47 protein-coding genes and 1 riboswitch (2 of these 48 cut by a window edge) are annotated in these 57,671 nt (G+C 48.2%); of the genes, 27 read left to right on the top strand and 20 right to left on the bottom strand.

Annotated features, from left to right (window positions below; genetic code table 11):
* Positions 1–411, top strand: the 3' portion of a protein-coding gene (locus tag CBP12_RS01640; RefSeq protein WP_086962339.1) for an OsmC family protein. It extends 15 nt beyond the left edge of the window; the window shows 411 of its 426 coding nt (coding positions 16–426); its start codon lies off the left edge, out of view; the stop codon is at positions 409–411.
* Positions 412–504: 93 nt separating this feature from the next.
* Here the strand turns inward: CBP12_RS01640 and CBP12_RS01645 are convergent, their stop codons facing one another.
* The 3 genes from CBP12_RS01645 to CBP12_RS01655 all read right to left on the bottom strand — a co-directional run bounded on the left by CBP12_RS01645 (position 505) and on the right by CBP12_RS01655 (position 3,639).
* Entirely contained in the window at positions 505–1,185 is a 681-nt protein-coding gene (locus CBP12_RS01645) for an SDR family oxidoreductase (protein WP_086962342.1), read from the bottom strand.
* A 41-nt stretch (positions 1,186–1,226) separates the two neighbouring features.
* Positions 1,227–2,090, bottom strand: coding sequence for a YihY/virulence factor BrkB family protein (locus CBP12_RS01650; protein ID WP_086962344.1), 864 nt, complete (start codon positions 2,088–2,090; stop codon positions 1,227–1,229).
* A 235-nt stretch (positions 2,091–2,325) separates the two neighbouring features.
* Positions 2,326–3,639: a methyl-accepting chemotaxis protein gene (locus CBP12_RS01655; RefSeq protein ID WP_086962346.1), complete on the bottom strand. Its 1,314-nt coding sequence runs from the start codon at positions 3,637–3,639 to the stop codon at positions 2,326–2,328.
* Positions 3,640–3,962: 323 nt separating this feature from the next.
* Between CBP12_RS01655 and yegD the strand changes: the two genes are divergently transcribed.
* A complete protein-coding gene (gene yegD, locus CBP12_RS01660; protein ID WP_086962348.1) occupies positions 3,963–5,321 on the top strand; it encodes a molecular chaperone in 1,359 nt (452 codons plus the stop codon).
* A gap of 118 nt (positions 5,322–5,439) precedes the next feature.
* Here yegD and CBP12_RS01665 read toward each other — a convergent pair whose 3' ends face one another.
* The 5 genes from CBP12_RS01665 to CBP12_RS01685 form a co-directional block, all read right to left on the bottom strand.
* The gene (locus CBP12_RS01665; protein ID WP_086962350.1) at positions 5,440–6,015 is read right to left on the bottom strand and encodes a YdhK family protein; all 576 of its coding nucleotides are present in this window, start codon (positions 6,013–6,015) and stop codon (positions 5,440–5,442) included.
* 88 nt (positions 6,016–6,103) lie between these two features.
* Positions 6,104–6,652: a YdhK family protein gene (locus CBP12_RS01670; RefSeq protein ID WP_086962352.1), complete on the bottom strand. Its 549-nt coding sequence runs from the start codon at positions 6,650–6,652 to the stop codon at positions 6,104–6,106.
* 145 nt (positions 6,653–6,797) lie between these two features.
* Entirely contained in the window at positions 6,798–8,273 is a 1,476-nt protein-coding gene (locus tag CBP12_RS01675; protein ID WP_086962354.1) for an FAD-dependent oxidoreductase, read from the bottom strand.
* Between the two features lie 198 nt (positions 8,274–8,471).
* On the bottom strand, positions 8,472–11,942 hold the full coding sequence (gene mfd, locus CBP12_RS01680; protein ID WP_086962358.1) for a transcription-repair coupling factor: 3,471 nt from the start codon (positions 11,940–11,942) through the stop codon (positions 8,472–8,474).
* Positions 11,939–12,511: a PilZ domain-containing protein gene (locus CBP12_RS01685; RefSeq protein ID WP_086965279.1), complete on the bottom strand. Its 573-nt coding sequence runs from the start codon at positions 12,509–12,511 to the stop codon at positions 11,939–11,941. Before CBP12_RS01685 ends, mfd begins: the two co-directional genes overlap by 4 nt.
* A 93-nt stretch (positions 12,512–12,604) precedes the next feature.
* Between CBP12_RS01685 and CBP12_RS01690 the strand changes: the two genes are divergently transcribed.
* The 3 genes from CBP12_RS01690 to lolE are packed head-to-tail and all read left to right on the top strand — an operon-like array spanning position 12,605 to position 15,823.
* The gene (locus CBP12_RS01690) at positions 12,605–13,816 is read left to right on the top strand and encodes a lipoprotein-releasing ABC transporter permease subunit (RefSeq protein WP_086962360.1); all 1,212 of its coding nucleotides are present in this window, start codon (positions 12,605–12,607) and stop codon (positions 13,814–13,816) included.
* Complete coding sequence (gene lolD / locus CBP12_RS01695; RefSeq protein ID WP_086962362.1) at positions 13,809–14,582, top strand: lipoprotein-releasing ABC transporter ATP-binding protein LolD; 774 nt, start codon at positions 13,809–13,811, stop codon at positions 14,580–14,582. Before CBP12_RS01690 ends, lolD begins: the two co-directional genes overlap by 8 nt.
* Positions 14,582–15,823, top strand: coding sequence for a lipoprotein-releasing ABC transporter permease subunit LolE (gene lolE, locus CBP12_RS01700; RefSeq protein WP_086962365.1), 1,242 nt, complete (start codon positions 14,582–14,584; stop codon positions 15,821–15,823). The genes lolD and lolE overlap by 1 nt, the downstream gene beginning before the upstream one ends.
* Positions 15,824–15,906: 83 nt before the next feature.
* Here lolE and CBP12_RS01705 read toward each other — a convergent pair whose 3' ends face one another.
* Positions 15,907–16,410 carry a DUF2062 domain-containing protein gene (locus CBP12_RS01705; RefSeq protein WP_232455107.1) on the bottom strand — a complete coding sequence of 168 codons (504 nt, stop codon included), beginning with the start codon at positions 16,408–16,410 and terminating at the stop codon, positions 15,907–15,909.
* Positions 16,407–16,922 carry a DUF2062 domain-containing protein gene (locus CBP12_RS01710; RefSeq protein ID WP_086962367.1) on the bottom strand — a complete coding sequence of 172 codons (516 nt, stop codon included), beginning with the start codon at positions 16,920–16,922 and terminating at the stop codon, positions 16,407–16,409. Before CBP12_RS01710 ends, CBP12_RS01705 begins: the two co-directional genes overlap by 4 nt.
* A 72-nt stretch (positions 16,923–16,994) precedes the next feature.
* Here CBP12_RS01710 and CBP12_RS01715 point away from each other — a divergent pair, with 72 nt between their 5' ends.
* The 6 genes from CBP12_RS01715 (at position 16,995) to fbp (ending at position 23,961) form a co-directional block, all read left to right on the top strand.
* Positions 16,995–19,142 carry a DNA internalization-related competence protein ComEC/Rec2 gene (locus CBP12_RS01715; RefSeq protein ID WP_232455108.1) on the top strand — a complete coding sequence of 716 codons (2,148 nt, stop codon included), beginning with the start codon at positions 16,995–16,997 and terminating at the stop codon, positions 19,140–19,142.
* A gap of 27 nt (positions 19,143–19,169) precedes the next feature.
* Positions 19,170–20,921, top strand: coding sequence for a lipid A ABC transporter ATP-binding protein/permease MsbA (gene msbA / locus CBP12_RS01720; RefSeq protein WP_086962372.1), 1,752 nt, complete (start codon positions 19,170–19,172; stop codon positions 20,919–20,921).
* Entirely contained in the window at positions 20,921–21,886 is a 966-nt protein-coding gene (lpxK, locus tag CBP12_RS01725) for a tetraacyldisaccharide 4'-kinase (RefSeq protein ID WP_086962374.1), read from the top strand. Before msbA ends, lpxK begins: the two co-directional genes overlap by 1 nt.
* Positions 21,876–22,064 carry a Trm112 family protein gene (locus CBP12_RS01730; protein ID WP_086962376.1) on the top strand — a complete coding sequence of 63 codons (189 nt, stop codon included), beginning with the start codon at positions 21,876–21,878 and terminating at the stop codon, positions 22,062–22,064. The genes lpxK and CBP12_RS01730 overlap by 11 nt, the downstream gene beginning before the upstream one ends.
* Entirely contained in the window at positions 22,061–22,810 is a 750-nt protein-coding gene (gene kdsB / locus CBP12_RS01735) for a 3-deoxy-manno-octulosonate cytidylyltransferase (RefSeq protein ID WP_086962378.1), read from the top strand. The genes CBP12_RS01730 and kdsB overlap by 4 nt, the downstream gene beginning before the upstream one ends.
* 119 nt (positions 22,811–22,929) lie before the next feature.
* Positions 22,930–23,961 (top strand): class 1 fructose-bisphosphatase, encoded by a 1,032-nt coding sequence (gene fbp, locus CBP12_RS01740; RefSeq protein ID WP_086962379.1) that lies wholly within the window; start codon positions 22,930–22,932, stop codon positions 23,959–23,961.
* Positions 23,962–24,175: 214 nt separating this feature from the next.
* Here fbp and CBP12_RS01745 read toward each other — a convergent pair whose 3' ends face one another.
* Positions 24,176–25,462, bottom strand: a complete 1,287-nt coding sequence (locus CBP12_RS01745) for a citrate synthase (protein WP_086962381.1) — start codon at positions 25,460–25,462, stop codon at positions 24,176–24,178.
* A 420-nt stretch (positions 25,463–25,882) separates the two neighbouring features.
* Here CBP12_RS01745 and sdhC point away from each other — a divergent pair, with 420 nt between their 5' ends.
* The 9 genes from sdhC (at position 25,883) to CBP12_RS01790 (ending at position 37,241) form a co-directional block, all read left to right on the top strand.
* Positions 25,883–26,260: a succinate dehydrogenase cytochrome b556 subunit gene (gene sdhC, locus CBP12_RS01750; RefSeq protein WP_408634963.1), complete on the top strand. Its 378-nt coding sequence runs from the start codon at positions 25,883–25,885 to the stop codon at positions 26,258–26,260.
* Positions 26,254–26,598: a succinate dehydrogenase, hydrophobic membrane anchor protein gene (gene sdhD, locus CBP12_RS01755; protein ID WP_086962385.1), complete on the top strand. Its 345-nt coding sequence runs from the start codon at positions 26,254–26,256 to the stop codon at positions 26,596–26,598. The genes sdhC and sdhD overlap by 7 nt, the downstream gene beginning before the upstream one ends.
* A gap of 1 nt (position 26,599) precedes the next feature.
* Positions 26,600–28,366, top strand: coding sequence for a succinate dehydrogenase flavoprotein subunit (gene sdhA / locus CBP12_RS01760; RefSeq protein ID WP_086962388.1), 1,767 nt, complete (start codon positions 26,600–26,602; stop codon positions 28,364–28,366).
* A gap of 13 nt (positions 28,367–28,379) precedes the next feature.
* Positions 28,380–29,096: a succinate dehydrogenase iron-sulfur subunit gene (locus CBP12_RS01765; RefSeq protein WP_086962390.1), complete on the top strand. Its 717-nt coding sequence runs from the start codon at positions 28,380–28,382 to the stop codon at positions 29,094–29,096.
* Positions 29,097–29,212: 116 nt separating this feature from the next.
* Positions 29,213–32,023, top strand: coding sequence for a 2-oxoglutarate dehydrogenase E1 component (gene sucA, locus CBP12_RS01770; RefSeq protein ID WP_086962392.1), 2,811 nt, complete (start codon positions 29,213–29,215; stop codon positions 32,021–32,023).
* An 18-nt stretch (positions 32,024–32,041) separates the two neighbouring features.
* Positions 32,042–33,253 (top strand): 2-oxoglutarate dehydrogenase complex dihydrolipoyllysine-residue succinyltransferase, encoded by a 1,212-nt coding sequence (gene odhB, locus CBP12_RS01775; RefSeq protein ID WP_086962394.1) that lies wholly within the window; start codon positions 32,042–32,044, stop codon positions 33,251–33,253.
* Between the two features lie 76 nt (positions 33,254–33,329).
* Positions 33,330–34,502 carry an ADP-forming succinate--CoA ligase subunit beta gene (gene sucC / locus CBP12_RS01780; RefSeq protein ID WP_086962396.1) on the top strand — a complete coding sequence of 391 codons (1,173 nt, stop codon included), beginning with the start codon at positions 33,330–33,332 and terminating at the stop codon, positions 34,500–34,502.
* A complete protein-coding gene (gene sucD / locus CBP12_RS01785; RefSeq protein ID WP_086962398.1) occupies positions 34,499–35,371 on the top strand; it encodes a succinate--CoA ligase subunit alpha in 873 nt (290 codons plus the stop codon). Before sucC ends, sucD begins: the two co-directional genes overlap by 4 nt.
* Positions 35,372–35,624: 253 nt before the next feature.
* Positions 35,625–37,241, top strand: a complete 1,617-nt coding sequence (locus CBP12_RS01790; RefSeq protein WP_086962400.1) for a methyl-accepting chemotaxis protein — start codon at positions 35,625–35,627, stop codon at positions 37,239–37,241.
* 99 nt (positions 37,242–37,340) lie between these two features.
* Here the strand turns inward: CBP12_RS01790 and CBP12_RS01795 are convergent, their stop codons facing one another.
* Complete coding sequence (locus CBP12_RS01795; RefSeq protein ID WP_086962402.1) at positions 37,341–38,447, bottom strand: transporter substrate-binding domain-containing protein; 1,107 nt, start codon at positions 38,445–38,447, stop codon at positions 37,341–37,343.
* 422 nt (positions 38,448–38,869) lie between these two features.
* Positions 38,870–40,270 carry an exodeoxyribonuclease VII large subunit gene (gene xseA / locus CBP12_RS01800; RefSeq protein WP_086962404.1) on the bottom strand — a complete coding sequence of 467 codons (1,401 nt, stop codon included), beginning with the start codon at positions 40,268–40,270 and terminating at the stop codon, positions 38,870–38,872.
* A gap of 158 nt (positions 40,271–40,428) precedes the next feature.
* On the opposite strand from xseA, the gene guaB reads away from it, so the two are divergent.
* The 3 genes from guaB (at position 40,429) to CBP12_RS01815 (ending at position 45,470) form a co-directional block, all read left to right on the top strand.
* On the top strand, positions 40,429–41,892 hold the full coding sequence (guaB, locus tag CBP12_RS01805) for an IMP dehydrogenase (protein ID WP_086965283.1): 1,464 nt from the start codon (positions 40,429–40,431) through the stop codon (positions 41,890–41,892).
* A gap of 103 nt (positions 41,893–41,995) precedes the next feature.
* A complete protein-coding gene (guaA, locus tag CBP12_RS01810) occupies positions 41,996–43,573 on the top strand; it encodes a glutamine-hydrolyzing GMP synthase (RefSeq protein ID WP_086962406.1) in 1,578 nt (525 codons plus the stop codon).
* A gap of 379 nt (positions 43,574–43,952) precedes the next feature.
* Positions 43,953–44,053: riboswitch (glycine riboswitch) on the top strand.
* 163 nt (positions 44,054–44,216) lie between these two features.
* Positions 44,217–45,470: a D-amino acid dehydrogenase gene (locus CBP12_RS01815; protein ID WP_232455109.1), complete on the top strand. Its 1,254-nt coding sequence runs from the start codon at positions 44,217–44,219 to the stop codon at positions 45,468–45,470.
* A gap of 61 nt (positions 45,471–45,531) precedes the next feature.
* Here CBP12_RS01815 and CBP12_RS01820 read toward each other — a convergent pair whose 3' ends face one another.
* Both CBP12_RS01820 and CBP12_RS01825 read right to left on the bottom strand, forming a co-directional pair.
* A complete protein-coding gene (locus CBP12_RS01820) occupies positions 45,532–45,780 on the bottom strand; it encodes a DUF3297 family protein (protein ID WP_086962408.1) in 249 nt (82 codons plus the stop codon).
* Between the two features lie 126 nt (positions 45,781–45,906).
* On the bottom strand, positions 45,907–48,276 hold the full coding sequence (locus CBP12_RS01825) for a fatty acid cis/trans isomerase (protein ID WP_086962410.1): 2,370 nt from the start codon (positions 48,274–48,276) through the stop codon (positions 45,907–45,909).
* Positions 48,277–48,347: 71 nt separating this feature from the next.
* On the opposite strand from CBP12_RS01825, the gene CBP12_RS01830 reads away from it, so the two are divergent.
* The 3 genes from CBP12_RS01830 (at position 48,348) to CBP12_RS01840 (ending at position 49,247) form a co-directional block, all read left to right on the top strand.
* Complete coding sequence (locus CBP12_RS01830) at positions 48,348–48,629, top strand: DUF1496 domain-containing protein (protein ID WP_232455110.1); 282 nt, start codon at positions 48,348–48,350, stop codon at positions 48,627–48,629.
* A gap of 97 nt (positions 48,630–48,726) precedes the next feature.
* Positions 48,727–48,885: a YqaE/Pmp3 family membrane protein gene (locus CBP12_RS01835; RefSeq protein ID WP_086962412.1), complete on the top strand. Its 159-nt coding sequence runs from the start codon at positions 48,727–48,729 to the stop codon at positions 48,883–48,885.
* Positions 48,882–49,247 carry a DUF4112 domain-containing protein gene (locus CBP12_RS01840; RefSeq protein WP_086962414.1) on the top strand — a complete coding sequence of 122 codons (366 nt, stop codon included), beginning with the start codon at positions 48,882–48,884 and terminating at the stop codon, positions 49,245–49,247. The genes CBP12_RS01835 and CBP12_RS01840 overlap by 4 nt, the downstream gene beginning before the upstream one ends.
* A 10-nt stretch (positions 49,248–49,257) precedes the next feature.
* On the opposite strand, the gene yfaE is transcribed toward CBP12_RS01840, so the two are convergent.
* The 5 genes from yfaE to ubiG all read right to left on the bottom strand — a co-directional run bounded on the left by yfaE (position 49,258) and on the right by ubiG (position 54,778).
* On the bottom strand, positions 49,258–49,530 hold the full coding sequence (yfaE, locus tag CBP12_RS01845; RefSeq protein ID WP_086962416.1) for a class I ribonucleotide reductase maintenance protein YfaE: 273 nt from the start codon (positions 49,528–49,530) through the stop codon (positions 49,258–49,260).
* Positions 49,527–50,660 (bottom strand): class Ia ribonucleoside-diphosphate reductase subunit beta, encoded by a 1,134-nt coding sequence (gene nrdB, locus CBP12_RS01850; protein ID WP_086962418.1) that lies wholly within the window; start codon positions 50,658–50,660, stop codon positions 49,527–49,529. Before nrdB ends, yfaE begins: the two co-directional genes overlap by 4 nt.
* 47 nt (positions 50,661–50,707) lie before the next feature.
* Entirely contained in the window at positions 50,708–52,981 is a 2,274-nt protein-coding gene (gene nrdA / locus CBP12_RS01855; RefSeq protein ID WP_086962420.1) for a class 1a ribonucleoside-diphosphate reductase subunit alpha, read from the bottom strand.
* A 359-nt stretch (positions 52,982–53,340) separates the two neighbouring features.
* A complete protein-coding gene (locus tag CBP12_RS01860; protein ID WP_086962422.1) occupies positions 53,341–54,018 on the bottom strand; it encodes an HAD family hydrolase in 678 nt (225 codons plus the stop codon).
* A 1-nt stretch (position 54,019) separates the two neighbouring features.
* Entirely contained in the window at positions 54,020–54,778 is a 759-nt protein-coding gene (gene ubiG, locus CBP12_RS01865; RefSeq protein ID WP_086962424.1) for a bifunctional 2-polyprenyl-6-hydroxyphenol methylase/3-demethylubiquinol 3-O-methyltransferase UbiG, read from the bottom strand.
* Positions 54,779–54,959: 181 nt separating this feature from the next.
* Here ubiG and gyrA point away from each other — a divergent pair, with 181 nt between their 5' ends.
* A protein-coding gene (gene gyrA / locus CBP12_RS01870) for a DNA topoisomerase (ATP-hydrolyzing) subunit A (RefSeq protein WP_086962426.1) crosses the window boundary here: on the top strand, positions 54,960–57,671 show its 5' portion. It continues 51 nt past the right edge of the window; the window shows 2,712 of its 2,763 coding nt (coding positions 1–2,712); it begins with the start codon at positions 54,960–54,962; its stop codon lies beyond the right edge, outside the window.

A 57,671-nucleotide genomic window follows, 5' to 3' on the forward strand; every position in this document is an offset into this window, starting at 1 on the left:
TCGGCCCACTGGCAGGGCGATCTAAAAACAGGTAAAGGCACTATCTCAACCGAAAGCGGAGCGCTTAAAGAGAATCCATATGGTTTTAATACCCGCTTTGGCGATACCCCAGGCACTAACCCTGAAGAGCTGGTGGGCGCAGCCCATGCAGGTTGTTTCTCTATGGCTTTTTCGCTGTTACTGGGCGAAGAAAACTTTACACCTGACAGCATAGACACCAAAGCCACGGTCACCATAGAAGAGCAAAACGGCAGCTTTACCGTAACTGCTGTACGCCTGGTGATGACGGCAAGCATCCCTGGTATCAGTCAAGAAAAATTTGCAGAGATAGCGGATAAAGCCAAAGTGGGTTGTCCTATTTCTAAGCTGCTAAATACCGACATTACCTTAGACGCAACCTTGCAAAACTAATAACATGTGAGCGCTTTACTATGGGTGCTCTTTAGCACCAGCACCCATAGTGTGGTTAATGACGGTATTAATTGCCCTCGCTATGTTGGTTATTTAGCGCGTAGGCAGCACCGTTATCTCTCGTATATCGCTGCGTACATCCGCATTAATGGCAAAAACGACCGCGTTAGCCACATCTTCTGGTGCTAACTTATCGGGTTTAGCTTCATCAAAAAAGGGTGTATTCACCATGCCTGGGCAAATAATAGTACAGCGGCCTTGCCACTCGGCCATTTCCGCTGCTAAGTTTTGACCAAAGCCATAGGCAAACCATTTAGAGGCGCCATAAACCGAGCCGCTTAATGTTATTTTTCCGGCTACGGAGCTGCTAATAATAAACTGTCCTTGGCTTTCTTTTAATGCGCCTAAACTGGCTTTAGCAGTATAGAGCAAGCCATTAATATTAGCATCTAGCATGGTTTGCCACTCATCAATCCTCCCTTGTTCGATACCGGGTGTATTAACGCCAGTGCCTGCATTAGCAAATACCACATCTAAACGACCAAATTTTTCTTTCGCCTTGGCGACCACCTGTTTCATGTCCTCGAATTTGGCGACGTCTGCTGTTACTGCTAAAACGTTCTCTTGGCCATAACGCGCCACCATTTTTTCCAGTTTATCGGTGCTTCTCGCCGTAATAACGACTTTATGACCAGCCGTTATTAATTGAACAGCGGTGGCAGCACCAATACCACTTGAAGCGCCGGTAATAAGAATAACTTTTTCAGCACTCATGTTTATTTCCTTCTTGAAGATGAGATAAATAAGTCTGGTATTTATTCTTTAAGGGGAGGAGCCATATACCAAGGTAAACCATGGCGCTCACTGCGCTCAAGCTCGGCTATGACTTGGGCACCTAATAGCAAAATGATCGAAGATACCTCTAAGCTAATTAAGATCACAATAATCGTTGCTAAAGAGCCATAAATAACGTTAACAAACGAGATATTAATAAAGTAATACATTAATAACAGCCGTGTGGCTTCCCATAAAATAGCGGCTACTAGCCCGCCTACTAACGCACGCTTTGAGGAAATATGTACAATAGGCAGCACCTTATAAATAGCGCTAAATAACATAAAGACGCCCATAAAACTAATAACATATAATAATAAACTGGGCGCCTCATAGAGCGCATTAATTACACTAAAGACTAAAGTTAGCCCTAATAAGCCGGCGCCTAAAATTAAAATAAAAGCATAGGGCAAAATAGCGGAGATCCAAAAACGGCGCCGTGGTGTTTTAACTCGATGAAAAATAATAGCTAACGACTCTTCAAGCATACGAAAGGCAAAAGAGCTGAAAAATAACATAATGGGGACGCCCACAATGCCAATGATGTCTCGGGAGTTTAAAAAAGCCTGTACCGCATCCAGTAATAAGCTGGCATGTGCGGGCGCAAAGTGCTGGGTTTGTATAGCCATGACTTCAAGTAATTGGCTTTCGTCTACCACTTTAGTGAGTAACACGGTCAGTAACGCCAACATAGGCACGGCGGAGAGTAAAACGTTATAACCTACACCTCCGGCCAATAACACACCATGATTACTAAGAAAGTGGCGTATTACTCGCCACATAAAACTGGCTAGCTGGCGTAATAAATGAACGGGACGAGCAGGGTATTGAGTAAGACGGGCCATGGTTACTCGCCTGGTTAAATAAGTGAGATACCTTAAGCCTGCCACAAATTAGAAATTATTCCTGTCTTACGCGCTAAAACTCCAAGCTAGGCCTTATTTCGTGAATAAGTTGAGTCGCTGCGACAATTTATGGGCAAACTTGCCCATAAATTAGCTAACTAACCCATTAACAGAGTCATCACTGTTATCACCTATGCTAAGTGATCACATTATTTTGAGCCTGTTCGCGAGCACCCTAGTGCAGCTCATTAGCAAAGCGACCTACTGCGTCTACTACTTGTTTCGCTCCCTCTTGTATTTCTACAATCACGCTGCCCGACTGATTTGCTAGCTCTAGGCCTTGTTCGGCTTTTTCTCGAGAGCTGTGCATGTGACGCATAACCTCATCTGATAGCGCCTGATTTTTTTCAACAACGCTGACAATCTCTGCCGTGGCAGCACTAGTATGAGCGGCAAGCTTTCGCACCTCGTCAGCCACGACCGCAAATCCACGACCTTGCTCCCCCGCTCTGGCAGCCTCAATCGCGGCGTTTAACGCCAACAAGTTAGTTTGCTCTGCAATGCCACCAATGGTTTGCACTATGGTATTGATCTGCAGAGACTGTTGGCCTAGCGCCTCAATACTTTCGGTAGCTGCCTGCATTTGTGCAGCAATTTGGTGCATAGTCTCGGCCGTTTGTTGCACGACCACAGCTCCTTTTTTGGCGCTGACATCGGTTTGTTGTGAAACATCAAAGGCCACGCCTGCCCCCTCGCGGACTTGGGTTTCTCGTGCCACTTGCTCGGTAACAAGGTTAGCGAACTTGACGACTCTATGAAGGTTGTTCTCGGCGTCATAAACCGGATTATAAGTGGCTTCCAGCCAAACGTCAGAGCCGCTACTGTCAATCCGTTTAAAACGATCCGCCACGTACTCACCACTATTTAGCTTTTTCCAAAAAGCCGTATATTCAGGCGAAGCGGCTTCTTCTAAGGAGCAAAAGATACGGTGATTCTTACCAATGAGTTGTTCTAAGCGATAGCCCATGGCCTGCAAAAATTGCTCGTTAGCAGTAATGATAGTGCCATCTAAATTGAACTGTATAACAGCGGTGGAGCGGATCAGTGCATTAATGAAAGACTCACTTTCTTTAGCACTTTCTATTTTTTGACTTACTTCTTTGCCATAACCTTGCACGCAAATAAGTTTGCCGTCTGTGCCGCGTATCGGCAGCCATTCAATATTTAACCACGCCAGAGAGCCATCGCCGCGCAAGTAGCGATAGTCGTCGCTAACCGGTGTGAACTCGACCATGGCTTTATTAAAGTTACGAAAGCAGGGAAGTTTCGTCACATATGAGGGCACTATCTCCGACAAAGGCCGTCCTAGCAGCTGCTCTCGTTGCAAACCGAGCGTATCGGCAAAGGCTTGATTAACATCAGTGATAGCGAATTGGCTATTTAACTTGATCGACAACATGCCCCGATCCAATTGGGCGGCGAGCTGGCGGAGAATGGCTAATTCTTCACGCTGGTCTTGGTGTTCTTTTTTAAGGCGGCGGTTAAACATCAGGGCATTCCAATCAAGGAGAATAGGGAGTTATCGGCAGACTAGTCTGGCTCTTGAGTCCGATTGATAGCGTCTGCTCACACTTTTCGCCTGCAGACTTTATACCCAACTTATGTTGAGCTGTGAGTAGCGACTAAATAGTGCGTGTTATTTTTTACGAGAGTAAGCCATTTTTTAAACCACACAAAAGCTGCTTTCCTTCATTAATACGCTCTCTTTTCGCTATAGTAGCGCTGCATTAGTAGTGTCTTCGCTCGTGGTTAAACGACTTAATAGCGATATAAGCTCACGAATTTCTTTAGTTTTCAAAATGGTGTTTCAACATGATCGGATTTGACTACGGGACTTCAAACTGCGCGGTGGGCGTGATGCATAACTGCGCGCCTAAGTTATTGAGCTTAGGCGAGCATGGCCGTTACATCGCATCTACTTTGTATGCACCGAGTCGAGATATGATTGTGAACTGGCTGCATAAACAGCTGACTCCTACCGCACAACAGCACTTTCAGCAGCAACGGGCTCGCCAATTACAAAAAGGGCAGGGTGCCTTGCGCGAATTAGTGCTCGATGGCATGCCTACGGAACTGTCTTTTGGCCAACAAGCGCTAAATGATTATCTGCAAGAGCCGGACGAAGGCTATTACATTAAATCTCCTAAATCTTTCTTAGGTGCCACCGGTTTGCTGCCACAACAAGCTGAGCTATTTGAAGACATAGTGGCGGCCATGATGAGCAACATTAAAACCCTTACCGAAGCCCGCTTAGGCCGTAGTGTCAGCCAAACTGTCATAGGTCGGCCGATCAACTTTCAAGGTTTACGCGGTGCAGAAAGTAATCGCCAAGCCATTGATATTTTAACCAAGGCCGCCAAACGGGTGGGCTTTAAAGACGTGGAGTTTCAATTTGAGCCAGTGGCCGCTGGTTTTGAATATGAAGCGGGTTTAAGCCAAGAGACGCGGGTATTAGTGGTCGATATTGGCGGCGGTACTAGCGACTGCTCTATGCTGTTGATGGGGCCACAGCAAGCGGCAAGCCCAGATAGAAGTGCCCACTTATTAAGCCATAGCGGTGAGCGGGTGGGCGGTAATGATTTTGATATCGCCTTGGCCCTCAAAGGCATCATGCCAAGCTTTGGTTTAGACAGCGTATTAAAAAGCGCTAAGCCCGTCCCTGCCAATAGCTTTTGGCAAGCGGTGTCGATTAACAATATTCATAACCAAACCCAATTTTACAGTGCTGCTAACGCGCGCTTCTTAGAGCAACTGCTCCGCGATGCCGAACAGCCTGAGTTGCTTAGTCGTTTATTAAAGGTGCAAAAGAACAAACTTAGCTATCGAGTGGTGAACGCCGCCGAGCAAAGCAAAATCGGCTTAACGGATAGCCTAGAGCAGCGGGTGGACTTATCGGATATCGATGCGGACTTAAGCGTAACTGTAGATAGAGAGGGCTTTGCTAAAGCCTGTAACCGCGAACTCAACGCCATTAGCGCACTGATGACGGAGGCTATTGCTCAAGCAGGCTGTGAGCCCGATGTGGTGTTTGTGACCGGCGGTACTGCAAAATCGCCGGTCTTAAATGCGTTTTTACAACAACAGTTTCCCAATAGGCCCCTCGTTATTGGCGATCATTTTGGCAGTGTCACCGCAGGGTTAACCCGCTGGGCAAATAAAATATTTGCTTAAGCTATTCAGCTGCCTGCGCTGACTAAAAGCCAAGCAAAGGAAAAGGCATGAACACGGCTCATACCTTTTTAAATAGCCATACCTTTTAAATGCTCATAGTCACTGGGTACTTAATGGCTTATTTTTCTAACTCATCTTCGGTCACCCATTTATGGTTTTTAACCTGTTCGCCATTTTGGGTGTCTTGGTAATCCACCATATAGACAGTGGTTTTTTCGGCTGAGTCGATAGTGACTTCGGCGTTTTCCATGCCGTTCATATGATCGGCAGAAGTCATTACTTTGTCGCCTTTTTTATAAGCTGGATCTTTGGCATCCACTATTTCTTCGTGAATGATCCACTTATGATCTTTGACCTTATCGCCGTCGGTGGTGGGGGTGTAACTAATCGAATAAGCCACGGTATCGAAGGCGCCGACTATGGTGGCTTTAGCGCCTTCCATGCCGGCCATATGGTCAGTAGTGATGGTGGCGGTACTGCCTATTGGATATTTAGGATTGTCGGCCTTTTTAAGAGGATTGGGTAAGTCACCGTTACTTGCAGTATGTAGGTGAGTAACATCACTTGCGGGTGGGTTAGTCGATGCGGGTTGTGACTTAGTGATGGGGGCCGGATCGGGTGGAGAGGAGTTATTATCACAACCGGCTAATAAAAGTGCCGTACTGATGCTAAAAGTAAGCAATAATTTTTTCATTGTTACCTCGTGCTGGCGAAGGTTAAATGATATTTAGTGAGTAAGCATTAAAAAAGCACGACCTTGCGTGCTTTTTAGATAGCTATACTTATTTTTCTTTAATTAATTCATCTTCAATTAGCCATTTATAGTTACTGACTTTTTTATCGTTCGTGCTATCTACATAATCAACCATATATACGGTAGTGGGCCTCACCGTTTCTATCGTTACTTCAGTGCCTTGCATCCCAGGTTGACGATTAGCTGTGGTGGTGACTTTATCGCCCACTTCAAAGGCAACATCGTTTTCATCCACAATTTCCTCATCGACAATCCATTTGCTGTCACTGATTTCTGGCTCGCCATTGCTGGGCTTATAAGTAACAGAATAGGCGACCGTTTCATAAGCACCCACTATAGTCGCCTTGGCATCTTTCATGCCCTTATTGTGTTCACTTTTAATAATAACGGTGGTGCCAATAGGAAAAGTGGGATTTTCGGCAACCGTATAATCGCCCATTTCGTCTTGGTTAGTGGGGGACTTCATTTCGGTATTATATTCAGTGTCTAATTCTGGCTCATAAGGCTTTTTACTTTCATCACAGCCGGCCAGTATTAATGCTGAGGCTGCACCCAGTATTAACAAGGTCTTCTTCATGGCACTCTCCTTTTTAAGTGGCGCACAGGTGGCTTACTGATTAATTGAGTCCTCGCCCGACTCAAACTACTTCAGTATAGATGCCACTGACGTGGCCTGCTAAAAGTCGCTTATTTACTCAGGCAGAAGTTGGCGCACCTAAGCGCTATTTAGCCAAAGTGTCTCTAATTAATGCCAAAGCGCTCGGATAACCGCGCGTGCTGGCCAAGCTAAGTGCCAATGCTTCTACCTCAGAGGCGCTATAGCGCTGCGTGATTGCCAAGGTAGCTGGTAGAGAGCCATTCGTGTTATCAAGCTGGGGCAGTATTATCCCACTTTGCTCAATTAATTGAGTGACGATGCGATCGGCGGCGGTGAGTGCAGAAGACGCTTTGACAATTTCCACTCGGGCATAATGTGCTCCTTCAAAAGACACATCCGCCGCGCGCAACGAAGGATCTGTGCCGGGAATTTGCTGTGCGCCAAATAAAGGCTTACCCGCCACTTTAGCACTGGCAAAACGTGGAATTAAACGCGCTATATGCTCAATAGCGCCTTGAGTGCGCGCTTCAATATCGACCTGTTGCCAGCCATGATCAATTTGTTCTTGGTACACGCGGGGAAGCTGGGGCTGGGCACTGCTGGCATCACTTTTAACAAGCCCGTCTTTAAATAAGGTGATGTGCTCAGTCATGCCGTGTAATTGAAATACGTCATTGGGGTAGGGCGTTAATTGGGCCATGCCTTTTGGTGTACCTCTGGGCCCGTGAAAAATCACTTCCGGCCAGTCGCCGGCACTGGGCCAATGAGTCACATACGCGGCTTTATATTCTACTAAGCGCTGGCGGGTAAATCCGGCCATATCATCCACTAGACCGGTGCGAAAACCACAGGCATTAACTAAAAAATCCACCTGATGAGTCTGGCTGCCAGTTGGGCTGTGGCTAGTAATCTGCCAGCCCTCGTTTAATGGGGTGACGTGTGTGGCGCGGGTATTGAGTAATAACTGGCAATGGGGACTGTTTTGTAAGGCAAGCGTGGCGGTAGCAGCCATGCGAAATAAGCTCCAGCCGTATTCTTGTACCAAGATCAGCGGGAACTTTAAGCTATTAACATCAATGTGATGCGCCAAGGGGATCAGCCAATCTTCATGGCTGTGTGCCACCTTTGGCAGCGGGCGCTGAGCAAGGGCCATAAATTGTTCACGACTAAACAGGCGATAGTAATCCTCTGGCTCGCCCAGCACTTTATTGGCGGGATCTTGGGCTACTAAACGGGCATATTCTTGAGACACTTGCTTAAGGCGCGCCAAGAGCGTGTTGACATCCCCTTGGTCAGCGACTGGAGTGGCAATGACGGTGGGCCTGTGATTAATGCTATGAGGATAGGCGCGCACAGAAGCAATGGATTGGCGCAACAGCGTTAAACATTGCTGGTCACTAATTTCTCGGTATAAATTGCCGCCAGCATGTAAATGGCATACAGGGGGACCATTGAGCAAGCCGTTACTTGCTTCAATTAGCAGGGTGTTGATCCTTAAGTCGGCTAAGCGCAGTGCCACTGTGGCCCCCGCAACGCCGCCTCCTAAAATACCGACAGTAAGCGGGCGTTGCATGACGGCATAACAAGGGTGTGTGTTCATTGACTCTCTAGAAAATGATCAAAGTAAAACGCTGCCGCCCCACAATGGCGGGCGGCGGGCGATAAATTTATTCCGTCTTTGGGAGCTAAAACACGGCGGTACGCGTTACGCCGTAAGCTATCCGTGCAAGGTAAAAGCCAAAATATAAACAGACGGCGTTTAGGTTTTTCGTACGGCGTCGAGCGTACAGCGCATTTTTTACGCGGTTTGATGCTTACTTAGCTCGGTTAATAAGTCATTAATTAGTGCTAAGCGCGTCGGCGCATCATGACTTGGGATCGCAAAGCTAAGCTTGGTAGGCCCGTCCATTTTGTAGACTCGCGGTTGGCTTTGCAAGAGCCCCACTAAGAACATAGGGTCGATAGGCGCATCTTGGCTAAAGGTGATATTGCCGCCCTTAGCACTGGCATCAATTTTCTCAATACCTAGCGGATTGGCTCTTAATTTAAGGCTGGCTAGCGCCATTAAGTTTTTACTGGGCTCAGGTAATAAGCCAAAACGGTCAATAAGCTCGACTTGTAACTCGCGAAGTTGAGCGTCGTCTTCGGCGGTAGCAATACGCTTATACATAGATAAACGCATATTCACATCAGGAATATAATCCTCAGGTAATAGCGCCGCAATTCGCAGCTCAACGTCAGTTTGGCTGCGCAATAACTGATCAAGATTGGGCTCTTTGCCAGATTGCAGCGCTTTTACCGCCTGCTCGAGCATTTCCATATATAAACTAAAGCCAATAGTTGTGATCTGGCCACTTTGCTCGGCCCCGAGTAACTCGCCGGCGCCTCGAATTTCTAAGTCATGGGTTGCCAGTGCAAAGCCTGCGCCTAAATCTTCTAATGCAGAGATGGCTTCCAGACGTTTTTTAGCATCGCTAGTCATGCGCTTAGGATGAGGCGTGAGCAAATAAGCATAGGCCTGATGGTGAGAGCGCCCCACACGGCCACGTAACTGATGTAATTGTGCTAAACCGAGTTTATCGGCTCTGTCCATAATGATGGTGTTAGCCGTGGGTACATCAATACCGGTTTCAATAATAGTGGAGCAGAGTAAGACGTTATAACGCTGATGATAAAAATCGGTCATTACGCGCTCTAATTCGCGCTCACGCATTTGCCCGTGTGCCACGGCTATGCGCGCTTCGGGCACTAAGGTGGCTAAGTGCTCTGCAGTATGCTCTATGGTTTGTACATCGTTATGTAAGTAATACACTTGGCCGCCACGCTTTAGCTCGCGTAAAATTGCTTCACGAATGGTGGCGGGATCTGATTCTTTAACAAAGGTTTTTACGGCCAAGCGCTTAGCGGGGGGCGTCGCAATAATGGATAAGTCGCGCATGCCGCCCATGGCCATATTAAGGGTGCGTGGGATTGGCGTGGCGGTGAGAGTTAAAATATCCACATCGGCGCGCAGCGCTTTAATTTGATCTTTTTGACGCACGCCAAAGCGATGCTCTTCATCAACAATTAACAAGCCTAAGTCTTTAAAGCGAATATTTTTGCTTAATAGCTTATGGGTGCCAATCACTATATCTAGGCTGCCATCTTCCATCGCTGCCAACACTTTATCTTGCTCTTTACCGGTTTTAAAGCGACTGATCATCTCAATGCGCACCGGCCAGTTAGCAAATCGGTCTCTAAAGTTATCAAAGTGTTGCTGTGCTAATAAAGTGGTGGGGACTAATACCGCCACTTGTTTACCATGGTGTACGGCCACGAAAGCGGCGCGCATCGCCACTTCAGTTTTACCAAAGCCGACATCGCCACAGACTAAGCGATCCATGGCTTTAGGCTGCGTCATGTCGGTGAGTACGGCGTTAATCGCCCTCAGTTGATCGTCAGTTTCTTCAAAAGGGAAAGAGTCGGCAAACTGGCGATACGCAGCTTTATCATGAGCCATGGCTTGGCCCGGCTGAGCGGCACGTCTGGCATAAACATCTAATAGCTCAACCGCTACATCGCGGACTTTTTCTGCCGCTTTGGCTTTGGCTTTTGCCCAAGTCTCGTTACCTAATTTATTTAAGCTAGGATCGTCGGCGCCACTGTAGCGCCCCACCAAATGCAGTGCGGTAACCGGCACATACAGTTTATCGCCCGCCGCATATTCCAGCGTTAAGTATTCTGAGGTGAGACCGCCGGCTTCTAAGGTTTGTAAACCGGTATAGCGGCCCACGCCATGGTCTAGGTGCACTACCGGCTGGCCAATCGAGAGTTCGGCTAAATTACGAATTAAGGTGTCGGGGTTAATGCTTTTAGACTTTTCACGGCGCCGACGAGAAATAACCCGCCCGCCGAGTAAGTCGCCTTCACAAATCAGCGCCACGCTATTTTTAGCGGCCTTGGCCTGTAAAATAAAGCCTTGAGACAGCGGGCCTACTAATAAACCAAAGGGGTCTTTGCCAGCACTAAACTCATCCAGACTGTTATAAGGCCAAGGCTTAATGGCGGAGCCAGCGAACAACTCAATTAAGGCTTCGCGACGACCGGCTGTTTCAACTGAAAATAGCACTCGGCCTGTAAATTCTTGGCAAAAAGCCAGTAAGCGACTTAGAGGCTGAGTTTTTTGGTGTTCAATCTCTAGCTCTGGCAGCGGGCTGATAGGCGCATTAAGGCGATCGCCTTTTTCAAGTACCGGAGTGTGACTTAGTTGCAGTTGCGGATAGTGATTTAATTGCGCTAATACTTCGTTGGGGCTCAGATAAAGCTCTGCAGGCGGCAAGATAGGACGCATAGTGTCGTAGCGTCTGTCTTCATAACGCGCTTGTACGTCTTGCCAAAAAGTTTCAGCGGGGGCACTTAAGTCATCGACCGTAAGCACTAAGAGCGACTCGGGCAGCGAATTAAACAGCGTTTCGGTATGTTCAAAAAATAGCGGAAAATAGTGCTCTATGCCCGCCGGAAATTGGCTTTGGCTAACTCTGTGATACAAAGACTCAGGTTCATTACGCAGCGTAAACCGCTCACGGTACTGGCCTCTAAAGCGCTCGATGGCGTTGGCATCGGTTGGAAACTCTCGGGCGGGCAAGAGACGCACTGCCTCCACCGTTTCTCGTGAGCGTTGGCTGTCGGGATCAAACGGGCGCAGGGTATCAATTTCATCATCAAAAAAATCAATACGAAATGGCTGTGCCGAGCCCATGGGATATAAGTCGAGTAGGGCTCCGCGCGCTGCATATTCGCCGTGAGTTAACACTTGCTCTACGGCGCGATAGCCTGCGCGCTCTAGGCGGGAGCGCAAACTGTGCATATCGAGTTTATCGCCAGTTTTTAATAGTAAGCTATTTTGCTCTAGCCAGGCTCTTGGGGGAGTGCGCAGCATTAAAGTAGTTATGGGCACAATTAATACGCCGCGCTTTAGGGCGGGTATGCCATAGAGTGTTTCTAAGCGCTGAGAAATAATATCTTGGTGCGGTGAAAACTGATCATAGGGCAGCGTTTCCCAATCCGGAAATAACTGCACCGGCAAGGGATCACTAGCACTGCTGTGTGTCTTGAGTAGATGGCGTACTTCTAGTTCTAAGCGCAGTGCTGTAGGCGTATCCGGCACCACCAACAGCACCCATTGCTGCTCGCGGATCACCTGTTGCGCGATGGCGAGACTTAAGCTGCTGCCAAGCAGTTGGCCAAGGCTGGCTTTGGGTCTGGGGGTAGGGCTGGCTATCTGGATCATGAGGAAATAGAGTCGTCTCGTTGGGCGCGGCGTTCGGCGCGGGCTTTTAATTGTTTAGCTTGCAGTTGCAAACTGGCGCGAATTAAAGCGTCGCGGTCTTGTTCGCGCAACGCACTAAAATCACAGCGATAATGATAAGGCTCGCTTTGAGCTGCTATTTGGCCATAGCCATATATTGCTACCGATAACTCGGGTAAAAATAGCTTAAAGCGTAATAATGCTCCGTCAACCCAAGGCGTAGGCGACATAAAAGTAAAACCGCCTCCACCCAGCGTTAAGGTATGATGACGCTCGTGAGCTTCATCTTCATGAGCTAAAACATAACTCAGTACTAAATCAATCTTACGTGATTGTAAATTAATGATCTCTACTAAGTCGCTGGCATGCTCATCGAGGTTACGCAACAAGCGCGCGTTATGGGTATCGATGCGAGTGACTTCACTGATAAGCTTAAAGGGAGCGGGAATTTCGTTTTCTAAGCGCTCGGCGTCGGGCACAGATTCCCCTTCAGCCAAGGGACATAAATTAACTTGTGCACGATACTCAATGCTGAAATAAGGTTCTGCCATTGTTCGCTGCTCTTGTTGCGCCATTCACATACCTTTATTATTCCGCAACTTGCGGGCTTAAGTAAAACTCTTTACCAAACGGATGAGTAGACCATGTTTCAACCCCTGACGTTAATGTTAGGCTTACGCTATGCAGGTGCTCGGGGCCAGCGCAGCTTTGCCTCTTTTGTATCTGGCTTTTCAACTATCGGTATTCTATTAGGTGTGGCGGCACTGATAGTGGTGTCTTCAGTCATGAACGGTTTTGAGCAACAGCTTAAAGACCGCTTATTAAGTGTTATTCCTCACGCCATCGTTACGCAGGCTAATGGAAAGCTGGCTGAGCCTGAACAATATCAGAGCTTATTTGCTGATCATAAAATGGTGGTAGCCAATGCCCCCTTTATTCGCGCCGAGGCCATGGTGCAAGGTCCGCGTCATTTAACGGGCGTGGAGTTATATGGCATAGACCCCTCTAATCAGCAAGACCGTATTTTACAACGGCTTGACTCCCGCACTCGGGAATATTTTGAGTATTTACCTTATGGCCTAGTAATGGGGGCCGCTGTTGCGCAAAACTTAGGGCTTGAAGTAGGTGACCAAGTGCGAGTTACCGTGACCGAGGGCAGTCGCTTTACGCCCCTTGGTCGCGTGCCCAGCCAGCGCTTATTTACTGTAGTAGGCACCTTTAGTACCGGTACCGATATCGACAACCAACTTATTATTAGTCGTTTAGAAGATGCTAAGCGCTTATTACGCTATGCGCCTAATCAGGCAACGGGGCTTCGCTTGTGGTTAGATGACCCTTTTGCTATCTCGGCGCTGCCCGCTTTGCCCGAGGACTTAATCTATGAGACCTGGCAGCATAGCCGAGGTGAGTTGTTTCAAGCCGTGGCCATGGAAAAACGGCTAATGAGTTTAATGCTAGCACTCATTGTGTTGGTGGCCGCCTTTAATATTTTATCAGCCATGGTGATGGTGGTGACGGATAAAGAAGCTGAAATTGCCATGTTACAAACTCTTGGCTTGAGCCGGGTGCGTATTATGGCGGTGTTTATGATCCAAGGCGGCTTTAGTGGCGTGCTAGGCAGCATCTTAGGGTTTGCTTTGGGTTTAGTGACGTGCCTAAATTTAGACGCCATCCTTAATGTGCTGGGTCTTAACTTCTATGGTGCCGCTGGCGGGAGCAGCTTACCGGTGCTGTTATTGCCTCTCCAGTTAACTTTGGTATTGATTGCTACTTTACTTCTTTGCGTGCTGGCCAGCCTATATCCGGCGTGGCGGGCATCGCGCGTTCATCCTGCCGAGGCATTGCGTTATGAATAACCCTCTTTTGGTCGTTGAAAAGCTAACTAAAACTCACTTAGATGGGGCCGAGCCCATTACTATTTTAGATGGCGTGAGTTTGCAATTAGCACAAGGCGAAAGTTTAGCCGTGGTAGGCAGCTCAGGCTCAGGTAAAAGCACCTTGCTGCATTTATTAGGTAGCTTAGATGCGCCTACTAGTGGGCGGGTGCTAATTGAAAATCAAGACTTGCATCAAATGCGCGCACGCGCCCAAGCAAAGTTTCGTAATCAACATTTAGGCTTTATTTATCAGTTCCATCACTTACTCGGTGAATTTAGTGCCTTGGAAAATGCGGCTATGCCTTTATTAATTGCTGGGCGCTCAGTAGAAGAGGCCCAGCACGAAGCCCAAGTCTTGTTGAAACGGGTGGGCTTAGGTCATCGGTTAAGTCATAGACCCGCTGCCCTTTCCGGCGGGGAGCGCCAACGGGTTGCTATCGCGCGAGCCTTAGTAAATAAACCGCGCTTAGTTTTAGCCGATGAGCCCACCGGCAACTTAGATGCACACAGTGCCGCGCAAGTGTTTACTTTATTAGCCGAGCTACAAAGTGAACTAGGCACAGGTTTAGTGGTGGTTACTCATGATTTAAATTTGGCGGCACGCCTTGATCGACAATGTCAGTTAGTTGATGGCCGCTTAGTACCTGGCCAGCTTTTTGAAGGACGCTGGTTAGAAGAGGGCGAAATAAAGCCAAAAGATCAATTCGTAGTAGCCAAACTGATTTCAACTAAGGAGCAAGCGTAATGTTTCGTCCCTTAAGTGTATTTTGGGGATGGCGCTTTAGCCGCGCTAAACGGCGCAATCGTTTTATCTCCTTTATTTCGGTGGCCTCTATTTTAGGCATTGCCATTGGCGTGAGTGCTTTAATTTTAGGCTTATCGGCAATGAATGGCTTTGAACGAGAGTTAGACAATCGTATTTTATCTGTGATCCCTCATGGCCAATTAACAGCGGCTAAGCAGCCTGTCAGTGACTGGGCAAGTATTGTAAGCAAATTAGAAGCAGAGCCTGGCGTGGTGGCCGTGGCGCCCTTTGTGTCCTTAGAGGGCTTATTAAGTCGCGGTGCTAATTTAAAGGCGGTGCGCATTCAGGGCGTAGATCCTAATTTAGAAGCAAAAGTATCTCACTTAGCACCCTATTTAGGGGGCGCAAGCTTAAAGGTGCTCACCCCCGGCGCGCGCGACTTAATATTAGGTAAAACCATTGCCGAGAAACTGGGCTTAAAAGTCGGTGATAAGGTGTCGTTATTATTGCCCGCAGTAGGGGGTGATGGTTTTGCGTCCCCTAAGCGCTACACCTTTACGCTACAGGCCATCTTAAATCTAGGGGGCCAGCTAGATAGCGTACTGGGCTATACCCACTTAGCAGATGCCCAGCAGTTATTAGGATTAGCAGACACCGTCAGTGGCTTTCATGTGCGCGTTGATGACGTGCTTGCTGCCGATAAAATTACTATGTATGCCGCGATGGGCTTACCCGTTGGTTTTTATGTGAGCAGCTGGATGGAAAGCCAAGGCAATGTGTATCACGATATTCAGCTGGTGCGCACCTTAATGATAGTGGTGCTGTTATTAGTGATGGCCGTGGCTAGCTTTAATATTGTGTCCACCTTAGTGATGGCGGTCAATGAGAAAAAAGGTGACATTGCTATTTTAAAAACCATGGGTGCTGGCCCGTGGCAGATCCGCGGAGCTTTTATTGTGCAAGGCTTACTTAATGGCGTGACAGGGGTGCTTTTAGGCGCTTTACTTGGCGTATTGCTGGCCACTCGATTATCAGAAATAGTAGGCGCCATTGAGCGCTTGACGGGCCATCGCTTTTTAAATCCAGATATTTATTTTATCGACTTTATTCCGACTGAGTTTCATTGGGCCGATTTATGGCTAGTGACTGGCTCAGCACTGGCGCTTATTTTTATTGCTACTCTCTATCCTGCTTGGCGTGCTGGAAAGCTACTCCCTAGGCAATTGCTAGGCGAGGCTTAACTGCTCAGCGTTAGCTCATGATACCCAAAGCCCGCTTAGTTAGTCGGGCTTTTTTTATGGCGTTGTGTTCGCCTTTGCTTCGCCTAGCGCTGTTTTCTGGCTTGCCAAGCGCGGCTAATTTTACAGCGCCAATAAAGGTGAGTCAGTAGCCAACCTAATAATGCAGACAGTAAGGCGAGGGTGAAAGCCCCGACCAGCAAAGGTGAGGCGAGGCTATAAAAGTCATGATCGAATAAGTGCTTAAGCTCTTGAGTGGGCAAGTTAAGCAAGCGAGCACCCACATGGTAGGCGCCGTACATCATAGGCGCTAGGGTCAGTGGATTACTCACCCACACCATGGTGATAGCTAAGGGCAAGTAGCCGCGTAAGAGTAAGGCAATCCCAATGGCGATAAAAGAATGCATAGGCAAGGGAAACCAAGCCGCAAACAAGCCGGCGGCTATCGCAACAGCACAAGAGTGGCGGTTAGAATGCCAATAATCAGCATTAAGTAAGCGCGTACCAAAAATTTTTAAGAATTTATGCCGTTGCAGGGCAGCTTGGCTGGGCATTTTTTGGCGCAGCCAGTTGCGCCAGTTCGACTTCACAGACGGTTTTGCCTTCTTTGTTTCCAGCGTTTAGCCACAGTCCAGCGCCATAAACCATGGATCACCATATAGCCAGTGGCAGCACTGACAGTGGCCATTACAATACAGCCTAATAAAAACGGCGGTGCAGCTGAGCTCATGGCGCTACTCAGCCAAGATAGGCTTAATTCAAAGTGTTTGTAGTGATGAGGACGATTAAGCAAGAAAGAGCCTAAGCGATAAGCAAAATAAAATAGCGGTCCCATAGTCAGCGGGTTAGTCAGCCACACTAGGGCGGCAGACAGCGGCAAGTTAACGCGAAAAAACATCGCAAATAGCGCAGCGACTAACATTTGAAACGGAATTGGCAGCCAAGCACAGAATAAACCCACCGCAAATGCCCCGGCGGCAGACTGGCGATTTAAATTCCATAGGTTATTGTCGTGTAAACGACTCCCTAATAACTTTAAATACTTATTATTTTTAAGGGTGCCTGGATCGGGCATCAGGCGTTTTAGAAACTTTTTTGGCATTTTAATTAAGTCCGCAATACTTATCGGATGGATAAGCGACTTTTTGCATTTTGCTTAGGCATATCAAGTCTGATGGTATGGCCTTGGCTGCCAAGCCCAGACACTTGGCTATGGCTCGCTTGCTTAATTGTAGTGAGTGGGCGGCGCAGGGCGCTAGCCTGTTTTTTATTAGGGCTAATGTGGGCAATCTGCTTTAGCCATTGGCAACTCTCTTGGCTGCAATATCCCACTTTATTTACTCGTAGCCAAATTATTGTCGCACAAGTCGATGCGCTGCATTCGACTCGCCCTCATCATAGTCAGCTAATTGTCAGGCTCAGCCACCTGAATGGTCAAGCTCTTTCCCCTAAACCCAAAGTGTTACTTAACTGGCAAAGTCAGCAACCCTCGCCCAAAAATGGCCAAGTTATCCAAAGTGTGGCGCGTTTACGCCTGCCTCATGGTCTTCATAATCCTGGCACCTTCGCTTCGAGTCGCTGGCTATTGGGCCAAGGGGTAACTGCCCAAGCGAGCATTAGCGGGGTATTAAGTGCTTCTGCGCCTGCCCCCAATGAAGGCGTGCGGGCGAGGGCCGTAAAGGCATTACGAGAGCATACGCAACATTTAGCCGCCCAGCCTTGGATTTTGGCACTAACAGTAGGAGATAGAAGTGGGCTAACGAGGGGTGATTGGGAGCTGTTACGGGGCTTAGGGATTAGTCATTTATTTGCTATTTCTGGCTTACATATTGGCTTGGTCGCGGCACTGGGCTTATTAGTCGGGCGCTTAACAGGGCGGCGTTGGTTAGCCGGCTTACTCGCAGTGGCATTGGCGCTTATTTATGCTTGGCTGGCCGGTTTTTCTGTGCCTACACAGCGGGCATTATTAATGTTGGTACTATGGCTAGGTATTTGGCTATGGGGGCGATTTTGGAGTGGGTGGCGCATTTTATTAGCCACTTGCACGCTGTTGTTAAGTGTTCAACCTTGGTTAGTACTTAATCAAGGCTTTTGGTTATCGGTGGTAGCGGTGTCGGCCATATTAGCCTTAGCCGCATGGCAAAAAACACGCAGTTTATGGCGTTTACAACTGGGGCTGAGCTTATTATTGCTGCCTTTAGTGATGTTAATATTTGGCGGATTAAGCTGGTTATCTTTACCCGTAAATTGGTTATTAATTCCTCTTTTTAGTGTGCTATTAATGCCTTTATTGCTAATGGCGGCGCTTTTATTAGCGCCTGCCCCCTTATTAAGTCATGCTTTGTTTTGGCTAGTAGATTTTTTACTTCACCACCTAATGAGCTTACTGCAGGCGCTTCATACTTTAGCATCGCCGTGGTTATGGCTAACCGAGGCGCAACTAGGGCTGATACTCGCGCTCTTATTATTGCCATTTTTGCTGCTGCCACGAGCGCGCAGTATCAGTATCTTAGGGATAACGGTGGCTTTATTAGCGCAATGGCCAGCGCCTCATTGGCAAGTGCGAGTGCTGGATGTGGGGCAAGGGTTATCGGTGCTAGTCACCCAAGGTAAGCAAGCGCTGCTATATGATACAGGTAATCGATTTAGCTCAGGTTTTAATATGGCTGATGCTGTTATTTTGCCGCTACTGCGCCGCCTTGGCGTGAGTGAGCTGGAATATATGGTGATCAGTCATAATGACCAAGACCATAGTGGTAATCGCGATTACTTAGCAAAAGTCTTGCCTATTAAGCATCGTTTGGGCGAGTGGCACTTGGGACAAAAGTGCCGAGCCGGGCAACACATGCAATGGGGTAGGTTGTCATTAACGATACTGTGGCCAGTGCAATTGACGGGACACAGTAATAATGACTCTTGTGTGATGCGTATTAGTGATGGCCAATTATCGGTGTTGCTCACCGGCGATATTGAAGCTCGGGCCGAATACGCGCTATTAGCAACCCAACCCTTGCTTTCATCTCAACTGTTAATCAGCCCCCATCATGGCAGTAATAGCTCCTCAACTTCAGCGTTTATTCAAGCGGTGTCGCCAAGATGGGGCGTCCATACCGCAGGTTTTAATAATCGCTGGGGCTTTCCTGGCGCTGCAGTGAAAGAGCGTTATGCTCAGCAAAATATTGAGCAATTAGTAACCGGTGAGCTAGGCATGGTGCACTTCATTAGCCAAGATGAGCAGTGGCATTTAATGACGCATCGCCGCTCGGCAGTTTGGTATCATCAGCTCAATGCTTGGTTGCAGCACACTAAACCGTTAGAATAGCGCCTTGTTTTTCAAGGTAGAGACGTTATGACCCAAGGTGCACACACTTCTTCCTGGCCGGTCCTTAAGCGATTATTGGGCTATGTGAAGGAGCGCAAGCTAGGTTTGCTGATGGCCGTGATCGGCATGGTGGGCTATGCGGCGGTGAATACCGGCTTTATTTCTGCGGTAAAACCGCTGATAGATGATGGCTTAACCGGCCAAGACCCCGCTTTTTTAAAGATGATGCCCTTTTTTATTCTAGGCATGTTTTTCCTGCAAGGTGTGTTTTCTTTTATGTCTAGCTTTTGCATGGCATGGGTAGGTAACCATGTGGTGCTGTCTTTACAAAAGCAGGTGTTTAGTAAGTTAATGACGATGCCAGTGGCGTTTTTTGATCGCCACAACAGTGGCAATTTATTATCAAAAGTCACCTACGATGCCTCGCAAGTCTCTGCTGCAGCCAGCTCAACGTTAGTGACTATTGTACGCGAAGGGGCGACCGTTATCGGTTTGCTGGCCATGATGTTTTATTATTCTTGGCAGCTATCCTTGGTATTTTTTATTGTAGGGCCCATTGTGGGAGTGATGATCGCTGTGATCAGTCGCCGCTTTCGCCGCTTAAGTCGTGGCATGCAAGATGCCATGGGTAATATCACCAGCAATACCGAACAAATGCTAAAAGGCCATAAAGAAGTATTAATGTTTAATGGCCAAAAAGTTGAAGCAGACCGCTTTCATGGGGTGAGTAATGCGGTGCGCCAGCAAAATATGAAAATGGTGGCCACCGATGCCACAGGAACGTCACTGGTACAGCTCATTGCATCTACGGCGTTAGCGGCGTTGATTTTTATGGCCAACGTCGATGGCATGCAAGACAAAATCACACCCGGCACTTTTATTGCGGTATTGGGTGCGATGTTAATGCTAATGCGCCCTTTAAAAAGTCTTACCCAAGTGAACTCGGCGTATCAGCGCGGTATTGCCGCCAGCCAAAGTTTATTTGGCTTGTTAGACTCTGAGGGAGAAGTAGACACGGGTACGCGCAGCCTAACTCGTGCAAGCGGTAATTTGGAGTTTGATAACGTCAGCTTTGGCTATCCTAACAAAGAAACGCAGGCGCTAAAAAATGTTAGTTTTACGCTCACCCCGGGTAAAACCATTGCCTTAGTGGGGCGCTCTGGTTCAGGGAAAAGTACCATCGCCAGTTTATTAACGCGTTTTTATGATATAGACCAAGGTGAAATTCGCCTTGATGGCGTAGATATACGTGACTATAAACTCAGTGATTTACGCCGCCAATTTGCTTTGGTTTCTCAGCAAGTGCACCTGTTTAACGACACTATCGCCAATAATATCGCCTATGCTGCGCAAGGCGAATACAGTCGCGAGCAAGTTATAGCAGCGGCAAAGGTGGCCTATGCTGATGAGTTTATTACTAAGCTCCCTCAAGGATATGACACTATTATTGGTGAAAATGGCGCCAGCTTATCCGGTGGTCAGCGCCAACGGATTGCCATTGCCCGTGCGCTACTGCGCAACTCTCCGTTATTAATTCTAGATGAAGCCACTTCGGCGCTCGATACCGAGTCAGAGCGCCATATTCAAGGCGCGCTAGAGGCCTTACGTAAAGATCGCACGGCACTCGTGATCGCTCACCGTTTATCTACCATCGAAAACGCCGATGAAATCTTAGTGATAGATGAGGGGCAAGTTGTAGAGCGAGGCTCTCATCTAGAGTTAATGGCCAAACAAGGCGTCTATGCCCAGTTAAGAAGCATTCAATATGGCGAGCAATAATGACCGCTTGGTATAAAGGCGCCTGGTGGCTGTGGTTGTTAGCGCCCTTTAGTGCGCTGTTTTGGCTCTTATCTGCACTGCGGCGCATGCTATATCGACTAGGTATTAAGTCGAGCTATCGAGCGCCGGTGCCGGTGATTGTGGTGGGGAATTTAAGTGTAGGTGGCAACGGTAAAACGCCAGTGGTGGTGTGGCTGGTGCAGTGGTTGCGCGCTCAAGGCTATCAGCCGGGGGTGATCAGTCGCGGCTATGGCGGTAAGAGCGCGCATTATCCGCTTAAAGTGGAGGCTACCACTTGTCCTAGTGTGGCTGGGGATGAGCCGGTGCTCATTGCTAAGCGTACTGGCTGCCCGTTAGTGGTGGGGCCAAAGCGAGGTGAGGCCGCCGCGTTATTAGCCCGCTTAGGCGCAGATATTATTATTAGTGATGATGGCTTACAGCATTATGCCTTAGCGCGAGATATTGAGCTGGTGGTGGTCGATGGCGAGCGCCGCTTTGGTAATGGCTACTTACTGCCCATGGGGCCGCTGCGTGAGCGTCCTTGGCGCCTGAAACAAGTTGACGCCATTATTAATAATGGCGGGCCGGCGCATGACCAAGAATATTTAATGACTTTAGCGCCGGGGGACTTGATTGCCGTGGGTCGTACCGCTGGGTTTGCCCCTCATCCGCCTCAGACAGTCCATGCCCTAGCCGGCATCGGCCATCCGCCGCGTTTTTTTAGCATGTTACAGCAATTGGGATTTAAACTCGCAAAATGCATTGCTTTAAGCGATCATGAGCCGGTTGCGCCTCATTTGTTACAGTCACTGGCCACCTTACCTTTGTTAGTAACCGAAAAAGATGCCGTAAAGTGGCCGCCTGAGGCAAAGAATACTTGGTATGTCCCTGTGGATGCCCACCTGCCACAGACATTTGAAGCACTGCTTTTAAGCCGACTTAAGGAGTTACATCGTGGCGATTGATGCAAAACTGGTAGAAATTATTGCCTGCCCGCTGTGCAAAGGTAAATTGCAGCTAGATCGTAATCATAACGAGCTAGTCTGTCGCTTTGACCGCTTGGCTTATCCGATTACCGAAGACATTCCGGTATTATTAGAAAATAAAGCGCGCAAATTAAGTTTGGATGAATTACCAGCATGAGTTTTGTGGTAGTGATACCGGCGCGTTTTAGCTCTACACGTTTACCGGGCAAGCCGCTCGCCGATATTCATGGTAAGCCGATGATCCAGTGGGTCGTAGAGCAGGCACAAAAAAGCCAAGCCATGAGAGTGGTGGTAGCTACCGACGATGCGCGCATTCGTGACGCATTGCGACCTTGTGCAGTGGAAGTTTGTATTACAAGTGCGCATCATGACTCCGGTACCGAGCGCTTGGCCGAAGTGGTAGAGCAGTTGGCCTTAGATGACGACGATATCGTGGTCAATGTACAAGGCGATGAACCATTGCTGCCACCTCAGCTAGTTGATCAAGTGGCGCACTTATTAGCGAACAGCACCGCACCCATGGCCACTTTGTGCACGCCGATTGAGAGCGTTAATGAGTTGAATGACATTAATGTGGTGAAAGTGGTGCAAAGTGCCAGCGGCCATGCTTTATATTTTAGCCGTGCGCCAATACCTTTTGAGCGTGATGCCAATGAGCCGCCTGACTTAAGCCAGTGTCGACGTCATATTGGTATTTATGCGTATCGTGCCGGCTTTATTCGTCGTTATTTGGCGTTACCTGTTAGCCCGTTAGAGCAGCTAGAAAAACTCGAACAGCTGCGCGTATTGTGGCACAGCGAGTCCATTGCTATCAGTGATGCCTGTACTCGCCCTCAGCCTGGCGTAGATACCCCTGCCGATTTAGACGCCGTGCGTCAATTGTTAGTGGGTCACGCCCGCTAATTTCGCACTACCAATAGGCGTAACTTATAGCAAGTGGCGCGTATTTTCATTTTATTAATAAGTAATAAAGGGGCGTTGTGCCCCGAGGTTATGGCGATTAAACGCCACATCAAACATTTTTGAGGAATATTATGATTACCCTGGGTGAATACATCATTAAGAATCAAGCTGACTACCCCAGCGCTACCGGCGAATTATCGTCTTTATTGTCTTCTATTCGTCGCGCCGCCAAAATTGTAAACCGCGAAATTAATCGCGCCGGTTTAGTGACCGATATTATCGGCGGTAGCAATGGCAGCGAAAACGTACAGGGTGAAGTACAGCAAAAGCTGGATGTGTTTGCCAACGACATGTTTAAAAATGCGCTAGAAGCCCGTGGTGAAGTGTGTGGTATTGCTTCTGAAGAAGAAGATCACTACGTCGCTTTTGATGATGAGCGCCAAAGCAATGCGAAATACATTGTGCTGATGGACCCGCTGGATGGCTCTTCTAATATCGATGTTAACGTATCTGTGGGCACCATTTTCTCTATCTATCGTCGCGTTAGTGAGCCTGGTCAACCAGTGACTATGGATGACTTCTTACAACCGGGTGTTAACCAAGTAGCCGCCGGTTATGTGGTGTACGGCTCTTCCACCATGTTGGTGTATACCACAGGTAACGGCGTTCACGGCTTTACTTATGACCCGACTCTGGGCTCATTTTGCTTGTCTCATGAGAATATCCGTATTCCGGAGCAAGGCTATATTTATTCTATTAACGAAGGTAACTATATTCGCTTCCCTGAAGGCGTGAAAAAATACCTGAAATTCTGTCAAGAAAAAGATGAGTCGAGCAAGCGTCCTTATAGCTCACGTTATATTGGCTCTTTAGTATCTGACTTTCATCGCAATATGCTTAAAGGCGGCATTTATATTTATCCGTCTGGCACCAATTCGCCAAATGGCAAGTTGCGCTTATTGTATGAATGCAACCCATTAGCCTTTATGGCTGAGCAAGCCGGTGGTAAAGCTACCGATGGCTTCCGTCGTATTATGGAAATTAAGCCTACTGAATTGCACCAGCGCACGCCGTATTTTGTTGGCTCCATCGACATGGTTAATAAAGCAGATGAAATGATGGCTGAATTTTCTAGCCATGAAAAAGCCTAAACCCGTGTTGGGGGCCTAGCGCCTGGCTAAAAATAAAACACCGAGCCCTTACCGGCTCGGTGTTTTTGTTTGTACTGCCCGTTTAAATACTAAACTTAAGGACGGGTTGGCCACCGAACTACACGAAAAAGTGCTAAGTTTAGGGCTGTTTCCTAGCCAATAAAAAAGCCGACTTACAGTCGGCTTTTTAGCTAGCAACTAGCACGAGTGGCGGTTATTTTTCAACGTGAGTATGAAAATCCCGCTCGGCGGCACCGGTATAAAGCTGGCGCGGACGGCCGATCTTTTGCTTAGGATCTGACATCATCTCATTCCAGTGTGACATCCAACCTACGGTACGCGACAGCGCAAAAATCACGGTAAACATACTGGTTGGAATACCGACGGCTTTTAAGACGATGCCCGAGTAGAAGTCGACATTAGGATACAGCTTGCGCTCTACAAAGTAGGGGTCAGAAAGGGCGATGCGCTCTAACTCCATAGCCACGTCTAATAGTGGATCTTCAATTTTAAGATCATCTAACACTTCATGACAGGTATCGCGCATGACAGTGGCTCGGGGATCAAAGTTTTTATAGACCCGATGGCCAAAGCCCATTAAACGAAACGGATCATCTTTATCTTTAGCGCGCTCGATAAACTCAGGAATTCTATCCACTGAGCCAATCTCTTCTAGCATCATCAAGCAGGCCTCGTTTGCACCGCCATGAGCCGGCCCCCACAAGGAAGCAATGCCCGCAGCAATACAAGCAAAAGGATTAGCCCCACTCGAGCCGGCTAAGCGCACGGTAGAGGTAGAGGCGTTTTGCTCATGATCCGCATGCAAGGTAAAGATGCGATCCATAGCGCGCTCAACAATGGGATTCACTTTATATTCTTCGCAAGGAATGGCAAACATCATCTGTAAGAAGTTGCCGGCATAACTTAAGTCATTGCGTGGGTAAATAAAGGGTTGCCCAATGGAGTATTTATACGCCATAGCGGCGATGGTTGGCAGCTTCGCAATCATACGATGTGCGGCGGTTTCTCGGTGCGACTGGTCGGTAATATCCATGGGATCATGGTAAAACGCCGATAAGCCGGCAATGACGCCACAGACCACTGACATGGGGTGAGCATCGCGACGATAGCCTTTAAAGAAAGATGACAGCTGCTCATGCACCATGGTGTGGCGCATAATGAGTCGCTGAAACTCCTCGTACTGCTTAGCCGTAGGTGCCTCGCCGTACAGAAGCAAGTAGCACACTTCAAGATAGTTGGCATTTTCTGCCAGCTGGTCGATAGGGTAGCCGCGATAGAGCAAGATACCTTTCTCACCATCTATATAGGTAATGTCGGACTGGCAGGATGCCGTTGCCATAAAACCAGGGTCGTAGGTAAAGTAGCCATGTGAGCCTAGTGTGCTGATATCGATCACATCATAACCAGCAGTGCCAGACAGAATAGGAAGCTCAATCGCTTCTTGTCCGGGCAAATGCAGAGTGGCCTTTTGGTCAGCCATAGCACGTCTCCTTCGCTTTTTTATAATAGGTCCGCAGGTAGGTATTTTTACATAGTTTGCGCCGATGTTTAACTATTAATGCATTCTGCGGTGCGCGCACATTGAAAACAGAAGTATGGTTCAAAGTCAATTTAGCACCACTTCGCTTGCCTAGCACTTAAGTCGTAGTGGGATCGGCTTTACAGATTTGGTAATTGGATCAAGGCCTTCGTTGTAATTCCACAGAGTGCTTCTTATACTGGCTCACGAGGATACACGAAGCTGTAGTGAGAGTTTAGCTAAGCGTAAAGCGATATTTTTACATGCTAAAATCGAAACCGCTTAATATAAAAATCTGTTTAGCATCCTCATTTCGTGTATCTGGGCTGTGTTTATTACAACAATAACTAACGAGCTCAATGGAGCCAAGTGGGCCAGACCGTGACTAAAAAACAGAGACCTGTACACCTCGATTTACGGACTATTCGCCAACCTGTCGCTGCAATCGCATCAATTCTGCACCGGGTTTCCGGCGTTATTACCTTATTTGCACTCGCTATTCTCTTATGGCTACTCAGTTATTCGCTCTCATCAGAGGCCGGATTCCTGAAAGTCGTGGATATAGTAGACGGCTTTTTCGTCTGGTTTATCCTGTGGGGAATATTAACCGCATTGGCTTATCACATAGTGGGTGGTATTCGCCATATGATTATGGACTTAGGCTATTGTTCAGAGCTTGAAACGGGTGCACTGAGTGCCAAGGTGGCCTTAGGTGTAACGGCCTTCTTATCAGTGCTAGCGGGGATAATGGTATGGTAAGAAATATGGCAAGCATTGGCCGCTCGGGCACGCACGACTTTATGTTGCTGCGTGTTACAGCGGTGATCATGACTTTATACACCCTCTATTTAGTGGGATTTATTGCGTTTAATGACATCACTTACCCTGTTTGGCTGAACTTTTTTGCTAAAACCTCAACGAAAGTGTTTACGCTACTGGCGCTACTAAGTGTGTTAATTCACGCTTGGATAGGGGCCTGGCAGGTGCTATCCGACTATGTAAAATGTGCGCTGTTACGCGGTGTATTACAAGGCGGGATAGTGGTGTTGCTGCTGGTTTATGTGCTGACCGGTGTTGTCGTATTGTGGGGTGTATAAGTTGACTATTTCAATTCGCGAATATGATGCCGTGGTTATCGGCGCAGGTGGCGCAGGCATGCGTGCCGCCTTGCAAATAGCCGAATCTGGCAAAAGTTGCGCACTGCTGTCTAAAGTGTTTCCAACTCGCTCTCATACCGTGTCAGCACAAGGGGGCATAACGGTTGCCCTTGGCAATACCCATGAAGATAACTGGGAATGGCACATGTATGACACCGTAAAGGGCTCCGATTATATCGGTGACCAAGACGCTATTGAGTTTATGTGTCAAAGTGGCCCTGAAGCGGTATTAGAATTGGAGAAAATGGGCTTACCTTTTTCTCGATTAGATAACGGTAAAATCTATCAACGTCCTTTCGGCGGCCAGTCCCTCAATTTTGGGGGTGAACAAGCCGCTCGCACTGCCGCCGCGTCAGACCGTACCGGTCATGCGCTATTGCATACTCTTTATCAGCAAAACGTTAAACACAAAACCACCGTGTTCTCTGAATGGTATGCGCTGGATTTGGTAAAAAATGCTGATGGCGATATCGTTGGCTGCACCGCCATTGATATTGAAACCGGTGAGTTGGTGTATTTTAAAGCCAAGGCCACCATCTTAGCTACCGGCGGCGCGGGGCGTATTTATCAGTCAACGACCAACGCGCACATTAATACCGGCGACGGCATTGGCATGGCGATTCGTGCCGGTGTGCCGTTGCAAGATATGGAAATGTGGCAATTTCACCCCACCGGCATTGCCGGTGCCGGTACTTTGGTGACCGAAGGTTGCCGAGGCGAGGGGGGGTATTTATTAAATAAAGATGGCGAGCGCTTTATGGAGCGTTATGCGCCGAACGCCAAAGACTTAGCGAGCCGAGATGTAGTAGCGCGCTCCATGATGATTGAGATCCGTGAGGGTCGTGGTTTTGATGGTCCCTTAGGGCCGCACTTAAAGCTAAAACTCGATCATCTCGGTAAAGACGTATTAGAGTCGCGCTTGCCGGGAATTTGTGAATTATCTCGCACCTTTGCTCACGTAGACCCCGTCCATGAGCCGATTCCGGTTATTCCTACCTGTCACTATATGATGGGTGGCATTCCGACCAACGTACATGGCCAAGCGCTGACCACAGATGAAAATGGCAAAGACATGCCGATAAAAGGCTTGTTTGCGGTAGGTGAAGTGGCGTGTGTATCGGTGCATGGTGCTAACCGCTTAGGCGGTAACTCTTTACTGGACTTAGTGGTCTTTGGCCGTGCAGTGGGGCGCCATTTAATTGAAGCGCTAGCCGAGTTAGGTGAAGTTCAAGACGCCACCGAGGCAGAAATAGACGCAGCGCTGGTCCGTTATAACCGTTGGGAAAATAATCGTGACGGCGAGGATCCGGTACAAATTAAGAAAGACCTACAAGAGTGCATGCAACATAACTTTTCGGTATTTCGTGAAGGCGCGGCTATGGCCGAGGGCTTAGAAGAGCTTAAAAAAATTCGCGAGCGTTTGCACAATGCCCGCTTAGACGATACCAGCCGAGACTTTAACACCCAGCGTATCGAGTGTTTAGAGCTGGATAATCTAATGGAAACTGCCTACGCCACCGCAGTGGCAGCCAACTTTCGTACCGAAAGTCGCGGCGCGCATTCGCGCTTTGATTTCCCAGATCGTGATGATGCCAACTGGCTTTGCCATTCTTTATACAGCCCGATAACCGAGTCGATGAGCACACGTGCGGTGAATTTATCACCCAATCATCGTGAGGCGTTTGAGCCAAAAGCGCGGACTTATTAAGGGAGCCAACAAGATGCAAGTCACTATTTCGGTTTATCGTTATAACCCAGAAACAGATGCCAAGCCGTACATGAAAGACTATCAGCTGGAAGTCGAGCAAGGCTCAGACATGATGGTCTTGGATGCACTGTTGGCCTTAAAAACCCAAGATCCTAGCTTATCGTTTCGCCGCTCCTGCCGTGAAGGGGTGTGTGGCTCCGATGGCATGAACATGAATGGTAAAAATGGTTTGGCCTGTATTACGCCGCTATCGAGCCTATTAAAGCAAGATAATAAGGTGGTAATACGTCCCTTGCCAGGACTACCGGTAGTGCGAGATTTGGTGATTGACTTAAGCCAGTTTTACACGCAATGGGAAAAGGTTAAGCCCTTTTTAATCGCCGATGAAAAAGTGCCACCGGCGCGGGAGCATTTACAAACGCCGGCAGAGCGGGCCAAGTTAGATGGCCTTTATGAGTGCATTCTTTGTGCTTGTTGCTCGACTGCTTGTCCATCGTTTTGGTGGAATCCGGATAAATTTATCGGTCCGGCCGGATTATTGGCCGCCTATCGTTGGTTGGCTGACAGCCGCGATACCGGTACTGAAGAGCGTTTATCTGAGCTTGATGATGCCTTTAGTGTCTTTCGCTGTCATACCATTATGAACTGTACTGATGTGTGCCCTAAAGGCCTAAACCCCAGTAAGGCCATCGGTAATATTAAGTCGATGTTGCTCAAACGGGCGGTTTAGTGTTACCTCTAAAGGTCAACAAGCGCTAGTTATTGATAAATAAGGGCCGCTCACGCGGGCGGCTTAACTCGACACCCCAGACAGTGACCCTGTCGAGACGTTATAAAGGGATAAAAATGCACAATGGCGTTATGCAAGCCTGGCTGAAGTCCTCTTACCTGGCCGGTGCCAATGCGACCTATGTTGAAGACCTTTACGAATCATATTTAGCCGATCCTGAGTCGGTACCTGAGCAGTGGCAAACGGTGTTTAGCGAGTTGCCACCGCTACAGGGTAACGTAGAGGATCAGCCTCATTCACAGGTAAGAGATTATTTTCGCCGACTGGCTAAAGACACCTCCCGTTACGCCACGCCCGTCAGTGATCCTCATACCGATGCCAAGCAAGTTAAAGTTTTACAGCTAATCAACGCTTATCGGTTTCGTGGTCATCAAAATGCCAATTTAGACCCGCTTAATCTGTGGGGGCGCAAAAAAGTCGCCGAACTCGATCCCGCCTTTCATAATCTGACCGGTTCAGACTTAGACGCTACTTTTAACGTGGGCTCCTACGCTATTGGCCAAGAGACCATGGTCTTAAAAGACTTAGTGGCCGCGCTAAAGCAAACCTATTGTGGTCCTGTCGGTGCAGAATACATGCACATCACCAGTACTCGAGAAAAGCGCTGGATCCAAAGCCAATTAGAGCCGGTAGTTGGCCAGCCTAAATTTAGCGATGCCGATAAGCTGCGGTTTTTAGATAGTTTAAATGCCGCCGAAGGTCTTGAAAAATACCTAGGCGCTAAATTTCCTGGTGCCAAACGCTTCTCTCTAGAAGGCGGCGATGCCTTAGTGCCCATGACCAAAGAGCTGATCCGCCGCTTTGGTGAGCATGGCGGTAAAGAAGTGGTGATTGGCATGGCGCACCGCGGTCGCTTAAATATGCTGGTCAACGTATTAGGTAAGCGTCCCCAAGATTTATTTGATGCCTTTGCCGGTAAATATGATGTGCAAAGCTCAGGCGACGTTAAATACCACATGGGCTTTAGCTCAGACTTTGAAACCCCTGGTGGCAGTGTGCACTTGGCGCTTGCCTTTAACCCCTCCCATCTAGAAATTGTTAATCCGGTGGTCATCGGCTCAGTGCGCGCGCGCATGGACCGGTTATCAAACCCAGATGGTCGCCAAGTGTTGCCCATTACTATTCATGGTGACTCGGCCTTTGCCGGCCAGGGGGTAGTGGCAGAAACCTTTAATATGTCGCAAACCCGCGGTTATGGCGTTGGCGGTACAGTACGTATCGTGATCAATAACCAAGTGGGCTTTACTACTTCTAATCCTAAAGACACCCGCTCCACTGAATACTGTACCGATATTGCAAAAATGGTGCAGGCGCCGATTTTTCATGTGAATGCCGACGATCCCGAAGCGGTTATTCAAGTTACGCAGCTGGCGCTAGATTATCGCAATGAGTTTGGACGCGATGTGGTGATCGACTTAGTGTGTTATCGCCGTCATGGCCATAACGAAGCCGATGAGCCCAGTGCCACTCAGCCTTTAATGTATAAAAAAATTAAGCAACACCCGACACCGCGTAAGATTTATGCAGATAAGTTGATCGCAAATGGCACCATTAGTGCTGAAGACACTACCGTCATGATTAACGAGTATCGCGATGCGCTAGATGGTGGAGAGTGTGTGGTCAAAGAATGGCGCGCCACTGATAACATCACTGTGAACTGGGCGCCGTATTTACACCATGAATGGGATATGAAGTATGACGATAATTTGTCATTAGAGGCGCTTAAATCCTTAGCCGAGCGTGTTACCGATTATCCAGAAAGTCATACTTTGCAGCGCCAAGTGGCGCGAATTTATGAAGATCGTAAATTAATGGCTAAAGGTGAAAAGCTCGCCGATTGGGGCTTTGCTGAAGTGCTGGCTTATGCCACTTTGTGTGATCAAGGCTATGAAGTGCGCTTAACTGGGCAAGACTCAGGGCGCGGCACTTTCTTCCATCGTCATGCGGTATTGCATAACCAAAAAGACGCCAGTACTTATACGCCGCTATGCCATCTTTCTAAAGACCAAGGCCAGTTTCAGGTATTTGACTCAGTATTGAGTGAAATGTCAGTGATGGCCTTTGAATATGGTTATGCCACCGCCGAGCCCGATGGCTTAACCATTTGGGAAGCACAGTTTGGTGATTTTGCTAACGGCGCTCAGGTGGTGATTGACCAGTTTGTTAGCTCAGGCGAGCAAAAGTGGGGGCGCATGTGTGGTTTAACGCTCTTGCTGCCTCATGGTTATGAAGGGCAAGGCCCAGAGCACTCTAGTGCGCGCTTAGAGCGGTTCTTACAGTTGTGTGCAGAGCACAATATGCAAGTGGTGATCCCCACCACCCCCGCCCAAGTGTTTCATATGCTACGCCGCCAAGTATTGCGCCCCATGCGCCGGCCATTAATTGTGATGTCGCCTAAGTCGTTATTGCGCCATCCTCTGGCGGTGTCCGATCTTGAAACACTGGCTAGCGGCACTTTCTTAAACGCAATTGGTGAAATAGATGATCTGGATCCCAAAGGTGTGAAGCGTGTGGTGCTGTGCTCAGGCAAGGTGTATTACGATTTGTTAGAAGCCAGACGCAAGAATGAACAAACCGATGTGGCCATTATCCGAATTGAGCAGCTCTATCCCTTCCCCCAAGAAGAAGTGGCGGCTATTTTTGAAGACTACCAACATGTAACGGATTTTGTTTGGTGCCAAGAAGAGCCACAAAACCAAGGCGCTTGGTATTGTAGCCAGCATCATTTCCGGGCCGCTATTCCTGCAGACGCTAAATTGCGTTATGCCGGACGTGACGCATCGGCCTCACCGGCAGTGGGTTACACCTCTGTTCACTTAAAACAACAAAAAGCGCTAGTCGAAGACGCACTGACGCTGAATGCCTAACGCACTAAGGACATATTGATGACTATCGAAATCAAGGTTCCCGTCTTACCCGAGTCGGTTGCTGATGCCTCTATCGCTACTTGGCACAAACAACCGGGTGATAAGGTTGAGCGCGACGAAGTGATCGTCGACATTGAGACTGACAAAGTCGTGTTGGAAGTGCCCGCTCCTGAAGCCGGTATTTTAGAAGAAATCATTGAAGATGAAGGCGCGACTGTATTGGGCCAACAGCTCATAGGCCGCTTAAAAGCCGATGCTGTGGCCGGAGAAGCGACTAAAGAAAAAACCAGCCAAGCGAGCGACAGTCAATCTGATGACAATAGCGATACTAAGAGTGACGATGATAATTTAAGCCCAGCCGTACGCCGGTTGGTGGCTGAGCATAATATTGACGTGGCTAAGCTTAGCGGCTCCGGTAAGGGCGGGCGCATCACTAAAGAAGATGTAGAAGCCTACCTCAAAGACGATAAGCCGGCGTCGAGTAAGCAAACTCAGCCCCCCGTGGATGCAACGGTGGCATCGCCTGAGCAGCGCACCGAAAAACGCGTGCCTATGAGTCGTCTACGAAAGCGAGTCGCAGAGCGATTACTAGAGGCTAAAAATACCACTGCCATGCTCACCACTTTTAACGAAGTGAACATGGGCCCTATTATGGCGCTGCGCAAGCAATATCAAGAGAAATTTGAAAAGCGCCATGATGTACGATTAGGCTTTATGTCTTTTTATGTTAAGGCAGTAGTGGAGTCATTAAAGCGCTTTCCAGAAGTAAACGCTTCTTTAGATGGCGATGATATTGTGTACCACAACTACTTTGATGTCAGTATTGCCGTGTCTACCCCTCGAGGTTTAGTCACACCTGTGCTAAGAGATTGCGATCGCTTAAGCTTGGCCGACATTGAAAAAAGCATTAAAGAGCTGGCCGAAAAAGGGCGCGATGGCAAGCTGACCGTCGATGATATGACAGGCGGTAACTTTACCATTACCAATGGTGGCGTGTTTGGCTCTTTGATGTCCACCCCCATTATTAACCCGCCTCAAAGTGCCATTTTAGGCATGCATAAAATTGAAGACAGACCCATAGCTGAAAACGGCGAAGTGGTGATTCAACCTATGATGTATTTAGCACTGTCTTATGATCACCGTATGATTGATGGTCGTGAGTCAGTCAGCTTCTTGGTGTCGATTAAAGAGCTACTTGAAGATCCCACGCGTTTGTTGTTAGACGTGTAATTATAATAATAAAAGGTCGGCCATAAGAGCCGGCCTTCTTTTTATTCTAAAACCCTCAATTAAACGGAAACACAACATGAATTTGCATGAACATCAGGCAAAGAAATTGTTTGCTGACTACGGTCTGCCCGTATCAAAAGGTTATGCCTGTGACACGCCCCAAGAAGCGCTAGCAGCCACAGACAAACTGGGCGGTGAGCGATGGGTGGTTAAATGCCAAGTACACGCCGGTGGTCGCGGTAAAGCGGGTGGCGTGAAACTGGCTAAGACAAAAGAAGAAGTCAGCGATTTTGCCAAACAATGGCTTGGTAAAAACTTGGTGACCTACCAAACCGATACCAAAGGCCAACCAGTAAGCAAAATTTTGGTTGAAGCCTGTAGCAGCATTGCTAAAGAATTATATTTAGGTGCCGTCGTAGATCGCAGCTCGCGGCGCGTCGTCTTTATGGCCTCTACCGAGGGCGGTGTTGAAATAGAAAAAGTCGCTAAAGAAACGCCTGAGCTTATTCATAAAGCGGCCATCGATCCATTAGTAGGGCCTCAAGCCTATCAAGGACGCGAGCTGGCTTTTAAATTAGGGCTGGAAGGTAAACAGGTAAAGCAATTTACTCAGATTTTTTTAGGGCTGGGCAAGATGTTTCACGAGCTAGACTTTGCCTTGTTAGAAGTAAACCCGTTAGTCATTACCGAAGACGGTGACTTACTGTGTTTGGATGGTAAGATTAATATTGACTCAAACGCCTTGTATCGCCAGCCAACAATTCAAGAAATGCATGATGCGAGCCAAGATGATGCGCGTGAAGCACACGCTGCACAGTGGGAGCTCAACTACGTGGCGTTAGATGGTAACATTGGCTGCATGGTCAATGGCGCAGGCTTGGCTATGGGCACCATGGATATTGTTAATCTCTATGGCGGCTCGCCGGCTAACTTTCTTGATGTAGGCGGTGGGGCCACTAAAGAGCGCGTAACTGAAGCCTTTAAGATTATTCTCTCAGATGACAACGTAAAAGCGGTGCTGGTTAATATTTTTGGCGGTATTGTCCGCTGTGACATGATTGCCGATGGCATTATTGGTGCGGTAAAAGAAGTAGGCGTAAAAGTGCCTGTGGTAGTGCGACTAGAGGGCAATAATGCACCGGCTGGTACGGCTAAGCTTGCCGAGTCGGGTTTAAATATTATTGCTGCCACTAGCTTGAGCGATGCCGCCGAGCGTGTGGTTCATGCCGCACAGGGGAGTCAATCATGAGCATTTTAATTAATAAAGACACTAAAGTAATTTGCCAAGGCTTTACCGGTGGCCAAGGTACCTTTCACTCTGAGCAAGCGATTGATTACGGTACCCAAATGGTGGGTGGCGTTTCTCCTGGTAAAGGGGGGAGCACACACTTAGGTCTGCCAGTTTTTAATACGGTACGCGAAGCCGTTGAGGCTACAGGTGCCACGGCTAGCGTGATTTACGTGCCGGCTCCCTTTTGTAAAGACGCCATCTTAGAAGCGATAGATGCGGGTATTGAGCTGATTGTCACTATTACCGAGGGTATTCCTACCTTGGATATGCTGGAAGTAAAAGTAAAGCTTGAGCAAAGTGGCGCGCGCATGATTGGCCCTAACTGCCCCGGTGTGATCACCCCTGATGAGTGTAAGATTGGTATTATGCCCGGCAGCATTCATCGCAAAGGAAGAGTCGGCATTATCTCCCGCTCCGGTACCTTAACCTACGAAGCCGTTAAGCAAACGACAGACGAGGGCTTTGGCCAGTCGAGCTGTGTCGGCATTGGCGGTGATCCGATTCCTGGTTCGAGCTTTATTGATATCTTAGAGTTATTTCAAGCGGATCCTGAAACCGAAGCCATTGTCATGATTGGTGAGATTGGCGGCACCGCTGAAGAAGAAGCGGCCGCCTACATTAAAGCCAATGTGACTAAACCTGTGGTGTCTTATATTGCGGGTGTGACGGCACCAGCAGGTAAGCGCATGGGCCATGCGGGTGCTATTATTTCTGGTGGTACCGGTACCGCAGATGAAAAGTTTGCCGCTCTTGAAGATGCCGGCGTAAAAACTGTACGCTCTCTCGCTGATATTGGTAGTGCGCTGCGCGAAGTCACTGGTTGGTAATACAGCACTAGAGCGTCAAAAAAGGAGCTTAAGGGCTCCTTTTTTATGCTTAAAAACTACCCAAAGCACGGCTATTTGCGTCATATAAATGGCGTTTTATACATAAATAAACACCTGTTTAACAAGCTTCAAACAGGTCATAAAATAAGTGCCAAATACAGATGATCAAGATCAAGAAACTGCGCGCTCAGTGTTTATTAAGTAGATGAATAATCTAGAATACTTGCCTGCCGTATCTAATGAGATGTAATGCATGCGCAACCTATCCTTAAACTGGAAAATCTTACTGCCCTTACTCAGCACCTTTGCCTTAGTGTTTCTGCTGTGCTTTTTTGTTTCAAGCAAATTACAACGTAACTTGGCGCTGCAATTAGCGGAAGAGAAAATAGAAACTGCCGCGAACCTCTATATGGATCAGTTAAACGTGTTAATGGAAAACGGGGTGATCCATAAGCGTAAATTGGTGCAAACAAAAGTAGAAGAAGAGCTGGGTATTCAACAAGCGCGCGTGATACGTGCGCCGGCCGTAACCAATGTATTTGGCCCTGGGGCAGCGGATCAAGGGATTCAAGACAATTTAGATAAACGCGCCATTGAACAAGGCGAAACCGTATTAGACTTACACCTTGATGATGCGGTGCCTTATCTTACTTTAGTGAAGCCCTATAAAGCTTTTAAAGAATATCGTGGCACCGCCTGCTTACAATGTCACCAAGTGGCAGAGGGCACCATTATGGGCGCGGTACGTATCAGCTATGACTTAAGTGATACCTTTGGCCAAATACATGCTAATAACTTGCGCCTAGGTAGCCTGTTATTGGTGGTGATGGCGATCGCTGGCTTAATACTGTGGTTTATTCAAAACCGTTATCTAAAAAGCCCGATCCTTAATATCAGTCAGCGCTTACAACAAATATCGAAAAATCGTGACCTAACCACTCGACTAGTGCCACTAGGTAAAGATGAATTAGGTGGCTTAGTGGGCGCGGTTAATGGCTTATTAACCAGTTTTCAAGCCAGCCTTAGAGAAGTACAGCAAGTCACGGGGCGTATTTATCATGCCGCCGGTAATATTCAACAAGGCGCGGAGCAAACTGATGGCTCGGTGCGTGCCCAAGACCAAGAAACGGCATTAATTGCTACCGCCATCAATGAAATGGAAGCCTCAGCCAGTGAAGTGCGAGAAAATGCTCGCCAAACTTCAGAAACTTCTGAGCAAAGTCATGCCTTTGCGCTTACTGCCAGTGAGCAAGCTCAAGTCGCGGTCACCGGTATTAGCGAGCTAAGTAGCGAGATTGGGCGAATTGATCAGGTGATCCGCACTCTTGATAGCCGTTGTAATCAAGTGGATAAGGTGCTCGATATGATCAAAGGCATTGCCGAGCAAACTAACTTACTCGCACTTAACGCCGCCATTGAGGCCGCGAGAGCCGGTGAGTCGGGGCGTGGCTTTGCAGTGGTGGCCGATGAAGTGCGCACCTTAGCACAGCGCACTCAAGAGTCGGCACAAGAGATAACCGGCATGATAGGGCTGTTACAAAACGAAGCCAAAGAGGCGGTGTCTGCTATTGAAAAAGCCGATACCCAAGCGTCTAGCAGCGTAACCAGCACTCAAGCAGCCATGGACTCATTACAAGCGATTATCGAACAGGTTGCGCGCATTAATGAGCTCAGTGCTCTCGTATCTGCCTCTGCCGATGAGCAAAGTACCGTCTGTGCCGAGGTGAGCTATAATATCACGCGGGTGCGAGACTCTTCCGGCGAAACACTCACTCAGTCTACTGCTGCTGCACAGTCCAGTTTACAACTGGTACAAGAGTGCAAGGTATTAGAAGAGATGATCAGTCATTATCAATTACAAGACGAGTGAGGCAGCACTCTTCGCTAAGCATGAGCTAAACCAATAAAAAACCGAGCCTAGGCTCGGTTTTTTATTAATGTTGGCAACAAACTGGCGGATAGCTTTGGCTTATTGTTCTTTACCTAAGTAAGTGGCGCGGACATTACTCCAGTTGTTGTCTTCGGTAATGCGCAATATTTGTTGAGAGATCTCGGCGCGTAATGGGCTGCCCTCGGGCAGGGCTAGCGCGTATAACTGTTGAGCAAATACGCCGGACAAGATTGATAACGGCTGCTCTTGGTGCAAGTTGCGATATTGCAATAAGGCGCGGTCATAAACAATAGCGTCGGTTTCACCCTTAACAACTGAGGCCATGGCGCTGGTTAGATCTGGGTAGGTTTGATAGCGCAAGTGCTCCTCTTCTAAGAAGCGTTGACTGGCAGTGTCAGCAATAGTGGCCACGGTTTTACCAGGCAGATCACTCAAGCCTTCAATACCGGTACGTAAATTATTGACTGTTAACGAGGCGGTAATGGCAGCGGTAAAACTGGCCACCACTATCATCCCCGCAAACATCCACACCAAACCGATTAAGCGTCCCGCAAAAGAAGTAGGGGCTTTATCACCGTAGCCCACTGTGGTCATGGTTACTGCGGCCCACCAAAAGCTCGCACCTATGCCTTGGGCGGCAGTGCCCCCAAATTGCTCGGGGTTTTTACGATGCTCAGCCAGCCACAATAAAAAGCCTGCTGCTAACAGTAAGCCAGCTAACCCTAATACCACGCTTAAAAACTGCCAGCTAACAAACGCTTTAAAGCTGGCCAATAAATCATGTTTGGGCACTTCGGGTACTGCGATGGATAATCCGGTTTGATAGAAAGGGTGAGTAAAATCAAAGCGCGTATCGCGATCGGCAGTCATGGTAAGCGCTCCCACCGCCACATCAATTTGACTATTTTCCACCGCATCCAATAGCGCGCTAAATTTCATGGGCTGATATTCAAACTCCACCCCCAAGCTATTGGCGATATCTTGCCAAAGATCGATACTAATGCCTTCCCAACTGCCATCATCGGCTTGCATCACAAAAGGCGGGACTTCGGTAATGCCCACTGTTAAGGGTGTGGTTTGGTGCTTGGCTATTTCTTGGGCTGGCTCTTGCAGCTGTGTTTGGGCATAAGACTGAGCCGAGAGTCCCAGCGTGAGCAGTAGATAAAACGTAATTTTTTTAAACATGGCGTTATGAGCCTAAAATAGGCTTGTCCGATAATGGGTAAGAAGTAATGGCGTAAGCTGCTGTAACCGAGTAATGAGTGGCACTAAGCACAGCGCCAAGTGGAGAATACCGACTTGAGTCCAAGATGAGAACCTAAAATATAAAGATAAGCGTAGTGCATCCAGCAATCAGTACCCAGTATTAGGCTAAATAAACAGGCAGTATTTTCCTTTAAGCCCTCATGGTGGCCAAGTCAGTAGCTAGGTGTAGTCATTAATAACTTAAGACTTTTTTTTACAGCAAAATCTGCCAAGCCCATTAAAAATAGAGAAGCCGTCTAAAAGGCCAAGATAAAAGCGTGAAAGCTAAGCGCCAAAAATACTCATCTGTAGGATTGCCGCTCTTACTATTAAATAGGGAGGTGCTTAGCGCTTATCTCAGCTTAAGTTTTTCGTGATTGACTTGCAGCGTCATTTTTTGTTGTTGCCATCTTTTGCGTGGGAACCTCAAGCAGTTGCTCGACCCGACTCAATATTTCGCCTTCAGCCACACGAGTGCGCAGCGTCTCACCGACTTGTACTTGATTAGCCGCCGTAATCACCTGTGAGCCTTGCTGAGTAATACTGTAACCTCGGCCAAGGGTTGCTAAGGGACTAATGGCATTTAATCTTGAGCCAACTAGCGCTAATTGATGTTCATGCTGCTTTAAGCGAGTCTGCATTTGGTTTTTTAAGCGTTGTTGTAGCGCTTGTAGTGCCAGCTGGCTGTTATGTAAATGCTGCGCTGGATGCTGATGGCCGAGACGTAACTGGCCGTGAGCTAAGCGTTGCTGAGCACGAGTAAAGCATTGGCGAAAGGCGCGCTGTAATCTGGCTTGCAGTTGATCCAGTTGTTGCGCTTGTTGTTGTAGTTGCTGGCGCGGATGCTGAAGCTGTAAACGGGCTTGTAAATTACTTAGTTGCTGCTGGTATGCTGCGAGCAAACGACGCTGGGCTTGCTGTAAGCGCTGTTGCCATTGCTGATATTGAGCCTGCTGGACCGTAGCATCACGACTAATAAGCTCAGCTGCCGCCGAGGGCGTAGGCGCGCGCATATCGGCGGCAAAGTCACTTAAGGTAAAGTCCACCTCATGGCCTACAGCACTGACTATTGGCAAGTGGGAGGCGGCAATGGCGCGCACTAAGCGCTCATCATTAAAGCACCATAAATCTTCTAATGAGCCGCCGCCTCTGGCTAAAATTAATATATCTACTTCATTACGCTGATTAGCCGTAGCTAGAGCTTGCACCAGTTGGGCACCAGCGGGCTCGCCTTGTACTTGAGAAGGATAAATCACCACTGCTAAGTGCGGTGCTCGTCTGGCTAACACACTTAAAATATCATGCAGTGCCGCCCCGGTGGGAGAGCTAATAATGCCCACTTTATTAGGGTGCGCGGGAAGCGCTTGTTTTAGTAACTCGCTAAATAAGCCTTCTTCAAAGAGGCGTTGTTTGAGCGCTTCATATTGCTGCTTAAGTAAACCTTCACCGGCCGGCGCCATGGTTTGCGCCACTAACTGATAATCGCCTCTGGGCTCATATAACGTGACTTTGCCTACCAACAGGACTTGGTCGCCATTTTTAGGACGAAAAGCCACACTACGATTGCTGCCTTTAAACATGGCGCAGCGTAATTGCGACTGACTGTCTTTAAGGGAAAAATACCAATGACCCGAACTGGGCGTCGCCAGATTGGAGATTTCCCCACTAATGGCCACCGAGCCTAGCTCGCCTTCAAGTAATAAACGGGCATGACGATTAAGGTGGCTGACCGTATAAACCTTATTTGATGTATCTTGCTGCAAAATGGCCTCGGAAGAGTATCTTTATATGAAAGTAAGCCCTTTTAACGGCTATTTTGCGCTTTTTTGCCACAAATAACAAAAATAGCTTTACCCATAGGGCCGACATGCCTAAAATTCTACTGCAATATTTTTACCCCCCAAATATGGTGAATATTGCGATGCTAAGAATAATCCAAGATGCGTTAACCTTCGATGATGTACTCCTCGTTCCTGCTCATTCTAACGTGTTACCCAACACCGCAAAGCTTAAAACCCGCCTCACAAAAGACATTACTCTCAACATTCCTATTGTGTCTGCGGCTATGGATACCATTACCGAAGCAGACTTGGCGATTGCCTTGGCGCAAGAGGGCGGCATTGGCTTTATCCATAAGAATATGTCGATAGAAGCCCAAGCGGCCCAAGTGCGCAAAGTGAAAAAATTTGAAAGTGGGGTAGTGTCAGACCCCGTTACCGTGCGCCCCGATATGACGATTGGTGATGTACGTGAACAAACACGCATTAACGGCTTTGCCGGTTATCCGGTGGTCACCGCCAGTGGCGAGCTAGTGGGTATTATTACCGGTCGTGATATGCGCTTTGTGCAAGACATGAGCAAGCGTGTGGATCAAGTGATGACTGAAAAATCTCGTTTAGTAACCGTAAAAGCGGGCGCTGCACGAGACCAAGTTGAATCTTTGATGCAACAACATCGTATTGAAAAAGTGTTGGTAGTCAGTGATCAAGGCCAACTAACCGGTATGATCAGCGCTAAAGACTTCCAAAAAGCCGAAAGTAAACCCAATGCCTGTAAAGATGCCGAAGGGCGCTTGCGCGTGGGTGCCGCCGTGGGTGCCGCCCCCGGTAATGAAGAGCGTATTCAAGCGCTAGTAGAAGCGGGCTTAGATGTGCTGCTAATTGACTCCTCTCATGGTCATTCCGAGGGGGTACTGGAGCGCATTCGAGAAACACGCCGTGCTTATCCTGATTTAGCAATAGTCGGTGGCAACGTGGCCACCGGTGCCGGTGCTTTAGCACTGGCTGAAGCGGGCGCCAGTGCCGTTAAAGTGGGCATAGGCCCTGGCTCTATTTGTACCACCCGTATTGTGACCGGCTGTGGGGTGCCACAAATTACTGCGGTGGCCAATGCCGTAGAAGCGCTGAAGCACTTAGATATTCCGGTGATTGCCGATGGCGGTATTCGCTTTTCTGGAGATATCGCTAAAGCACTAGCGGCGGGTGCGCATTGCGTGATGATGGGCTCTATGTTTGCCGGTACTGAAGAATCACCCGGTGAAATTGAATTATTCCAAGGTCGCTCTTTTAAGTCGTACCGAGGTATGGGATCCTTAGGCGCCATGAGTAAAGGCTCCAGCGACCGTTATTTCCAAACCGATAATGCGGCGGATAAATTAGTGCCTGAGGGCATTGAAGGTCGTGTTCCTTATAAAGGCAAATTAAAAGAGATAATCCATCAGCAAATGGGCGGCTTGCGCAGTGCCATGGGTTTAACCGGCAGTGCCACCATAGATTGTCTGCGCACTAAAGCAGAATTTGTTAAGATATCTGGCGCTGGCATTCAAGAATCCCACGTGCATGATGTGACCATCACTAAAGAAGCACCTAATTACCGGTTAGGTTAATTCAATAAGCAACGGACGGGGGTGTCTGCCCCCGTTTTTCGATTGCCGTCTGCCCCCCATAGGCGGTCCTTGTAATAAGCAAGAAGTAACGAGTAGGACAACGATGACCAATAATATTCATGATAACCGGATCCTGATTTTGGATTTCGGCTCACAATATACTCAACTGATTGCCCGCCGTGTTCGGGAGTTGGGTGTATATTGTGAGTTGTGGCCATGGGACGTCTCTGACGAGCGGATCCGCGACTTTAAGCCCAACGGGATTATCTTGTCTGGGGGGCCAGAGTCCGTTACTGAGGCCAATAGCCCACGTGCACCGCAATATGTGTTTGAAGCTGGCGTGCCGGTATTAGGCATTTGCTATGGCATGCAAACCATGGCCGAGCAATTAGGCGGCTCGGTGGCGGGATCTCCTGAGCGTGAGTTTGGTTATGCTCAGGTAGAGCGCGTAGCCGAATGTGCTTTATTTGCCAATATTGAAGATGCCATTGATGCTAACGGTCAGCCGCTACTCGATGTGTGGATGAGCCATGGCGATAAGGTAGTGGGTTTACCTGAGGGCTTTAAAAAAGTAGCACAAACGGGCAATTGTCCTTTTGCGGCCATGGCCGATGAAAGTCGCCATTTTTATGGCCTACAGTTTCATCCAGAAGTCACGCACACTCGCCAAGGTGCGCGCATGCTGGAATACTTTATTCATGATATTTGTGGTTGTGATGCGCTATGGACTCCCGCCACTATTATTGACGATGCCGTGGCGCGTTTACGTGAGCAAGTCGGTAGCGATAAGGTGATCTTAGGCTTGTCGGGCGGCGTGGACTCTTCCGTGACCGCCATGCTATTGCACCGCGCCATTGGCACACAATTAACCTGTGTGTTTGTGGATAATGGCTTATTGCGCTTAAACGAAGCCGAGCAAGTAATGGAGATGTTTGGCGATCACTTTGGGCTTAACATTATTCATGTGCCAGCTGAAGACCGTTTCTTATCTGCACTGGCGGGTGAAGAAGAGCCAGAAGCCAAGCGTAAAATCATTGGCCGGGTGTTTATCGAAGTATTCGACGAATATGCTGGCAAGATTGAAGATGTGAAATGGCTGGCTCAAGGCACTATTTACCCAGACATTATTGAGTCTGCCGGTGCCGGCACCGGCAAGGCGCATGTGATCAAGTCGCACCATAACGTGGGTGGCTTGCCAGCAGACATGAAAATGGGCTTAGTTGAGCCACTGAAAGAGCTGTTTAAAGATGAAGTGCGTCGCATCGGCCTAGAACTTGGCCTGCCCTACGACATGCTTTATCGCCACCCATTCCCAGGTCCAGGCCTTGGGGTGCGGGTATTAGGTGAAGTGAAGAAAGAATACTGTGATTTGCTGCGCCGTGCTGATGCCATCTTCATTGAAGAGCTGCACAAGCACGACCTGTATAACAAAGTCAGCCAAGCCTTTACCGTATTCTTACCCGTGCGCTCCGTGGGCGTAATGGGCGATGCCCGTAAATACGACTGGGTAGTGTCACTGCGCGCCGTAGAAACCATCGACTTTATGACCGCCCATTGGGCACACCTGCCGTATGACTTCTTAGGGCATGTGTCTAATCGGATCATTAATGAAATCGATGGCATCTCACGAGTGGTTTATGACATTTCTGGTAAGCCACCGGCGACCATCGAGTGGGAATAAGCCGGCTGCCTGAATAGGGCGTTTGCTGACCAAAAAACAAAAGGGCGCTTAGGCGCCCTTTTTTTGTTTAAAAAATGTGAGGAGTGAGGCGAGAACGCTAAGCTCGAAAGACTAAATATTTTTTGCCACGCAATACATGAAAAGTGCAAGAAAAATAGTGAATAGAGCGAATTCTAAACGCTAAATTATCCGGCCAGCTCCCTCATCCTGACGACAGTCAGGATCTTATTTTAAAAATATAACGGCTTATTAGTGGGTAGCTTTGCTATCTTTATTTAGCGGTCAAAAGGAGATGGCTCGCACAAGTCTTGGCTTTGCTGCTGGCTTGTCGACAGATTAGGTTGAAGTCCCATTTATTTGTAACTAAAGTGTTAATCACTCAAGCCAGCCGGGAGAGAGCGCCGAGTAATGGTATTACTTAGCGCCGCCGAAGGAGCAACGACCCCGTAAACTCTCAGGCAAAAGGACCGGTGGCTGTAGACAAATCCGAAGAGTGGTCTGCGCACTTTCAGGCCCGCCGAAGGAGCAAGCCGTGTTATCTGGGGATAACATAGGTGAATCTCTCAGGCTCCAATACGGATGGGGATGCCAGGCTAGCCGCTGCTTACATGAAACGCTGCCTGCAAAAATAGAGTGCAAACCCATGTCAGAGATGAAAAAAATAGCCGTTTTAGGGGCCGGTATTACCGGTATTACCACTGCAGCTAAGCTCGTTGAGCAAGGCTTTGAAGTCACCGTTTTTGACCGCCAACGTTATGCCGCCATGGAAACCAGCTTTGCCAACGGTGGCCAACTGTCTGCCTCTAATGCCGAGGTGTGGAACACCTGGTCTACGGTATTAAAAGGCATGAAATGGATGCTACAAGCCGACGCTCCATTACTCGTTAATCCCAAGCCCAGCTGGCATAAGTTAAGCTGGATGCTCGAATTTATGCGCCACATTCCCGATTATGAACGCAACACCATAGAGACCACCCGCTTAGCCATTGCTGCGCGCCAACATTTAATGGCCTTAGGCGAGCAGTGGGGGGTTAACTATGATCACTCCGAATGCGGCATTATGCATTTTTACTCCAATCAAAAAGATTTTAACCACGCCTGTGAAGTGACCAAGCTATTAAAACAAGGCGGGCTTGAGCGAGAAGCGCTGAGCCCTGCTGATATCAAACTTAAAGAGCCTAAACTGCACGGGGATTTTGTGGGCGGCTTTTGGACACCGAGCGACAGCACCGGAGATATTCATAACTTTACCTTTGGCTTGGCAGAAGCGATTCGCAAAGCCGGCGTGACCTTTTGCATGGAAACTGAGCTTAAAAATGTCAGTATAGAAGGCAATGGCGTGCGAGTGATTGATGACCAAGGCCATTCTACTTACTTTGACGGTGTAGTGGTGTGTGCCGGCGTCGGCAGTCGTGAATTGGCTAGAAAATTAGGTGACCGCGTTAATATTTATCCGGTGAAAGGGTACTCCATTACGGTGAATTTGCGCGATCAGCTAAGCCAAGACAGTGCGCCACTGGTGTCTTTGCTCGATGATGAAACTAAGATTGTGACCAGTCGCTTAGGGCCGAATCGTTTTCGTATTGCGGGTACGGCCGAGTTTAATGGTAATAATCGAGATATTCGCCAAGACCGCATTGAGCCATTGATCAAATGGTGCAATCGCCACTTCCCAGACGTGTCTACCGAAAGCTCGGTGCCGTGGGCGGGCTTGCGTCCCATGATGCCAAACATGATGCCTAAAGTGGGCCGTGGTCGTCATCCACAAGTGTTTTATAATACCGGCCACGGTCACTTAGGCTGGACACTCAGTGGTGCCACTGCAGATATGATAGCGAATGTAATGGCAGCAGCGCGCGATGAAAATCGCAGCTTTAGCAAGGTCGCCTTAAGCTAAGTGCGAAGGCCTAACAAAAAAGACGCCCTAGGGCGTCTTTTTTAATTAATGCCAGAGCGCGCTAGCTATAAAAAGCTTCCACTGTGCCTTTAACCGTAATCAATAAAGGCTGGCCGCGACGGTCGAGTGCCTTAGGTGAGGCAATTTTAATCCAACCTTCGCTGATGCAGTATTCTTCTACATCGTTTCGTTCTTTGCCGTTAAAGCGAATACCAATTTCGTGTTCAAAAACTTCTGCCACATGATGGGGGCTGCGAGGGTTAATCGACAGGCGATCTGGCAGTGTGGGGAGCGAGCGAGTGTCGTTCATAGTTAACCTAGATTATTTAAAAGAGAGTCATTGTAGGCAATATGAGCAGTGCGCTCAACAATTGCCCTTCTCGCAAGCAGCCTTAATGAAAAGCGTGGCCTGCGGGCAGTGATAATGCATTATATATTATAAATTTTCATAGCGATTCATATCTAATATTCCCGCTTCGATGGGCGCGGTTTCTTGCATAAAAGTATGCATATCATGAAAGTAAAACCAAAAGTTGGGATGAGTTCGACGAATGCCGTAACGATCCGCCACCTTATGAATTTCCTGTTCATCGGTCATGGAGGTGAGGGCGCTAATAAAATCAGCCAGCTCACTCTGCTTTACGTTGAAGATAAAATTAGGGTAGCTGCTAATAATACCGGGTAACACACTTAAGGTGTCGTTATGAGGGCGCAGGCGTAAGTTTTCGCCAAGCATAAAGGCCACGTTACTGTGATCGCGATTGTGCAGCAGGGTATATACGTGGCGCTCTTGGCTGTGATCATCTTCAATGCGCAGTAAGGTTACCTCTGGCAGCCATTTAATCACCGGTAATAAGCGCGCACTAACGCCAGTTAGGCGTCGTAGTTGATCATCAATGCGTGCTTGATTGCTTTCGCCGGTGAGCAAGGGGCGTTCAAGCTCGCCACCAATAGCATTACAGTCTTGTTGGCGACAGCGATTGAGCAAATCCGGTGAGCCAGCCACGGGAGCTAATTGACGAAATATTTGTTGGCTAAAGTCGGCTAAAGGCTGCTTGGCGTCGATTTTAATCCGGCTGGGGGTAGTTTCATCTACGTCGGCATAGCTGGTAAATAACTTAATACGACCACTGTTATCATACCAAGCATGCAACAAATCATTACGTTGTGTGGAGGGCAAAAACCGTAAAAAGTTAGCTTCGGCGCCATTTCTGATCAAGTCAAAATAGAGGCGGGTTTTGGCTTGGTGAGACACACTGCCATAGACATTAAAGTTGGCTACTAGCGCATAATAGGTGCGCTCTAATAGCGGATAGTCCATCACCCACATGGTAGTAGGTGTATCGCCTTGCCAGCCTCTAACGACACTGGCGCTATCATGATGGCGAAATACGGTGAGCAAGGCTTGCCTATTATGCTGATCACCATCCCACACATGCTCAAGATTGGGTCCAAGCGGATACTGTTTGGCATAAGCTTGTTGGCGAAACTTAAGGTAATTATTTCTGCCACGGCTATAAGAGATCCAGTCTGGTCCTAAGCTAAGTAAATCGGAATTTAGGCCGGGCAGGGTGAGCCAATCACGAACTTTGCTTTGATGGCTAGCATCGGTAATAAATAAGTCATGCTCAGGCGCTTGAAAGCTGACCCAGAATTGATCACGGATGACATCGGTGGCAATTTGGCCGCGACACACAGGGCCACGAATAAAAGAGCGCACAAAATACTCGGCATCATCGAGTAAAAACTGATAGCGCGCACCAGCTGGAATGGCGGCATAAGTGAAAAAAGGATTGGCCGCGTAGTCTTGGCGATAATCGGGTAGGTCTTTTACTATCCAATCATCGGCAAAAAAAAGCTGTTCAAGGTGCGCCATTTTATCGCTATTAAGCGCATAGGTTATGTGCGTTTTATGCACTCGAGTGTCGACTCGTGGGCGCAGGCGATAATAAAACTTAGCTTGGGGATCATCGGAGGGGCGTTCGGTGGCAATCACGTCTATCGGTTGCCCGGTGGGCGTGCGCGAGCGCACCACTTCAAAAAAGGTATGTTGCGCTGACTCACCCAAGTCGCTGAAATACAAATGGCCTAAAAACCAATGCTCATATAAATAGCGTGCTACTAGTTGCTGGCGCGCAGCATCACGGTTAAGCCAGCTTTCCCAACGAATTTGTGCCCACTCCAGCATGGGAGATAAGGTGACTGTTTGCGTGGGTACCTTAGCGCCTTGGCTTAACCAGCGCTGTACTAACTGATATTCCTGACTCGTTAAGCCATTAACTGCAAATGGCATACCCGCGTTAGGGTGTTGCTTAGCAAAAGTATCAAACTCATCAAGTTGGCTGCATTGATTATTGCGAGTCAGCGTAAGATCTAAGTCTTCTGGTAAACGCTGATTATTACTCCAGTTCGTCTCTTGGCCCAGCGCTAACATGCGCAGCATTAATGATGCCTGATTAGTGGGCGCGTCTAACACGCTAAAAAAGTCTTTATCGCGCCACTGCGCTTCACTATGAGCATCAAAATGTAAGCGGCTGGGAGGAGCATCTTTAGTGCGCGCACCGTCATAAACCGGCATTTTGCTGGCACCGCGTACTAGGCCTTCATTACTAGTGAGTTTAAGCTGACAAGGCGCATCATAACAGGCATGGCAAGCCACGCACTTTTGCTCAAAGATAGGCTTAATCTCTGTGAAGTAATCCACGGGCTGGGGGTGTGCTATTACAGGGCTCGCCCACACTACAGCGCACAATATGCTCAACTTTAGCCAAGTAAGAGGGCAGAGGGGGCGAGTAAAAAATTTCATGTTGGGGCCTTATCTTCTAATCTTACTAGGGTAATAGCATGGAGCCCCTAACCTTAAAGAGAACCCAGACCATGATGAAATGGATAACACTGTGTATATTTGCGCTAAGCGCTCAAGCGTGGGCGGTGCCGCATACGGTTATCTCTCGCCCAGGCGTTGAGTTAAATCTTAATTCTGACTTAGAGCCCGCCTGCTTTTATGCGGATCAACGCTATTCAAAAGGCGCCATTATTGAAATGGCAAGACAACCTTATATTTGCGCGCAAGAAAAGTCCTTTGAACAAAATGGCCGTTTAAGCTGGCAGCCTATGAGTGAACAAGACCCACCTCTGCCTAAAGTAAGTGCACCCTAAGTGATGACTTTGGTCGTAGTCAAGCTTCAAACGACTATTAATTTTTGCTTTCATCGCTAATACTGGAAGTGACCGTTTGTGCTGCTAAGGAGAGCTTATGGATATTGTGCGTATTATTATTGCGATTTTATTGCCCCCACTGGGCGTGTTCTTGCAAGTAGGGTTAGGCAAACACTTTTGGCTCAATATTCTATTAACTTTATTAGGTTATTTCCCAGGCTTAGTTCATGCTATTTGGGTAATTGCTAAAAAATGACCGCCACTCAAGGCGCTTTTTATCATCAGCACCACCGGAAACGGGTTGAGAAATTAGCCTGGTTATTAGACAGTGCGCTGCGCTTACCTGGCGGCGCGCGCATTGGCTTTGACGGACTGATTGGCATGATCCCCGTAGTGGGCGATGTTATCGGAGCCCTGTTATCTTCTTATATTGTCTGGGTGGCCGCTAAAGCGAAGCTACCACTGCGATTATTGCTGTGTATGAGCGTTAATATTTTAATTGAATTGGTGGTGGGCATAGTGCCTATATTTGGCGATATATTCGACTTTGCTTTTAAAGCGAATTTGCGCAATGTGCGAATTTTAAATGACTATTTTCAGCAAGAGACGGGTAATTAACACAACAGCGCTAAGCGCGCTGCTTTACTTGTTCAGCTATTACATCCAGTATCACCTTGCCTTCGGGTTTAGCACAGCAGGGCAGTATTTCGCCGGCGGCGACAAAGGCTAACGGCGCTGTGGGATAGCTTACTTGCCCACTAATAATGGAAGTACGACAAGAGCCGCAATACCCGCTACGGCATTGATATTCTACCGCATGACCAGTGCGCTCTAGGCCTTCAAGCAGGCTTTCGCCTGCTTGAAGCTCAAAGCGAGTGGCTTGGGTGATGATCACACTCACAGCTCAAAATCGCCTAAGTCGTCATGATGCATTTGCGAGTCAATTTGACCAATTAAATAAGAGCTAATCTCCACTTCTTGCGGCGCGACTTGCACGTTATCGGAGGATAACCAGGCATTGATCCAAGGAATAGGGTTTTGTTTGGCGTTAGGGAAAGCCGGCATTAAGCCCACTGCCTGCATGCGCAAGTTGGTAATGTATTCCACATATTGGCACAAAATATCTTTATTAAGGCCAATCATGGAGCCATCTTTAAACAAATATTCGGCCCATTCTTTTTCTTGGATAGCGGCATCGCGAAACAGCTCAAAACACTGTTGCTCACATTCTTGGGCAATGTGTGCCATTTCAGGATCGTCTTCACCACTGCGCAAAATATTAATCATGTGCTGAGTGCCGGTTAAGTGCAGCGCCTCATCACGGGCAATCAGCTTAATGATTTTTGCATTGCCTTCCATTAGCTCGCGCTCGGCAAAAGCAAAAGAGCAGGCAAAGCTGACATAAAAGCGAATCGCTTCTAAGATATTCACGCTCATTAAGCATAGGTAAAGCTTTTTCTTTAGCTCATAGCGGTTTATATCAAGAGGTTGACCCTTGTGCTCGCGCTGACCTTCACCAAATAAATGATAGAGGCTGGTATAGCGAATTAAGTCATCGTAGTAACCGGCAATATCGGCGGCACGTTTTAGAATTTCTTCGTTCGCCACAATATCGTCAAATACAATGCCGGGATCATTCACAATGTTGCGAATAATGTGCGTGTAAGAGCGTGAGTGAATGGTCTCAGAAAAGGTCCAGGTTTCAATCCAGGTCTCAAGCTCTGGTAAAGACACTATGGGCAATAAGGCCACGTTAGGGCTGCGGCCTTGAATAGAGTCGAGCAGAGTTTGATATTTTAAATTACTAATAAAAATGTGTTTTTCATGCTCTGGCAGTGCTTGATAGTCGATACGGTCTTGTGACACATCCACTTCTTCTGGACGCCAGAAAAAAGACAGCTGTTTTTCGATTAGCTTTTCAAAGATATCGTATTTTTGTTGATCATAACGCGCCACGTTCACTGAATTGCCAAGAAACATTGGCTCTAACATGGCGTCGTTTTGTAATTGACTAAAGGTGGTGTAAGACATGTTGTTGATCCCCGCAAAGGAAGGCAAGGTAGCCCTTGCCTCACTCATTAAATTTTACAAGCGCCACCGGCACAATCATCTTCTTGCATATCGTTTTGCGCATCGGCCGCACCATCGCGAGTATTGTGGTAATACAGCGTTTTTAAACCGAACTTGTAAGCGGTGAGCAAGTCTTTTAGCAACTGCTTCATTGGCACACGGCCACCCTCAAAGCGAGCGGGATCGTAGCTAGTGTTAGCAGAAATGGCTTGGTCGACAAATTTTTGCATCACGCCCACTAAGTGCAAGTAGCCGTCATTACCGCCCATTTGCCACAGCAACTCATACTTATCTTTTAGCTGTTCATACTCAGGCACCACTTGCTTTAAAATGCCATCTTTAGAGGCTTTGACCGACACTAAACCGCGCGGTGGCTCTATGCCATTTGTCGCATTAGAGATCTGGCTGGAAGTTTCTGAGGGCATAAGTGCAGTCAGAGTACTGTTACGCAAGCCTGAAGTTTTAATTTGCTCGCGCAAACTTTCCCAGTCTAAATGCAGCGGCTCTTGGCAAAGCGCATCTAGGTCTTTCTTATAAGTATCAATGGGCAAGATGCCTTGGGCGTAGGTGGTCTCATTAAATAAAGGACAAGCACCAAACTCTTCGGCTAATTTTGCTGAGGCTTTTAATAAATAATATTGAATGGCTTCAAAGGTGCGATGAGTTAAGCCAAGCGCACTGCCGTCTGAGTATTTAACGCCATGTTTAGCCAAGTAGTAGGCGTAGTTAATGACGCCTATGCCGAGGGTACGGCGATTCATAGAACCGTTTTTGGCTGCGAGTAATGGATAGTCCTGATAATCCAATAAGGCATCTAGCGCGCGTACTGCCAAATCGGCTAAGCCTTCTAATTCATTCAAGTCCTCAATGGCACCCAGGTTAAAAGCAGACAAAGTACAAAGCGCGATTTCACCCTCATCGTCGTTCACATCGGTCAACGGCTTAGTCGGCAAGGCAATTTCTAAGCACAAGTTACTTTGGCGGATCGGTGCCACTGTGGAGTCAAACGGGCTGTGCGTGTTGCAGTGATCCACGTTTTGAATGTAGATGCGCCCGGTGCCCGCCCGCTCTTGCATCATGAGTGAGAACAAGTCCACGGCCTTGACGCTGCGCTTTCTAATGGCAGGGTCTTGCTCATATTGGGTATAGAGCGCTTCAAATTTAGCTTGGTCTTCAAAAAATGCGTCATATAAGCCAGGCGCGTCTGATGGCGAGAACAAGGTAATATCGCCGCCTTTAATTAAGCGCTGATACATAAGACGGTTAATTTGCACGCCGTAGTCCATGTGGCGCACGCGGTTTTCTTCCACGCCGCGGTTGTTTTTCAAGACCAACAAAGACTCTACTTCTAAGTGCCACATTGGGTAGAACAAAGTGGCCGCACCGCCGCGTACGCCGCCTTGCGAGCAGCATTTTACGGCCGTTTGAAAGTGCTTATAAAAGGGAATACAACCAGTATGAAAAGCTTCTCCGCCCCGAATAGGACTCCCTAACGCTCGAATACGACCGGCGTTAATGCCAATGCCGGCACGCTGAGAGACGTAACGCACAATCGCACTTGAGGTGGCATTAATAGAGTCTAAGCTGTCACCACACTCAATCAGTACGCAAGAGCTAAACTGGCGTGTTGGGGTGCGTACCCCGGCCATGATGGGCGTGGGTAGCGACACCTTAAACTGCGAGGTGGCATCATAAAAGCGCGTGATATAGCCCAAGCGGGTGTCTTTGGGATACTTAGAGAATAAGCAAGCAGCCACCAGCATATATAAGAACTGGGGGCTTTCGTAAATATCGCCATTGATGCGGTTTTGCACCAAGTATTTGCCTTCAAGCTGCTTAACCGCGGCATAAGAGAAGGTGAGGTCGCGATCATGAACAATATAATCATTAAGAACATTAAATTCTTCACGGCTAAAGTCGGCTAAGATATGTTGGTCATATTTGCCTGCTTCGGTGAGCTTAGTGACATGATCGTAAAAATGCGGCGGCGTAAAACGTCCGTAGGCTTTTTTGCGTAAATGAAATACCGCTAAGCGGGCGGCCAGATATTGATAATCGGGGGTGTCTTCCGAGATCAAGTCGGCCGCGGCTTTAATAATGGTCTCATGAATATCTTCGGTACGAATACCGTCGTAAAACTGAATGTGTGAGCGCAGCTCAACTTGAGACACGGACACATTATCCAGCCCCTCTGCTGCCCAGTCGAGTACACGGTGGATCTTATCCAGATCAATTGGTTCTTTAGCGCCCGAACGTTTAGTGACCAGCAGACTTTTATTCATAAGTGAGTTCTTCTCCGTGGTAGCAAGTTGTGTGGCAAACAGCGGGTCTGCAACGCAGACGAGCTAACAGAATCAAATACACAATATAGTGTGTTTGATTTAGCCTTAAAGCACAACATCTAGTTGTAGGGGTTGGTGGTAGGCACAATATAGAGTGTTAATGATTTTTTCTCAAGGCAAGATAAAGCCGCGCCCCTGTGGATAATCTGTGATTATCCTGCCTTGGGTGGGTGAGCGCTAACGTCTACCCCTTGAGGAGGCTGGCGTTAGCGAATGCTTGGTGTTTTTATGTTCGCCAAGAAAGATTTTTTTAAATATTTGGCTTGCAAAAAAAAGGAATAGGGAGTTTGTGGCTTCTTTCAGCGCTTGCTGGGGAGAGCTTCTTTTAGCCAATGAAATAAGTCACTCACGCAGGCCATGGTATAGTCTGCTCCCCAGTCGTTGGGGTCTTCTCCTGCTGATACATACCCCCACGTCGCGGCGATGGTCGTCATGCCCGCGGCGCGTCCTGCTTCAATATCTCGTTTATGATCGCCAATATACACACATTGCCCAGGAGCCAGTGATAATTGCTCGGCCGCAAATAGTAAAGGGGCAGGGTGAGGTTTTTTAAACGCTAAGGTATCGGCGCTAACGGTAATGCCACAGCGCTCAAAAAGCGGCAGTTCAGCGAGCAGTGGGAGGGTGAGCATCGCCGGTTTATTGGTGACAATGCCCCACGCTAACTCGCGATGGTTAAGCCAGTGGATTAATTCACTGATGCCAGCATAGGGGCGAGTATGGTGACAAAGATGCAGGCGATAAAAAGCCAGCATTTGTTGGCGCAACGCCTCAATGCCATGGTGCTCCAGCAAAGACTGAGGAATACCGGCGCGTAATAAAGCATAAGAGCCGTCTGAGGTGGTGCATTGCAACACCTCATTCGAGAGGGTGGCTAGCCCTAAGCTTTGAATAACATGATTGGCGGCCGCACCCATGTCGGCAGCGGTATCGAGTAAGGTGCCGTCTAAGTCAAATAATACGCCGCCAAGGATCATGTTATTTATCCTGTGCAGAGGGGGTGTTTTCTAATAGCAGCGTGTTTAATACGCCTGGTTCGGCGTCAGGCTTAACGGCGTGGACCATGTAGTTTACATCCGCATCAGTGCTTAATTTAAAATCAGCCATTAAGGGGCGATACACCACTCCCTTAATATCTTTCACAATTAAGCCAGCGGCTTCGATATAGCGGCACAACTCAGCGGGCGTAATAAATTTCTTATGATCGTGCGTGCCTTTTGGCACCATCTTAAACACATGCTCGGCGGCGGCAATCATCATTAACCACGATTTAGGATTACGATTAATGGTAGAAAACACTAGGGTTGCACCGGGTTTGGCAAGATCACTACAGGCTTGCACCACGGAAGCCGGCGAGGGCACATGCTCCAGCATTTCCATGCAGGTCACCACCTCAAATTCAGCCGGCAGCTCCAGTGCCACTTGCTCGGCGGTGCTTTGGCGATAATTAACACTGACTCCTGCCTCTAGCGCATGTAAGCGCGCCACTGCGAGTGGCTCTTTGCCCATGTCTACACCGGTGACCTCTGCGCCTTGGCGGGCCATGCTTTCACTTAAAATGCCGCCCCCGCAGCCAATGTCGATGGTTTTTTTACCGAACAGACCGGCGGCTTTATCGCTAATCCAATTTAAACGCAGTGGATTGAGTTGGTGTAGCGGCTTAAAATCGCCGTCTAAGTCCCACCAGCGAGAAGCCATGGCGTCAAATTTTTCAATTTCTTGTTGATCTACATTCATCGACAGCGCCTTAATTGCCAGTTTAGTGAAAAGTCAGAGCCCTCATTATAGCTAAGCAGGCTTTAGCTACTAGACCCTAAGCGACTTTCGCGCTTAGCATCTGCTCCTTATGCCGATTTGTATGGTAGAATGGTGCGTTTTTTATTGCGATATCAACAATAAACTGGGGACAAGGCTTGCTATGACCGATCTGGCCCGAGAAATCATGCCAATAAACATTGAGGACGAGCTAAAACGCTCTTACCTAGATTACGCCATGAGCGTAATTGTGGGGCGTGCGCTTCCCGATGTGCGTGATGGTTTAAAACCAGTGCACCGTCGCGTGCTGTTTGCCATGAATGAACTGGGCAACGACTGGAACAAAGCATACAAGAAATCTGCCCGTGTGGTAGGGGACGTAATTGGTAAGTATCACCCCCATGGTGATAGCGCCGTTTATGACACTATCGTGCGTATGGCGCAAGATTTCTCGATGCGTTATACCTTGGTGGACGGCCAAGGTAACTTCGGCTCGGTAGATGGCGACTCCGCCGCCGCGATGCGTTATACCGAAATACGCATGGATAAGATTGCCCATGAATTATTGGCCGATCTAGATAAAGAAACCGTTGACTGGGTGCCAAACTACGATGGCACCGAGATGATACCGGCTGTAATGCCCACTAAGGTGCCCAACTTATTAGTCAATGGCTCCTCGGGTATTGCGGTAGGTATGGCCACCAATATTCCGCCTCATAACTTAACTGAGGTCGTCGATGGCTGCTTAGCACTCATTGAAGATGAACACATTACTATCGATCAGCTCATTGAACTGATCCCGGGTCCCGACTTTCCTACCGGCGGCATTATTAACGGTAAATCAGGCATTATTGATGCCTACCGTACTGGGCGCGGTAAAATTTATGTGCGCGCTGTTGCCGAAGTGCAAGTGGATGAAAAGACCGGTCGTGAAACCATTATCGTGTCTGAGTTGCCTTATCAGGTAAACAAAGCCCGCTTAATCGAAAAAATCGCCGAATTAGTGAAAGAAAAACGCATTGAGGGCATTACTGCTCTGCGCGATGAGTCTGATAAAGACGGCATGCGCATTGTGATCGAAGTGCGCCGTGGCGAAGTGGGAGAGGTTATTTTAAATAACTTATATTCACAGACCCAAATGCAGAACGTGTTCGGCATTAATATGGTGGCCCTAGATAACAATCAGCCGCGCATCTTTAACTTAAAAGATATGCTGGAATGCTTTATTCAGCACCGTCGTGAAGTAGTAACGCGCCGAACGGTTTTTGAGCTGCGTAAAGCGCGCGATCGCGCCCATATCTTGGAAGGCTTAGCCATTGCCTTGGCAAATATTGATCCTGTGATTGAGCTGATCCGCGCCTCTTCTACTGCAGCCGAAGCGAAAGCAGGTCTCATTAGCCGAGGATGGGAGCTGGGTCATGTGGCCAGCATGTTGGAGCAAGCCGGTGATGACGCGGCGCGTCCTGAATGGTTAGAGCCGGAGTTTGGAATTCGTGAGGGCTTGTATTACCTCACCGAGCAACAAGCGCAAGCGATCCTAGATTTACGTCTGCATCGCTTAACGGGTCTTGAGCATGAAAAAATTCTAGAAGAATATAAAAATCTCTTGGTATTAATAGCCGAGTTACTTTATATCCTAAATAACCCGGCGCGGTTAATGGAAGTGATCACCGAAGAGTTAGAGTTGATCAAAGCTCAATATGGCGATGCCCGTCGTACTGAGATCACCAACTCCAGCTCCGAGATCAATATTGAAGACTTGATCAACCGCGAAGATGTGGTGGTGACACTGTCCCATGAAGGGTATGTGAAGTATCAACCGCTGACTGATTATGAAGCTCAGCGTCGTGGTGGCCGTGGTAAATCTGCTACCAAGATGAAAGAAGAAGACTTTGTCGAGCGCTTGTTGGTGGCTAATACCCACGACACTATTTTGTGCTTCTCTACTGCGGGTAAAGTGTATTGGTTGAAGGTTTATCAATTACCTGAAGCTAGCCGTGCGGCGCGCGGTCGACCTATCGTTAACTTATTGCCGCTAGAGGGTGATGAGCGCATCACCGCTATCTTGCCGGTGCAAGAGTATTGCGATGATAAGTATGTGTTCTTTGCCACCGCACTGGGTACCGTTAAAAAGACCAGCTTATCGGCCTTTAGTCGTCCTCTAGTGTCGGGTATTCGCGCCATTAATCTGCGAGAAGGCGATGAGCTCATCGGTGTTGATCTCACCGATGGCAGCAATGAGATTATGTTGTTCTCAGATGCCGGCAAAGTAGTACGTTTTGCCGAGGGCAGTGGTCATGATGAAGTGGAAGTGATGGCCGCTGAAGTGATTGACGGCGAAGTAGTAGAAGTTGAAGAGGCCGACGAAGCAGAGACGGCGGACACGGGCGAAAGTCGACCCTTTAAAGGGGTGCGCCCTATGGGTCGTACTGCCGCTGGGGTGCGCGGTATTCGCTTAGGTGCGGGTGATAAAGTGGTGTCTTTGATTATCCCTCGCGGCGAAGGTCCTATCCTCACCGTGACCGAAAACGGCTACGGTAAGCGTACGGCATTAGTTGAATACCCAACTCGCAGTCGCGGCACCATGGGCGTGTTGTCTATTAAAGTGGGCGAGCGAAATGGTGCGGTAGTGGGTGCAATTCAAGTAGATGATAGTCATGAAATCATGCTTATCACCAATGGCGGTATTTTAGTGCGTACCCGCGTATTAGAAGTGAGCCTTATTGGTCGCAACACCGCAGGCGTGCGTTTGATCCGTACCGGAGAAGACGAGCTGGTGGTGGGTCTACAGCGCATTGAAGAGCCAGAAGAAGACGAGTTACTAGAAGAAGTTGAAGGCAGCGAGAGTGAGGATACTGAGCCCACACTTGATGCG

Source organism: Oceanisphaera avium (genome assembly GCF_002157875.1).
GTDB classification, from domain to species: Bacteria; Pseudomonadota; Gammaproteobacteria; order Enterobacterales; family Aeromonadaceae; genus Oceanimonas; species Oceanimonas avium.

What these genes read in the sequence shown, in the direction of transcription:
- CBP12_RS01645 (WP_086962342.1), bottom strand. Translation starts at nt 1,185, where the DNA reads ATGAGTGCTGAAAAAGTTATTCTTATTACCGGCGCTTCAAGTGGTATT.
- CBP12_RS01650 (WP_086962344.1), bottom strand. Translation starts at nt 2,090, where the DNA reads ATGGCCCGTCTTACTCAATACCCTGCTCGTCCCGTTCATTTATTACGC.
- CBP12_RS01655 (WP_086962346.1), bottom strand. Translation starts at nt 3,639, where the DNA reads ATGTTTAACCGCCGCCTTAAAAAAGAACACCAAGACCAGCGTGAAGAA.
- yegD (WP_086962348.1), top strand. Translation starts at nt 3,963, where the DNA reads ATGATCGGATTTGACTACGGGACTTCAAACTGCGCGGTGGGCGTGATG.
- CBP12_RS01665 (WP_086962350.1), bottom strand. Translation starts at nt 6,015, where the DNA reads ATGAAAAAATTATTGCTTACTTTTAGCATCAGTACGGCACTTTTATTA.
- CBP12_RS01670 (WP_086962352.1), bottom strand. Translation starts at nt 6,652, where the DNA reads ATGAAGAAGACCTTGTTAATACTGGGTGCAGCCTCAGCATTAATACTG.
- CBP12_RS01675 (WP_086962354.1), bottom strand. Translation starts at nt 8,273, where the DNA reads ATGAACACACACCCTTGTTATGCCGTCATGCAACGCCCGCTTACTGTC.
- mfd (WP_086962358.1), bottom strand. Translation starts at nt 11,942, where the DNA reads ATGATCCAGATAGCCAGCCCTACCCCCAGACCCAAAGCCAGCCTTGGC.
- CBP12_RS01685 (WP_086965279.1), bottom strand. Translation starts at nt 12,511, where the DNA reads ATGGCAGAACCTTATTTCAGCATTGAGTATCGTGCACAAGTTAATTTA.
- CBP12_RS01690 (WP_086962360.1), top strand. Translation starts at nt 12,605, where the DNA reads ATGTTTCAACCCCTGACGTTAATGTTAGGCTTACGCTATGCAGGTGCT.
- lolD (WP_086962362.1), top strand. Translation starts at nt 13,809, where the DNA reads ATGAATAACCCTCTTTTGGTCGTTGAAAAGCTAACTAAAACTCACTTA.
- lolE (WP_086962365.1), top strand. Translation starts at nt 14,582, where the DNA reads ATGTTTCGTCCCTTAAGTGTATTTTGGGGATGGCGCTTTAGCCGCGCT.
- CBP12_RS01710 (WP_086962367.1), bottom strand. Translation starts at nt 16,922, where the DNA reads ATGCCAAAAAAGTTTCTAAAACGCCTGATGCCCGATCCAGGCACCCTT.
- CBP12_RS01715 (WP_232455108.1), top strand. Translation starts at nt 16,995, where the DNA reads ATGGTATGGCCTTGGCTGCCAAGCCCAGACACTTGGCTATGGCTCGCT.
- msbA (WP_086962372.1), top strand. Translation starts at nt 19,170, where the DNA reads ATGACCCAAGGTGCACACACTTCTTCCTGGCCGGTCCTTAAGCGATTA.
- lpxK (WP_086962374.1), top strand. Translation starts at nt 20,921, where the DNA reads ATGACCGCTTGGTATAAAGGCGCCTGGTGGCTGTGGTTGTTAGCGCCC.
- kdsB (WP_086962378.1), top strand. Translation starts at nt 22,061, where the DNA reads ATGAGTTTTGTGGTAGTGATACCGGCGCGTTTTAGCTCTACACGTTTA.
- CBP12_RS01745 (WP_086962381.1), bottom strand. Translation starts at nt 25,462, where the DNA reads ATGGCTGACCAAAAGGCCACTCTGCATTTGCCCGGACAAGAAGCGATT.
- sdhD (WP_086962385.1), top strand. Translation starts at nt 26,254, where the DNA reads ATGGTAAGAAATATGGCAAGCATTGGCCGCTCGGGCACGCACGACTTT.
- CBP12_RS01765 (WP_086962390.1), top strand. Translation starts at nt 28,380, where the DNA reads ATGCAAGTCACTATTTCGGTTTATCGTTATAACCCAGAAACAGATGCC.
- sucA (WP_086962392.1), top strand. Translation starts at nt 29,213, where the DNA reads ATGCACAATGGCGTTATGCAAGCCTGGCTGAAGTCCTCTTACCTGGCC.
- odhB (WP_086962394.1), top strand. Translation starts at nt 32,042, where the DNA reads ATGACTATCGAAATCAAGGTTCCCGTCTTACCCGAGTCGGTTGCTGAT.
- sucC (WP_086962396.1), top strand. Translation starts at nt 33,330, where the DNA reads ATGAATTTGCATGAACATCAGGCAAAGAAATTGTTTGCTGACTACGGT.
- sucD (WP_086962398.1), top strand. Translation starts at nt 34,499, where the DNA reads ATGAGCATTTTAATTAATAAAGACACTAAAGTAATTTGCCAAGGCTTT.
- CBP12_RS01790 (WP_086962400.1), top strand. Translation starts at nt 35,625, where the DNA reads ATGCGCAACCTATCCTTAAACTGGAAAATCTTACTGCCCTTACTCAGC.
- CBP12_RS01795 (WP_086962402.1), bottom strand. Translation starts at nt 38,447, where the DNA reads ATGTTTAAAAAAATTACGTTTTATCTACTGCTCACGCTGGGACTCTCG.
- guaB (WP_086965283.1), top strand. Translation starts at nt 40,429, where the DNA reads ATGCTAAGAATAATCCAAGATGCGTTAACCTTCGATGATGTACTCCTC.
- guaA (WP_086962406.1), top strand. Translation starts at nt 41,996, where the DNA reads ATGACCAATAATATTCATGATAACCGGATCCTGATTTTGGATTTCGGC.
- CBP12_RS01815 (WP_232455109.1), top strand. Translation starts at nt 44,217, where the DNA reads ATGTCAGAGATGAAAAAAATAGCCGTTTTAGGGGCCGGTATTACCGGT.
- CBP12_RS01820 (WP_086962408.1), bottom strand. Translation starts at nt 45,780, where the DNA reads ATGAACGACACTCGCTCGCTCCCCACACTGCCAGATCGCCTGTCGATT.
- CBP12_RS01825 (WP_086962410.1), bottom strand. Translation starts at nt 48,276, where the DNA reads ATGAAATTTTTTACTCGCCCCCTCTGCCCTCTTACTTGGCTAAAGTTG.
- CBP12_RS01830 (WP_232455110.1), top strand. Translation starts at nt 48,348, where the DNA reads ATGATGAAATGGATAACACTGTGTATATTTGCGCTAAGCGCTCAAGCG.
- CBP12_RS01835 (WP_086962412.1), top strand. Translation starts at nt 48,727, where the DNA reads ATGGATATTGTGCGTATTATTATTGCGATTTTATTGCCCCCACTGGGC.
- CBP12_RS01840 (WP_086962414.1), top strand. Translation starts at nt 48,882, where the DNA reads ATGACCGCCACTCAAGGCGCTTTTTATCATCAGCACCACCGGAAACGG.
- nrdB (WP_086962418.1), bottom strand. Translation starts at nt 50,660, where the DNA reads ATGTCTTACACCACCTTTAGTCAATTACAAAACGACGCCATGTTAGAG.
- nrdA (WP_086962420.1), bottom strand. Translation starts at nt 52,981, where the DNA reads ATGAATAAAAGTCTGCTGGTCACTAAACGTTCGGGCGCTAAAGAACCA.
- CBP12_RS01860 (WP_086962422.1), bottom strand. Translation starts at nt 54,018, where the DNA reads ATGATCCTTGGCGGCGTATTATTTGACTTAGACGGCACCTTACTCGAT.
- ubiG (WP_086962424.1), bottom strand. Translation starts at nt 54,778, where the DNA reads ATGAATGTAGATCAACAAGAAATTGAAAAATTTGACGCCATGGCTTCT.